Origin of the sequence: Micromonospora sp. DT62 (genome assembly GCF_049847285.1) — a bacterium.
Taxonomy (GTDB): Bacteria; Actinomycetota; Actinomycetes; order Mycobacteriales; family Micromonosporaceae; genus Micromonospora; species Micromonospora reichwaldensis.
In genome coordinates this window covers 448425-504972 of sequence record NZ_JBNCOB010000001.1, presented here as the reverse complement: position 1 = coordinate 504972, position 56548 = coordinate 448425, and the positions used below count along the sequence as shown (strand labels likewise).

Below are 56548 nucleotides of genomic sequence, written 5' to 3'. Positions count from 1 at the left end.
GCTGCGGGTCGGCTTCGCCAAGGCGGGGCGGCTGATGGACCTCATGGAGACCCGGGGCGTGGTCGGCCCGTCGGAGGGGTCCAAGGCCCGGGACGTGCTGGTCAAGCCGGACGAGCTGGAGGAGGTCCTGGTCGGCCTGCGCGGCGGCGAGGACTAGGCCCCCGTCCACACACACGCGACGGGCCCGCCGGCACTCCGGCGGGCCCGGTCTCCGCTGGGGGAGCGGTGGGTCAGTTGTTGACGAGCGCGTTGATGATCAGCAGGCTGACCACGATGGCGGCCACGTTGGCGGCGGCGGCGTACCAGCCGAGCGGCTTGTCACCGAGCACGGCGCCGACGATGCCCAGGACCAGCCCGATCACGCCGAAGATGAGCGGGTTGAGCAGGAGCGCGAGGACCGCGAAGACGAAGCCCACGATGGTGCAGATGCGGGCGGCGTTGGTGCGCGGGCGGGCGGTCGAGTGCATGTTGGCCATGTCTGCCTCCGTGGGTGAGAGCCTTTCCGGTGCCAGGCACAGCTCTACCCACTGTGGTCGTCCGTCACGCCTCGCCCCTGTGGACGCCGGTCAGTGGAAGACCTTCAGGCCGACGACGCCGGCGACCACCAGCAGCAGGCAGGCTATCCGGGGCAGGCTGGCCGGCTCGTTCAGCGCGAGCATCCCGACCAGGGCGGTGCCGACCGCGCCGATGCCGACCCAGACGACGTAGCCGGTGCCGACCGGGATCTCGCGCAGCGCGTACGCCAGGCCGGCCATGCTGAGCACCAGGGTCACCACGAAGACCAGCGACGGGACGAGCCGGGTGAAGCCGGCGCTGCGGTCGAGGGCGATCGCCCACGCGGTCTCGAGAAGTCCGGAGACCACCAGCACGATCCAGGCCATGGAAGATCACCTCTGCGTAGGCGCCCGGACCGTCGGGCCGGGAGGAGTGGGTTCGGTACACACACGCGGGGCGTCTTGGCCTGACCGGGTACGCCCACCACTCGTCCGGGGCGACCTGGGGCCGCCACGACCGACGGTAGCACCGGCCGGGCGGCGCCCGGGGTGAGCCGGGCCACCGCGGGTTGACCTGAACCTCGCTTCAACTTGCAGTATCGGGGTATGCCGTTGCTCTTCTCCGATCCCGAGGTCGCCGCCGCGCTGGACGCCCCCACCACGGTCGCCGCGATGCGGGACGCCCTGCTCGCCGCGTACGCCGGCCGCCTGGTGGCCCCGCCCCGGGCCGCCGCGCCGCTGGGCGGGGGACGGATGGTGCTCACCGCCGGCCACCTCACCGGCGAGTGGTACGGCTACCGCTCGTACGACACGTTCGGGCACCCGGAGAGCGAGCAGGTGGTGGTGCTGCACGACGGGCGTACCGGGGCGGTCCGGGCGGTGGCGGTCGGGGAGGAGTTGGGCTCCCGGCGTACCGGCGGGCTCGGCGGGGTCGCGGTGGACGCCCTGGCCCGGCCGGACGCCGCCACCCTGGGCGTGATCGGCTCCGGCGGGCAGGCGTGGACCCAGGTCTGGGCCGCCGCCGCCGTCCGTCCGCTGCGCGAGGTCACCGTGCACAGCCGCTCCGCCGCCCGGCGGGAGGCGTTCGCCGCCCGGGTCCGCGCCGAGCTGGGCGTGCCGGCGCGGGCGGTGGACTCGGCGCGGGCCGCCGTCCGGGACCGCCACGTCGTGGTGCTCGCCACCACCGCCGTCGGCCCCGTGCTCGATGCCGCCGACCTGGCCCCCGGCACCCACGTGAACACGGTCGGCTTCAAACAGGTCGACCGGCACGAGTTCGGCACCGACCTGCTGGACGCCGCCGACCTGCTGGTCACCGACTCGCCGGCGCAGGCGGCCGCGTACGACCCGCCGATGCTGGCGACGCTGCCCGCGTACGCCGGGCGGTTGCGCGACCTGGGCGCGGTGCTGACCGGCGCCGTTCCCGGCCGGACCGGCGCGGACCAGGTCTCGGTCTTCTGCTCGACCGGCCTGGCCGGCACGGAGGTCTTCCTGCTCGACCGGCTGGTCGGGGTGGGCGCGGCGGCGGTCTGAGCCGGCCGCGGCCGCCGGGAGCGTGCGGGCGGCCCGCCGTTGGCGGCAGCCGGCCGCCCGCCCGGTACCCTCGGATGGTGTCTGCCACCTCCCCTTCCCCCGCCGACGGCCGCCGTGTCGCCCTGCTGACCCTGGGCTGTGCCCGCAACGAGGTCGACTCGGAGGAGCTGGCCGCCCGGCTGCACGCCGACGGCTGGCAGGTCACCACCGACGGCGAGGGCGCCGACGTGGTGGTCGTGAACACGTGCGGCTTCGTGGAGAAGGCGAAGCAGGACTCCATCCAGACCCTGCTGGCCGCCGCCGACACCGGGGCCAAGGTGGTCGCCGCCGGCTGCATGGCCGAGCGGTACGGCCGCGAGCTGGCCGACAGCCTCCCCGAGGCGCAGGCGGTGCTGAGCTTCGACGACTACCCGGACATCGCCGCCCGGCTGGACGCGGTGGTCGCCGGCGAGCGGATCGACGCGCACACCCCGCGCGACCGGCGCGAGCTGCTGCCCCTCACCCCCGTCTCCCGGCGGGACAGCGGGGTGTCGCTGCCCGGCCACGGCACCCCGGTCCGGGGCGTCACCGAGACCGACGAGCACACCCCGGCCCACCTGCGCCAGGTGCTGCGCCACCGGCTCGACACCGGCCCGGTCGCCTCGCTCAAGCTGGCCAGCGGCTGCGACCGGCGCTGCGCGTTCTGCGCCATCCCCGCCTTCCGCGGCGCCTTCGTCTCCCGTACGCCGGACGAGCTGCTCGCCGAGGCGGAGTGGCTGGCCAAGACCGGCGTTCGCGAGCTGGTGCTGGTCAGCGAGAACTCCACCTCCTACGGCAAGGACCTGGGCGACCCCCGGGCGCTGGAGAAGCTGCTGCCCCAGCTCGCCGCGATCGACGGCATCGTCCGGGTGCGGGCGAGCTACCTCCAGCCGGCCGAGACCCGGCCCGGCCTGGTCGAGGCGATCGCCACCACGCCCGGCGTGGCGCCCTACTTCGACCTGTCGTTCCAGCACTCGAGCGAGCCGGTGCTGCGCCGGATGCGCCGTTTCGGCTCCACCGAGCGGTTCCTGGAGCTGCTGGCGAGCGCCCGCGCGCTGGCGCCGGCCGCGGGCGCGCGGAGCAACTTCATCGTCGGCTTCCCGGGCGAGACCCGCGGCGACTACCAGGAGCTGGTGCGGTTCCTGACCGAGGCCCGGCTCGACGCGATCGGGGTGTTCGACTACAGCGACGAGGACGGCACCGAGGCCGCCGGGCTGCCCGGCAAGGTCTCCGCCGCCACGCTCAAGCGTCGCTACGACAAGCTCAGCGCGCTCGCCGACGAGCTCTGCTCGCAGCGCGCCGAGGACCGCCTGGGCGCCACGGTCGAGGTGCTGGTCGACTCGGTCGACGACGGCGTGGTCGAGGGGCGGGCGGCCCACCAGGCCCCCGAGGTCGACGGCTCGACCACCCTCGTCGCCCCGTCCGGCGGCGGGGTGGACCTGGCCGCGCTGCGCCCGGGTGACCTGGTGCGGGCGACGGTGACCAGCACCGAGGGAGTGGACCTGGTGGCGGTCCCGGATGAGATGATCTCGGCGGCGCCCGGCGCAACACGGTGACGGCGGGCCCGGACGGAGCGGGGGAGCCAGGTGGTGGGGTGCCAGGTACGCCACGGCCGCCGGAGCGGGGTGCGGCGGTGACCGGGGCGACGGAATCGACGCCCGCGCCGGTGGTGGCCGGCGTACCGGTGATGAACGCGGCCAACGCGCTCACCGCGCTGCGGCTGGTCCTGGTGCCGGTCTTCGCGGCGTCCGTGGTCGCCTCGGCGATGACCCACGCCGGCTGGCGGATGGTCGCCTGCCTGATCTTCGCCGTCGCCTCCGCGACCGACCTGGTCGACGGCTGGATCGCCCGCCGGTTCGCCCTGGTCACCTCGGTGGGCAAGGTCGCCGACCCGATCGCGGACAAGGCCCTCACCGGGGCCGCGCTGCTGCTGCTCTCCTGGTACGACCAGTTGCCCTGGTGGGTGACCGCCGTGATCCTCGTCCGCGAGCTGGGCATCACCGCGCTGCGGTTCTGGGTGATCCGCCACGGCGTGATCGCGGCCAGCCGGGGCGGCAAGATCAAGACTGCGCTCCAGATCCTGGCCATCACGTGGTACCTGTGGCCGATGCCGGCCGTGCTCGCCGCCGTCGGCCCGTGGATCATGGCCGCCGCGGTCGGCGTCACGGTGATCACCGGCTTCGACTACGTCGCGCAGGCCCTCCGGCTGCGCCGCCCCACCGCCTGACCCGGCGCCCGTACCGGCCGTCCTCGCCCGCCCGGCCCGGCCCCTCTCCCGCCCGGCGCCGCGCCCGTCGGGAAGGATGAGTAGGGCCGGCGGGGCGGGGAAAGGATCCGGGACATGGACAGTGACGCTGAGGAAACGCGGCCGGCCGGAAGCCCGGCGGCCGGCGTGGTGCACAGCCTCTCGGAACGGCACGAGACCCTGGCCACCGTCGAGTCGCTCACGGGTGGCCTGCTGGCCGCCTCGATCGTGGAGATCGCCGGGGTGAGCGGGATCTACCGGGGCGGCCTGGTGGTCTACGCCACCGAGCTCAAGTCGCTGCTCGCCGACGTACCCGAGGACCTGCTGGCCGACCGGGGACCGGTCGACCCGGACGTGGCGGTCGCCCTCGCCGAGGGCGGACGGCACCGCTGCGGGGCCGACTGGGGCCTGGCCACCACCGGGGTGGCCGGTCCCGAACCGCAGGACGGCAAGCCGGTCGGGCTGGTCTACGTCGCCGTGGCCGGGCCGTCCGGCACCGAGGTCCGGCAGCTCGACCTGGCCGGCGGTCGCGACCACATCCGCTCGGCCGCGGTCGTCGAGGCGTTGCGGCTGCTCGCCGCGCGGATCCACCAGACCGACGCCGCCGGGGCGGCAGCGTCCGACAGCCGGGCGGCCGGGGCCGACGGCGGGCGGACCGACGCGGCCGGCGCGGGTCGCCGCTGACGGCCTTCTGAGGATCCGAGGGGCGGGGTGGGATGTCGTGGGGGCCCGCAACGGGTACGGTTGCGGGAAGGCTCCGACGACCGGTCCGGCTCGACGTGCCGGACGGGCCGCCTGGAAGAGTGGTGTCCCTCAGGGGGAGGTGCGAATGGTCCTGCTACGCCGCGTGATCGGTGACGCACTGCGGGCGCGCCGGCAGGGGCAGCACCGCACCCTGCGCGAGGTCTCCTCCGCCGCCAACGTCAGCCTCGGCTACCTCTCCGAGATCGAACGCGGCCAGAAGGAGCCCTCCAGCGAGCTGCTGGCCGCGATCTGCGACGCCCTCGGCGCGCGCCTCTCCGAGCTGCTGCGTGAGGTCAGCGACACCGTCGCCCTCGCCGAGCAGATGCCCGGCGTGCTGGTGCCGGTGCAGGACGAGCCGGCCGCGCCCGTCGCCGTACGCAGGAGCACGGGTCGGGGCGTGCACCAGGTCAGCTCGGACGGCACGGTCGCCGTCCAGGTCCGCCAGGACTCCCCGCTCAAGGCCACCCTGCGCAGCAGCTCCCGGGTCCGGGGCAGCGAGCGCGACGTGGTCTGCGCCGCCTGATCCACTTCCTCTTTCTCGCCACGTGGTCGGCCTCGACGGCGCCGCGTACCCTTGATCGCGGACGGCGTCGGCGCTCGCTTCGCTCGCCGGTACGGATGCCCCGGTGGCGTCCGGCTGGGACGATGGAGCCACTGCCGCGCCGGAGCCGGCCGGGAGCACCCGGCGCGGTCCAGGCGGAGCGACGCTACTGAGGGGACAACGCAAAGATGGCGAACCCGTTCGTCAAGGGGTGGAAGTACCTGATGGCGCTCTTCGGCGCCAGGATCGACGAGCACGCCGATCCGAAGGTGCAGATCCAGCAGGCCATCGAGGAGGCCCAGCGCCAGCACCAGGCGCTGGTCCAGCAGGCCGCAGCCGTGATCGGCAACCAGCGGCAGCTGGAGATGAAGCTGTCCCGTCAGATGTCCGAGGTCGAGCGGTTGCAGGCCAACGCCCGCCAGGCACTGGTCCTCGCCGACCAGGCCCGCGCCCGGGGCGACGAGACCGAGGCCGGTCGCTACGAGCAGTCCGCGCAGACCCTGGCCACCCAGCTGGTCTCGGCCGAGCAGGCCACGGAGGACCTCAAGACCCTGCACGACCAGGCGCTCGGCGCCGCCGCCCAGGCCCGCCGGGCGGTCGAGAACAACTCGATGATCCTCCAGCAGAAGCTCGCCGAGCGCACCAAGCTGCTCAGCCAGCTGGAGCAGGCCAAGATGCAGGAGAGCGTGGCCCGCTCGCTGGAGTCGATGTCGTCGCTGACCGCCCCCGCCAACACGCCCTCGCTCGACGAGGTGCGCGACCGCATCGAGCAGCGGTACGCCACGGCGATGGGCCGCGCCGAACTGGCCGGCAACTCCGTCGAGGGCCGCATGCTGGAGATCCAGAAGTCGACCCTGGACTCGGCCGGCTCCTCCCGGCTGGAGCAGATCCGGTCGAGCATGGCCGGCGAGCAGCTCGGCGGCAAGCAGGAACGACCGGGTGTGGAGCAGCAGGCCCAGCCCGCCGCGCCGGCCGCCGACCCGGCGGCCGCCGCCCGGCTGAACGAGCTCCGGGCCAGCATGGGCCGGGAACGTGGCACCGGAGACACCACCGCCGCCGGCTGAGCGGCCGGGTCGAGGAGGCAGAGGTGGCAGACGAGCGCACGCGGTACTTCCGGCGCCTGAGCCGGTTGCGGCGGTCCGCGCGCCGGTGGAGCGTCACGGCCGGCGGCCTGGGCGGCGCCGCCGCCGTGCTGACCCCGTACGCCGGACTGGGGCTGCCCGACGCGGCCTGGGCGGCCGGGGCGGGCGGCGCGCTGGTGCTCGCCGCTTGGCGCTGGGTCGACCTGCGGGCGCTGGCCGCCCGGCCGGCACCACCGGCGCTCGACCCGGCCGAGGCCGCCGCCCGGTCCCGCGCCAGGCTGGTCGCCGCCGTGGAGCGGCTCCCCGTCGGCCCCGGCGTGCTGGCCGAGGTCCGCCGGGTGCGCTCCCGGGTGGCGCTGCGCGGCACCAGCGCCGCCGAGCCGTGGGCCCGGCTGGACCGGGCCGCCCTGACCCTCGCCGGGATGACCGGCCGGCTCACGGGGCTCGCCTCGCCGGCCGTGCTGGAGGCCGCCGAGGCCGACCGGTCGCTGCGGGACCTCGCCGACCGGGTGGCCAGCGTCGAGCGCACGCTGCGGCTCGCCCCTGCCGAGTCCCGGCCGGCGCTGGCCGAGGCGCACCGGGCCCTGAGCACGCAGCTGGAAGAGGGCGTCACCGCGTACGAGCGGCTCGTCGTGGCCGCCGCCGGCTACGTCGCCGGGGACGCCCACCCCGACGCCGCGCACCCGGCCGCCTCCCGCCTCACGGAGGCGACCGACCTGCTGCACGGCGTCGCCACGGCCCTGACCGAACTCCGCGCCGTCGGCGCCCCCCTCCGCACCCCCTGACCCCGCCCCGCCCGCACCTCCCCGCCGAGCCTCCCGCCCCTCCTGCGCGCCCCACCACAACTGCGTGATCGACGCGGAGACGGACGTGGAGGCGGGCGTGGGGCGCGGGGTGGGGAGGGGTCAGGGGGGTGTGGTTATCGGCACCGGGCCGGTGAACGGGGAGCTGCCGACGACGTTGAACGACCGGATCCGGTAGTGGTAGGTGACGCCGCGCGCCAGCCCGGTGTTGGTGAAGCCCCGGCCGGTGACGGTGAAGGTTGCCACCTCCCGGCCGAACGCCGGGTCCAGCGCCCGCTGCACGATGAACCCCGCGCCCGGTGCGGCCGGCGTGCTCGCCGCCCAGGCGAGGATCACCGTCGCCGTGTCCGGCCCGGGTGCCGTCGCGGTGGCGGTCACCCCCGTGGGCGGGGTCGGTGCCGGCGGGGTGGTCGCCCGGGCCACCGTCGACCAGGCCGACGCGGCGCCGAGATAGGTGGTCCGCACCCGGTAGTAGTACGTGGTGTCGGGGGCGACGGCGATGTCGAGATGGTTGTCGCCGACGCCGATCGCGGTGGTGCCCGGCCCGCTGCTGAACGTCGGGTTGGTGGCCCGCTGCACGTCGATCCCGGTGGCGAAGGAGCGGTTGGCCCAGCGCAGCGCGATCCGCAGCGGCGCGGCCGGCGGGATCGCCGCGGTCAGCCCGGCCGGCGCGGCGAGGTGCACCGAGGCCGGCACGCTGTTGGACCACGTGGAGCAGCTCACCGCGTTCTCCGCCCGGATCCGGTAGTGGTAGGTCACCCCGGGGGTGACGCTGGCGTCGGTGTAGCGGGTCGCCGTGGCCGCCACGGTGATCGCCGTGAGGCCCGCCGTGAAGGCGGCGTCGGTGGCCCGTTGGAGCTGGTGGCTGGTGGCCGGTGGCCGGCTGCCGTTGCCGGTCCAGGTCAGCGCGATCGCGGGCAGCGCGGTGGCCGAGCCGGGGGCGGGGGTCGCGGTCAGCCCGGTCGGTGCCCGGGGCGACACCCGCAGCACCAGCGGCCGGATCATGCCCTGGTCCCGGTGGCCGCCGAGCTGGCTGTGCCAGTGGTACTCCCAGCCGAGGTTGACGAGCTGGTTCACCACGACCGCGGGGCGGCCGTCGACCGGGCTGACCGGGGTCGAGCCGGTCCGGGCGCCCGCCGGCCGTAGCGGGTCGAGCAGCCGTACGCTGTCGCCGATCTTGAACGGCAGGGGCGGCGCGACCGGCCGGAGCGCGACGATCACGTCCTCGCGCGGGTCGACCCGGACGACCTGCTTCCAGCCCCGCTCCGCCGGGTGCGGCCGCCGGGTGGCGCCGTCCCAGCCGACCCGGCCGACCAGCTGCACGTCGCAGCCGGTGAACCGCACCGGCTGGGTCTGCCGGCTGTTGCCGCGGATCCGCCAGAGCTGGGTGCCGTCGCCGGCCCCGCCCACCGCGACGGCCGGGTCGCTGACGTGCAGCACCTCGGTGGCCGGGTCGGTCGGCCCGAGCGGCAGGACGGTGGAAGAGAGCGGCCCGGCGTGCGGGTGCCCGACGCCGAGCCGGCCGACGAGCCGGCCGTGCTCCGGTTCGAAGACCTGCTGCACCGCCTTGACCTCCAGCGGCAGGAGCACCGGGGCGGCGGCGCCGGCCGGGACGAAGCTGACCGTCGTGGCGTGCACCGGGACCACCGTGTCGCGCGCGGTCCGGGTGCCGAACGCCACGTCGTACGCCGGCTGCGGCACGATCGGCGGGCGCTGGCTGGCCGCGTACGCCTCGGGCAGGCGCCCGCGCAGCCGCGCCAGGTCGTACGGCGGCGCCGGGGTGCCGGCGACCCGGAACTGGAGCAGGGTACGGGTGTTCGGCCCGTACCCGGGGCGGGTCGGCGGCGCCCCGCCCTCGGCGCTGCGGTCCGGGGCGCCGGTGAAGTGGTCGGCGCGCGGGTCGAAGCCGGGCAGCGGGGCCGGGCAGTCGTTGTAGAGGATCAGCGTGCCGCCGGGCGCGACGGTGGAGAAGTCCACCAGCACGTCGGCCGCCTCCCCCGGGGCGAGCAGCAGCGCGTGCGCGTCGACGTTGAGCACGGTCGGGTCGCGCCGGTCGTACCGGTAGCCCACCGGCCGGTTCGGCACCACCACCGGCGCGGGCAGCAGGCCGCACTCGTTGCCGATCTGGACGAGCTCCGGGCCGGCGGCGCGCGGGTCCGGCACCCCGCCGTCGCGCCCGTCCGTCGGCCAGCCGGCGGGCCGGTCCGGTGCGCGTACCGCCTCCACCATCGGCACCTCGCCGGCGTCGGCGTCGACCAGCCCGCCGTCCGGGTCCCACATCGGTCCGTCGGAGCGGGCCCGGTAGAGCTGGAGGTTCAGGCCGCGGTCCAGGCAGGCGTTGAGGATCCGGAACCGGTACGTCCTCGGCTCGACCTCCAGGTACGGGTACGCGGTCCCGTTGACCAGCACGGTGTCGCCGAACGCGTCCGGCACCGCCGAGGGGTGCGGGACGCCGGGCGCGAGCGATGGCTCGTCGGGTGCGGCGACGGGATCGTGGTGCGGGTTCGGCACGGGGTCCGCCCGGTGCCGCGTACCGCCGTGCTCCCGCTGCCCGGCGTCGTCGCCCGTACGCGACCACGGGCCGTAGTCCCACCGGCCGGTCGGGTTCGTCCCGTCGGCCCGGTGCGGGTTCTGTCGGGGCTGGTAGACGTGCGGGTGCCAGAGGCTGCCCCGGGAGCCCCAGCGGTCCCGGTCCCACGTCGGGTCCTCCCCGGCGAGCTGGGCGTCCTCCGACACGAACGTCTTGTCCTCGATCACCAGGGGCACCTGGTCGGCGGGGAGCACCTGGTCGGCGACGAGCCGCTCCTCGGCGGGGTCGGTGAGCAGGTAGAGGGCGACCTGCCCGGAGTAGACGGTGAGCCGGGCCAGGCCGACGGTGTTGTCGTGGAACCAGCACAGCCGCCCGCTCTGCTCGTTCGGGTAGTAGAGCGTGGTGGCGCCCGCGCCGGGCGGCGGCATGTCGGGCACGTGGGTCAGGCCGGGCCCCGTCGGGTAGGGGGTGATCTCACCGGCCGGGGTCACCCACTGCCAGGGGTTGCCGGCGCTGGTCCAGCCGGTGTGGGCGCCCGCCAGCCGCAGCACCGCCCGGTTCTGCGGGTAGGGCGCCGGGCCGTCGAGTGGGCCGGCCCCGGCGCCGTCGACGGTCGGGTCGACCGGCAGGAAGAGTTCGCCGGAGCGGCCGGTGGGGAGCTGGTTGATGAACTTGACCCGGACCGGCCGGCCGCGCCGGGCCAGGATGAGCGGGCCGAGGTGCCAGGGGCGCCCCGCCGGCGCGACCGTGTTGTGCCCGTGGGCGTCCGTGCCGAGGTTGAGCTGCCGGTAGCCGCGCAGCCGGGTCGCCGGCAGGTCCCGGTGCAGCCGCTGCGCGTACTGCTCCAGGCCGATCTCGTAGTAGTCGCTGCCCGGATAGCTGACGGTGTCCGGCACCGCCACCGGCAGGTGGGCGCCCAGCTCGGTGCGGCCGAGTGCGCCGGGGCGGGGCAGCGCGTCGACGAACTTGCGGATGCCGGTGCCGGGCACCACGCAGCCGTCGGCGTCGACGACCGGCAGCGGGCTGCGGGCCTGGTTCGGCAGCGGGCCGAAGTAGCGCGGGACGGCGGCCGGGTCGAGGCTGGCCGGCGCGGCGACCGGCTCCGCCGCGCGCCGGGCCGCCGGCACGGGACCCGCCCCGGTCCCGTCGGCGTCGTGCTCGGCGCGGGCGCTCGCCCGCTCCGCCCACGGGATCCGGAGTCTGCGGAACAGCTCCATGGCTCTCCCCGGTGTCCGGGCGCGGCGGCCACCACGTCGGCGTGGCGGACCGGTCGCGCGTCGCTGACGATGCGTGAGGAGTCAACCGCAGCATGCAACCTCGACGGCGATGTTAGGAAGTACCCAATCGTCCGTATCTGCGGGAGGGCTGCGACTCACCGCCGTGCCGGCGGAGTGTCCCGCCCGACACGCCGACCGGGTGGCTGCGTGCCGCACCGGCCCGGCCGTGTCAGTCGGCGGGACGCTCCGGCTGGCAGACCGGGCACCAGTAGGTGACCCGCTCGCCCAGTTCCTCCTTGCGGATCGCGGTGCCGCACCGCCGGCAGGGCTGGGCGCGCCGGCCGTAGACGTAGCTGGTCTGCCCCCGGCGCAGCAATCCGGTGGTGCTCTGGGTCCAGCGGCCCCGGTTCGCCGCGAGCAGCTTCTGCGCCAGGGCGACGGTGCCGGCGAGGTCCGGCACCGCGCGCACCGGGGTCCACGGCGAGACGCCGCGCAGGAAGAGCACCTCGCACTTGTAGAGGTTGCCGACGCCGGCCAGGTTGCGCTGGTCCAGCAGCGCCTCGGCGATGGTGACGTCGGGGTCGGCGGCCAACCGGCGCACCGCCTCCGCCGGGTCCCAGTCCGCGCCGAGCAGGTCGGGGCCGAGGTGCCCGACGAGCGACTCCTCGTCGGCGGTCGGCACCAGCGCCAACTCGTGCAGGTGGTAGCCGACGGCGACCGCCCGCGCGCTGCGCAGCACGACCCGGATCAGGTGCGCCGGCCGGCCCGTCCAGCGTTCCCCGGACGCGTACGCCCGCCAGGCGCCGTCCATCCGCAGGTGCGAGTGCAGCGTCCAGCGCGCCCCGCCGTCGTCTCCCGGGGCCGCGTCCCCGGCCGCACCGCCACCCTGCGCCGAGGCCGTGTCACCCTGCGCCGAGGCCGTGTCACCCTGCGCCAAGGCCGTGCCGGCCTGCGGTGCGATCGGGGCGTCGGGCGGTGGCGTGGCGTGCGGTGGGGCGGTGAGCCGCAGCAGCAGGTGCTTGCCCCGGCTGGCCGACTCCCGCACCGTCCAGCCGGCGAGGTCGGTCGCGGCGAGCTGCGGCACCCGGAAGTCGCTGCCGGTCAGGCGGGCGCCGGCCAGGGCACGGTGCAGTACGCGGGCGGTGTTCCAGACGGTGTCGCCTTCGGGCACCCGTCCATCCTTCCTCGTCCGAGTCGAATTCGCATGTGTCGCTATTTGTATGGAGGTTCCTGTCGATCTACTGACAAGGGCACGATCAGGGAGTTCTGAGGAGAATGCCCATGATTCTGCCCCAACGTCGCGCCCGTACCGCCGCCCTGACCGTCATCCTCGCCCTCGCTCTCGTACCCGCCCCGAGCCCCGCGCTCGCCGCCGACGGCGGCGAACGGTGGAGCACCGACCTCTCCCGCGTCGACGCCGACGACGTCAACGTCCGGCACACCCGCGCCGGCCTCCGCCTGGCCGACCCCCGCCCCGCGCCGGCCCGCGCGCCCCGCAGCGCGGTCGCCGAGGGGATCTTCCTCGCGTCGCCGCGCACCCTGGCCCGGCCGGCCACCCGGATCCGCGCGGCCGTCGACGCCCGCACCGCCGCCGGCGGCACCGCCGAGGCCCAGGTGCGGGGCTGGCGGGCGGCGGGCTGGACCGAGTGGCGCGAGGCCGCTAGCGGGGCGGTCTTCGACCGGCCGGTCACCCGCGTGCAGACCCGGGTGGTGCTCACCGCGAGCCGGCCGGGCGCGACCGCGGAGGTGCGCGCCGTGCGACTCACCGCCGACACCGTCGCCGCCGTCGCCGCCTCGCCCGGCCGCACCTACCGGGTGTACGCGACGCGGATCGGGCTGGTCGGCGAGGTGACCGCCAACGGGCACACGATCGTGGTCGGGGACCACTTCGTCGCGCTGCCGTCCCGGCGCGCCCTGGCCCCGGGGAACACCGGCGACTACACCGTGCGGGTCTGCACCACCACGGGCAGCCGCTGCGAGTACGCCCCGGTCTGGGACGTCGGCCCCTGGAACACCCGGGACGACTACTGGAACCTCAGCGCCGTCCGGGAGGACTGGAAGGACCTCCCGCAGGGCCGGCCGCAGGCACAGGCGGCCTACCAGGACGGCTACAACGGCGGGCGGGACCAGTTCGGGCGGGTCGTGTTGAACCCGGCCGGCGTCGACCTCGCCGACGGCACCTTCTGGGACGGGTTGCAGCTCACCACCAACGCCTGGGTGGACGTGGCGTACCTGTGGACCGGCGACGGCCCGCGCGGCGTGGTCGGCGACGGTCCGCTCAACATCCGCGCCGGCGCCGGCACGGGGTACGCGGTGCGCGGCCTGGCCGCCCGGTACGCCAACGTGCCGATCGAGTGCTACGTGACCGGGCAGACCGTCGCCGGCCCGTACCGGACCACCAACCGGTGGAACCGCCTCACCGGCGGCCAGTACGTCAGCCACGCGTACGTCTCGGCGGTCTACGGCGGCACCGTGCCGCTCTGCTGACCACCACCGCGTACGCCCGCCGGGCCGGCCGGCCCCGGTCCGGCCCGGCGCCCGGGTCGTCCGCCCCCGCCGGCCCGGCGCCCGCCCGACCCCTTGCCCGGTCGGCCCGTTGCCTGCCCGGCCCGCCCGCTGCTCAGCCGGCCGCGACGCGCAGCAGGTCGCCCGGCGCCACCGCCAGCAGGTCCGCCGCCCGGCCGCCGTTGACCGCCACGGCGACCAGGCCGGCGGAGTCGGCGTGCACCAGCAGCCCGCCCGGTCCGGCGTCGCCGAAGGTACGCCCGTGCACGGCCTCCCGCCCGGGCCCGGCACCCGCGTCCGGTCGCACCCGGACCCGGACCGGCAGCGGCGCCAGCAGGTCGGCCGGCGCGGCCAGTTGGACGTTGCCGAAGTGGTCGACGGTCAGCACCTCGGCCGTGAACCCGTCCGCCTCCCGCCGGAGCACCGGCGCCGGCAGCCGGACCAGGGACTCCGGGTCGACCGCCGAGCCGACCCCGGACAGCGGTGCGCCGAGCGCCAGCCGCGCGGCGACCGGCGCGAAGACGTCCCGGCCGTGGAACGTGCGGGAGACCTCGGGCGCGAGCCACTCCGGGTCGGTCAGCTCGACGGCCCCGGTCACCCCGCCCAGCACCTCGGCGGCCTCCACCAGCAGACCGTTGTCCGGCCCCACCAGCAGCCCGCGGGGCGTGGCCAGCGCGACGCCCCGCCGGGTGGTGCCCACGCCCGGGTCGACGACGGCCACGTGCACCCCCTGCGGCAGGTGCGGCACGGCCTGCGCGAGCACCGCCGCGCCCCGGCGTACGTCGGCCGGCGGGACGAGGTGGGTCACGTCGACGACCCGCGCCTCCGGCGCCAGCCGCGCGATCACCCCGTGGCAGGCGGCGACGAATCCGTCGGCGAGGCCGTAGTCGGTGGTCAGCGAGATCCACGGGGCGCGGGCCGCGCCGGCGGGCGGGCCGGCGACGACCTGCCGACCGTGGACCGGGCGGCCGGCGGCGACCCGTCCCTCGGCGGTGAGGGGCAGTTCCGGGACCGGTCCGTCGGCGGTGAGGGGCAGTTCCAGGACCAGCTCGTCGTGCAGCGGGATGCCGTCCTCGCCGACCACCGGGACGCTCGGCTTGAGCCGGCGGGCCCGGTCCACCGCGCCCCGGTCCACGCGCACCAGCCGCAGCCCGCGCCGCTGGTAGAACCGCAGCGCCCGCAGGTTGTCGTTCGTGGTGACGAGCCAGAGCCGGGCCCGGCCGTCGGCCCGGGCCACCTCGCCGGCCGCCGCCAGCAGCGCCGTGCCGACGCCGCCGCCGGGCGTCGCGGCCACCACGCTGACCACCTCCAGCCCGTCGGCGTCATCGTGGTGGGCGAGCGCCCCGACGACCGCCCCGGCCCCGTCGGTCGCCACCAGCGTGGGCAGCGTACGCAGGTCGTACCGGGTGTCGTGGGCGACGACGTACGGCCCGCCCCACTCGCGTTCGTGCAGTGCGTCCACGGCCGCCCGGTCCCCGGCCCGCGCCGGCCGGACGATCACCCCGTCCGCCCCGTCCACCACGGTCATCGTCGGCTCCCCTCGTCGACCGGTCGGGATCGTACCGACGCCGGCAGCCCGCCCCGGTCGACCGGGGCGGGCTGGCAGAAATGGGACAGCCGCACTGACCGACCGGCCACTGCCGGGACGGGATCCGGTTGGGCAGACTGCCAGGGGTGACCAACCGGAGCCTGCCCGCCGTCGCGGTGCTCGTGATCGCCGCCGCCCTCACCGCCGCCTGCGGCGACGACGCGGAGGACCGGCGCGCCGCGCCGCCGGCCGCCACGGCGTCGACCCCGGCCGACGTACCGTCCCCGGGCCCGAGCGGCGCGGCGGAGGCCACGGCGACGGCCGCCGCCCCGCCGACGGGGGCGAGCCCGGCGGGTCCGAGCGCCAGCGGGTCCACTCAGCGCCGCCCCGCCAGCCCGCCGCCGGTCAAGCTGCCGGCCCGCCCGACCGGGATGCCCGGCGCGCGGCAGGTCGTCGACGCGTTCAAGGCCGCCGGGCTGAAGGTGCCGAACCCCCGGGACCGGTCGGTCGAGTGCGGCCCGGACGGGCTCGGCCTGGGCTGCTCCGAGCTGGTCGCGACCGACGCCGTCACCGTGTACGTCTTTCCCGACGAGACCAGCGCCAGCGACATCGCCGAGACGTGGGGCGGCCAGTCGTTCCGGCGGGGCACGGTGGTGCTCAACTACCTGGAGGCGAAGACCCCCGCCGCCGATCGCGCCAGGTACGAGAAGGTCCTCACGGGCCTGCGCTGACGGTGCGGGTCAGCCGCGCAGGCGCAGGCCGCGCGGGGTGGCCCGGAAGCCGGCGGCGGTGAGGGCGTCGCGCAGCGGCGTGGAGCGCACCGCCTCGCCGTCGGCCCGCTCCACCGACATCGCGCCCAGCGCGCCGGAGTGGACCGCGTCGGCGAGCGCCTTCCCGGCCGCCGTCAGCAGGTCGGTGTCGTCGGTGAAGGAGAGGATCGTCCGCCCGCCGCGTTCGACGTAGAGCACCAGGTCGCCGGCGACCAGCACCACCACGGCGCCGGCCTTGCGCCCCGCCCGGTGCCCGGTCGCCGGGGCCGTCCCGTCGCCCGAGTCGACCACCCGCTCCGGCCAGGACAGCGCCGCACCGTACGGGTTGGCCGGATCCGTCGCGGCGAGCACCAGGGTGGGCCCGCCGCGCCCCCGCCCGCCGTCGGCCGGCTCGGCCAGCGCCCGGATCCGGTCCACCGCCCCCGGCACCGCGAACTGCGCCGCGCCCAGTCCCTCGACGAAGTAGCCCCGCCGGGCGGCGCCGCGTTCCTCCAGCGCGGAGAGCACCGGATAGACCGCGGCGAAGCCGCCAACCACCTGCTCGGCCATCACCGCGCCCCGGGTCACCACGCCGTGCCGTTCGAGCAGCACGTCGGCCAGGGCGGCGGCGCGCCGGGTCGGGTCGGTGTCGCGCTCCGGCAGGCGGGACCAGCGGCCGGCCACGGTCGGCGGGCCCCCACGCGTCGGCAGGGCCACCCGCCCGGGGCGCCGGTAACGGGTGCGCGGCGCGGTGGCACGGGACTTGTGAGCCCCGCCGCCGCCGAGCGCCGCGCGCAGCGGCGCCAGGGTGTCGTTGGTGAGGTGACCGGCCCACACCAGGTCCCAGACGGCGGCGGTCAGCGCGGCGTCGTCGGTGGAGCCGACCCGGTCGGACAGCGACCGGAAGAACAGCGCCTGCCCGTCGCCGAGCGCGTCCAGCACCGCGTCGTGCAGCGGGGTGCGGGTGAGCGCCTCGTCGGGCGGGGCGAGCAGCAGCGGCGCGATGTCCGCGTAGGCCAGGGTGACCCAGCCGTCCCCGCCGGAGATGGCCCCGGAACCGGCCCAGAGCACCTCGCCGCTGGCACAGAGCTCGTCGAGCTGGGCGGGGGAGTAGTCGGCGACGCGGCCGGGCAGCACCAGCCGCTCCAGCGCCGACGCCGGCACCGCCGCGCCCTGCAACTGCTCCACGGCGGTGGCCAGCGCCTCCACTCCCCGCGCGGACGAGCCGACCTGCTGCCAGCGGGGCAGGAACGCGGCCAGCGCGCGGGGCGGCACCGGCTCGATCTCCCGGCGCAGCGCGGCCAGGGACCGGCGGCGCAGCAGCCGCAGCACCTCCGCGTCGCACCACTGGCTGCCGGCCGTGTCGGGGGTGAACTCGCCGGCGACCACCCGGCCGGTGGCGGCGAGCCGGCGCAGCGTCTGCTCGACCACGAAGACGCCGAGCCCGAAGCGGGCCGCGCAGGTGGCGGCGGCGAACGGCCCGTGCGTACGCGCGTAGCGGGCGACCAGGTCGCCGAGCGGATCGGCCACCGGGGCGAGGTACGCCTCGGCCACCCCGACCGGCAGGGCCACGCCGAGGGCGTCGCGCAGCCGCGCCGCGTCCTCGATGCCGACCCAGCGCTCCTCGCCGGCGATGCGCACCCGCAGCACCCGGCGGGCCGCCGCCAGCTCGGTCAGCCAGCCGGGGGAGGCGCCCCGCTCGGCCAGCTCCGCCTCCGACAGGTCGCCGACCACGCGGAGCAGCTCGACCACGTCCTCCGCGTCGCGCGCGCGGCGCTGCTCGGTCAGCCAGCGCAGCTGCCGCTCGGTCTCGGCCAGCACCGCCGGATCCAGCAGCTCCCGCAGGTCGACCCGGCCGAGCAGCTCGCCGAGCAGGGTCGAGTCCAGCGCCAGCGCGGCGGCCCGGCGCTCGGCCAGCGGCGCGTCGCCCTCGTAGAGGAAGGCGCCGACGTAACCGAAGAGCAGCGACCGGGCGAACGGCGACGGCTGGGCGGTCTCCACCTCGACGAGGCGCACCTTGCGGGCGGCCAGGTCGCGCATCAACCCGGCCAGCGCGGGCTGGTCGAAGACGTCCTGGAGGCACTCCCGGGCGGCCTCCAGGGTGACCGGGAAGTCGGCGTACTCGCGGGCGACGTCGAGCAGCTGGGCGGCGCGTTGCCGCTGCTGCCACAGCGGCTGGCGGCGGCGCGGGTCGCGGCGGGGCAGCAGCAGCGACCGGGCGGCGCACTCGCGGAACCGGGACGCGAAGAGCGCGGACGTGCCGACCGACTCCTCGACGAGCTGGGCGATCTCCTCGGCCTCGAAGACCACCACGTCGGCGCCGGGTGGCTCGTCCGCCGTGTCCGGCAGGCGGACCACGATGCCGTCGTCAGACGGCATCACCTGGGCGTCCACGCCGTAGCGCTCGGCGAGCCGGCGGCCGATGGCCAGCGCCCACGGCCCGTTGACCCGGGCGCCGAGCACGCTGTGCACGGCCAGCCGCCAGTCGCCCAGCTCGTCGCGGAACCGCTCCACCACGACGGTGCGGTCGTCGGGCAGGGAGCGGGTGGCGGTGCGCTGCTCGCGCAGGTACGCCATCAGGTTGCCCGCGGCCCAGTCGTCCAGGCCGCCGGCCCGCAGCGCGGCGACCGCCGTCTCGTCGTCCTGCCGCAGCAGCGAACGCACCCGGGCGCCGATGGCCCGGCCCAGCTCGACGGGGCGGCCGAGCTGGTCGCCCTTCCAGAACGGCATCTTCGCCGCCTGCCCGGGGGCCGGGGAGACCAGCACCCGGTCGGGGGTGATCTCCTCGATCCGCCAGGACGACGAGCCGAGCAGGAAGACGTCGCCGACCCGGGACTCGTAGACCATCTCCTCGTCCAGCTCGCCGACCCGGGCGGCCCGCTCGGCCCCCGCCAGGAAGACGCCGAAGAGGCCCCGGTCGGGGATCGTGCCGCCACTGGTCACCGCGAGCCGCTGCGCGCCGGGCCGGCCGGTGAGCGTGTCGGTGGCGCGGTCCCAGACCAGCCGGGGCCGCAGCTCGGCGAACGCGGTGGACGGGTAGCGGCCGGAGAGCATGTCGAGCACGGCGTGCAGCGCCGAGTCGGGCAGCTCGGCGAAGGGGGCCGCCCGGCGTACGAGCACGGCCAGGTCACCGACGCGCCACGGCTCCAGCGCCACCATGGCGACGATCTGCTGGGCCAGCACGTCGAGCGGGTTGCGCGGGTGGTGCAGCTCCTCGATGGCGCCGTCGGCCATCCGCTCGGCCACCACGGTGCACGACAGCAGGTCCCCCCGGTGCTTGGGGAAGACCACCCCGCGGGAGACCGCGCCGACCTGGTGCCCGGCCCGGCCCACCCGTTGCAGGCCGGCGGCCACGCTGGGCGGCGCCTCGATCTGCACCACCAGGTCGACGGCGCCCATGTCGATCCCCAGCTCCAGGCTGGAGGTCGCCACCACGGCGGGCAGCTGGCCGGACTTGAGCGCCTCCTCGATGTGCTTGCGCTCCTCCCGGGAGACGCTGCCGTGGTGGGCGCGGGCGATCACCGCCGGTGCGCCGGCCGCCGCGCCGGCCTGCGCCATCAGCTCCGCCGGCGTGTGGCCGACGCGCACCGGCCCTTCGGGGCCGCCCCACTCCTGTGCGCCGCGCGGCGACGGGGTGGACCCGCCGGCCTGTTCCTCGCCGGCCAGCTCGTTGAGCCGGGCGCAGAGGCGCTCGGCGGAGCGCCGGGAATTGGTGAAGACGATGGTCGAGCGATGTGCCCTGACCAGGGAGAAGACGCGTTCCTCCACCGCCGGCCAGATGGACGCCCGGCGCGCGCCGAGGCCGCCGAGGTCGTCCTCCGGCGGCTCCTGCTCGTCGAGGCGGGTCATGTCCTCCACCGGCACCTGGACGCTGACCTCGATCGTCTTGGCGGTGGGCGGCGCGACCACGTCGACGGGGCGGGCGCCGCCGAGGAAACGGGCGCACGCGTCGAGGGGCCGGACGGTGGCGGAGAGGCCGATCCGCTGTGCCGGGGCCGGCAGCAGCTCGTCGAGGCGTTCCAGGGAGAGCGCGAGGTGGGCGCCGCGTTTGGTGCCGGCGACCGCGTGCACCTCGTCGAGGATCACCGTCTCGACGCCGCGCAGGGAGTCGCGGGCGGCGGAGGTGAGCAGCAGGAACAGCGACTCGGGTGTGGTGATGAGAATGTCCGGCGGGGTGCGGGCGAAGGCCCGCCGCTCGTCGGCGGGGGTGTCGCCGGTGCGCATCCCCACGGTGATCTCCGGCGGGGCGACGCCGAGCCGGGTGGCGGCCTGCCGGATGCCCGTGAGGGGGGTGCGCAGGTTGCGCTCGACGTCGACCGCGAGCGCCTTGAGCGGGCTGACGTAGAGCACCCGGCACCGCTGCCGGGGGTCGGCCGGGGCGGGCTCGCGGGCGAGCCGGTCGAGCGACCAGAGGAACGCGGCCAGTGTCTTGCCCGAGCCGGTGGGGGCCACCACCAGCGCGCTGCGCCCGGCGGAGACGGAGCCCCAGGCGCCGGTCTGGGCGGCGGTGGGCGCGGCGAAGGCGGCACCGAACCACTCCCGGGTGGCCGCGCCGAAACCCGCCATCGCATCCGTCACGCCATCCATCCTGCCCCGGCGGTGTGACATCCAGGCCGTGGGCGGAGGGTCATTGCCCCACCCTGGCTCATACGCGATGTTTGCGCGTTCAATCCGTTAAGTCTTACTTAACTGCTTGCTTGTATCCCACAACATAAAGTAACTTCACCCGAAGCGTCGGCCCGGGGTGGAGGAGATCGGATTGACCGTCGAGCAGCGGAGCTTCGAGCCCGGCACCGACGTGCTCATCCGCAAGGTCGACGGTCACCTCGCTGCCGTCCGCACCGGGCTGTCCGGCCCGGAGCTGGAGCTGGCCGAGCGGCTCGCCGCCGCCCTGCGGGAGCTGGTCGCTTCCACCGCGCAGGCCAGCGCGGCCGACCGGGGGCAGGTCCGCGCCGCGGTGCACTACTTCGTGCTGCGCCGGGAGAGCCGGGGCCGGCTGCTGCCGGTGCGCTCCCTCGCCGCCGCCCAGCGGGTGGTCAACAAGGTCGTGGTCCAGCTCGGCCGCCCCGACCTGCTGGTGGAGCCCCGTCGCGAGCGCCCCGTCCGGGAGCCCGTCGCCCCCACCGCCGACGTCGCCGTCGGCTGACGCCCGCCCCTCCGCCTGCGCCCGACCTCGGTGGCGAGGACCACGGCGGCGTCCAGCGCGGCGGTGCGGGTCCGCCCTTCCGCCTCCGCCCCGGCCAGCTCCCAGCTCCCCGCCCGCGCCCGGCCGCCCCTGCGCGTCGCCCCCCGGCTGACGGCTGGCCGGCCGTCTCGGCCGGTTACCCGGACACGGGCGACAACGGGACGAATTCGCGCAAAACCGCCCGCCGGGCGACGATCTGGCGTGTGATCGCACCTAGGTGCCGTCCCACCTCCGGCGCGCGCCGCAGCCACCTCGACCGGGAGCGCGGGTGCTCGTACTGCTGATCCTCCACTTCGCGGCGGCCCTCGTCGCGCCGCTGCTCGTCCGGTGGTGGGGTCCCCGCGCCTGCTACCCGCTGGCGCTGGCGCCGGCGGCGGCGTTCGGCTGGGCGCTGGCCCGCACGCCCGCCGTCCACGACGGCGGCGCGGTGGTCGAGACGTACCCGTGGATCGGTCAGCTCGGCGTCGACCTGGCGCTGCGGCTGACCACCCTGTCCTGGCTGATGACCCTGCTCGTCGGTGGTGTCGGCGCGCTGGTCCTGGTCTACAGCGCCCACTACTTCGGTCGGGAGTCCGCCGGCGTGGCCCGGTTCGCGGCCGTGCTGGTGGCCTTCGCGGGGGCGATGCTCGGCCTGGTCCTCGCCGACGACCTGCTGCTGCTCTACGTCTGCTGGGAACTCACCACGATCTTCTCGTACCTGCTGATCGGGCACAGCACCGAGCGGCGCTCCAGCCGGTGGGCGGCGGCGCAGGCGCTGACCGTGACCACGTTCGGCGGGCTGGCGATGCTGGTGGGGTTCATCATGCTCGGCGGGCACGCCGGCACCTACCGCTGGTCGGAGATCACGGCAGCCCCGCTGCCGGGCGGGGCGTACCTCGTCGCGGCGGTCGTGCTGATCCTCACCGGGGCGCTGTCCAAGTCGGCGGTGCTGCCGTTCAGCTCGTGGCTGCCGGTGGCGATGGCGGCGCCGACGCCGGTGAGCGCGTACCTGCACGCCGCCGCGATGGTGAAGGCCGGCGTCTACCTGATCGCGCTGCTCGCCCCGGTACTGGCGGCCGCCGGCCCGTGGCGGCCCGTGGTCGTGGTCGCCGGCCTGGCGACCATGCTGACCGGGGGCTGGGCGGCGCTGCGGCAGACCGACCTGAAGCTGCTGCTGGCGTACGGCACGATCAGCCAGCTCGGCCTGATCGCGGTGGCCGTCGGGGCCGGCACCCCGGACACCGCGCTGGCCGGGGTGGCGATGCTGCTGGCGCACGCCCTGTTCAAGGCGCCGCTCTTCCTCGTCGTCGGCATCATCGACCACGGTGCCGGCACCCGCGACCTGCGGGAGCTGTCCGGGCTGGGGCGCAGGGCACCGCTGCTCGTCACCGTGACGGTGCTCGCCGCCGCCTCGATGGCCGGGCTGCCGCCGCTGGTCGGCTTCGTCGCCAAGGAGGCCGTGCTGGCCGCCTTCACCGACCGGCCCGCCGTCGTCGCCGTGCTGGTGGTGGGCACCGCGCTCACCGTCGCCTACAGCGCCCGCTTCGTCTGGGGCGCGTTCGCCACCCGCCCGGGCGTGGAGCCGGCCGTGCTCGGGCGGATCCCCGCGTCGATGCTCGCCCCGCCGGCCCTGCTGGCCGCCGTCGGGCTGGCCGCCGGACCGGCCGCCGGGATCCTCGACGGCCTGCTCCGCCCGTACGCCGAGTCGTTCGGCGTCGTCGGCGAGGACCTGGCGCTCTGGCACGGCCTCAGCCCCGCGCTCGGCCTCTCCGCGCTGGCGGTGGCCGGCGGCGCGGCGCTGTTCGCGCTGCGCGGCCCGCTCGCCCCGGTGCTGGCCCGGCTGCACGTCCCGGTCACCGGCAACCAGGGGTACGAGTGGCTCATCCGCCGCTTCGACCGGCTGGCCATGAGGGTCACCGGCGCGACCCAGCGGGGCTCGCTGCCGCAGTACCTCGGCGTCATCCTGGTCGTGCTCGTCCTGGTGCCCGGCGGGGCGATGCTGGCCACCCGTCCGTGGCAGGAACGGATCGCCCTCTGGGACAGCCCGGTGCAGGTCGTGGTGGTGGCGGTGGTGACCGTCGCGGCGGTGCTGGCGGTGGGCGCCCGCCGGCGGCTGACGGCGATGCTGCTGGTGGGCATGACCGGTTACGGCACGGCGATGCTCTTCGTGGTCCACGGCGCGCCGGACCTGGCACTGACCCAGTTCCTCGTCGAGACCGCCACCATCGCGGTGTTCGTGCTGGTGCTGCGCCGGCTGCCGGAGCGGTTCTCGGCCCGACCCAGACGCCTGAAGTGGGCGCGTCGGACGATCGGGCTGGTGGTCGGCGTGGTGGTCGGCGGGCTGGCCCTGACCGCCGCCTCGGCCCGGCGGGCGCCCACCATCTCCGCCGAGTTCCCGGACCTGGCCGTCACCCACGGCTACGGCCGCAACGTGGTCAACGTGACCCTGGTCGACATCCGGGCCTGGGACACGATGGGCGAGCTGTCGGTGCTGGTGGTGGCCGCGACCGGCGTGGCCAGCCTGATCTTCCAGCGCTCCCGCTCCGGGCCCCGCCCGCGCCGCCCGGAGCGGCCGAACCGGGTGCAGCGGCCGGGGCACCGGGTCTGGCTGCGCGGCGGGTCGACCCTGCACGAGCGGCAGCGTTCGATCGTGCTCGAGGTGGTGACCCGCCTGGTCTTCCACACGGTGGTGGTCTTCTCCCTGTTCCTGCTCTTCGCCGGCCACAACGCGCCGGGCGGCGGTTTCGCCGGCGGCCTGGTGGCGAGCCTGGCGCTGGCCGTGCGCTACCTGGCCGGCGGCCGCTACGAGCTGGCCGAGGCCGCCCCGGTCGGCGCCGGCACGGTGCTCGGCGCCGGCCTCTTCGTCTCGATCGGCACCGGCGCCGTCGCCCTGTTCGCGGGCGGCTCGGTGCTCGAGAGCGCCCGGGTCAACCTGTGGCTGCCGCTGATCGGGGACTTCTACCTGATCACGTCCCTCTTCTTCGACGTGGGCGTCTACCTGGTCGTGGTGGGGCTGGTGCTGGACATCCTGCGCAGCCTCGGCGCCGAGGTGGACCGGCACATCGAGGCGGCCGGCGAGTCCGGGGGCGGCCTGCGGGTCGACGGGCACGGGGAGCGGACGTGAGGACGGGCGGCGCGGGACCGACCCTGGTGCTGGTCGTCGCCGCCGGGGTGCTGGTCGGCTGCGGGGTCACCCTGCTGCTGGAACGCAGCCTGACCCGGATCCTGCTCGGCGTCATCCTGCTCGGCAACGGGGTGAACGCGCTCATCCTGGTCGGCGGGCGCGCGGGTGCCGCCCCGGTGGTCGGCACGGCGCCCGCCGGCACGTTGAGCGACGCGCTGCCGCAGGCCATGATCCTCACCGCCATCGTGATCACCTTCGGGCTGACCGCGTTCCTGCTGGCGGTGAGCTACCGCAGCTGGTACCTCACGGGCGACGACGAGGTCCCCGACGACATCGAGGACCGGCAGATCAGGCAGGCGGCCGAGCGCAGCGAACTGGCCGCCGCCGACCTCGGCGGCGAGGGCCCGGACGCCGACCCCGAGCAGGTCGACCCGGAGCCGCCGCGCCGGCTCCGCCGCGGGGACGGCCCCGCATGACCGGGTACGCGGGACGGGGCGCCCGATGAGCTGGCTCGTGCCGCTGCCCGTGGTGGTGCCGCTGCTGGGCGCGGCGCTGACCCTGCTGCTGGCCCGGTGGCCCGGGCCGCAACGGGTCGTCAGCGTGGCCTGCCTGACCGCCACGCTGGCGGTGGCGGCGGTGCTGCTGGTGCAGGCGTACCGGCATGGACCGGTGGTGGTCCAGGTCGGCGGGTGGCCGGCGCCGGTGGGCATCGTGCTGGTCGCGGACCAGCTCGCCGCGTTGATGCTGGTGGTCTCCTCGGCGGTGACCCTGTGCGTGCTGCTCTACTCCGTCGGCCAGGGGCAGGGGGACTTCGGCGAGACCGTCCCGGTGACCATCTACCACCCCACCTACCTGGTGCTGACCGCCGGCGTGACCAACGCGTTCCTCGCCGGCGACCTGTTCAACCTCTTCGTCGGCTTCGAGATCCTGCTGGCCGCGAGCTTCGTGCTGATCACCCTCGGCGGCACCGAGACCCGGATCCGCACCGGCTCGACGTACGTGGTGGTCAGCATCCTGTCCTCGATGATCTTCCTCGCCTCGGTGGGGCTGGTGTACGCGGCCACCGGCACCCTGAACATGGCCCAGTTGGCGCACCGGCTGGACGCGCTCCCCGACGGCGTACGGCTGACCCTCCAGCTGATGCTGCTGCTCGCCTTCGGGATCAAGGCGGCGGTCTTCCCGCTCTCGGCCTGGTTGCCGGACAGCTACCCGACGGCGCCGGCCCCCGTCACGGCGGTCTTCGCCGGCCTGCTCACCAAGGTCGGCGTGTACGCGATCATCCGCACCGAGACGCTGCTCTTTCCCGGCGGCCACCTCTCCGGGCTGCTGATGGTGGTGGCCGGGCTGACCATGGTGGTCGGCATCCTCGGCGCGGTCGCCCAGTCCGACATGAAGCGGATCTTCTCGTTCACCCTGGTCAGCCACATCGGCTACATGATCTTCGGAGTGGGGCTGAGCACCGTGGCCGGGCTCTCCGGCGCGATCTTCTACGTGGTGCACCACATCACCGTCCAGACCACGCTGTTCCTGGTCGCCGGACTGGTCGAGGAGCGGGCCGGCAGCACCGACCTGCGACGCATCAGCGGGCTGGCCCGGACGGCACCGCTGCTCGGCGTCCTCTTCTTCGTCCCCGCCATGAACCTCGCCGGGATTCCGCCCTTCTCCGGGTTCCTCGGCAAGCTCGGCCTGCTCCAGGCCGGCGTCGCGGCCGGCGAGCCGCTGCCCGGCGTGCTGGTCGCGACGGGGACGGTGACGAGCCTGCTCACCCTCTACGTGGCCTCCCGGGTGTGGAACATCGCCTTCTGGCGCGCGCCCCGGCTGGCCACCACCGAGCCGGTCGTCCACCTGCCGGCGCTGATGGTGGGCGCGACGATCGCGCTGGTCGGGCTGGGGCTGGCGCTGACCGTCGTCGCCGGGCCGCTGTTCGACGTCACCGCCGACGCGGCGGTCGACCTGCGTGAGCGCACCCCGTACATCCGTTCCGTGCTGCCGGTCGGTGTCCCGTGACCCCGGCCTCCGGGGCGCCGCCGCGCGGGCGGGGGCGGCGGCGCGACCGGTTGATCGCCTTCGGCTGGCTGGTGCTGGTCTGGAGCCTGCTCTGGGGGGACTTCTCGTGGGGCAACCTCGCGGGCGGGGCGCTGGTGGCCGGTGCCGTGCTGCTGTTCTTCCCGCTGCCGCCGGTGAGCTTCGGCGGTCGGCTGCGCCCCGGGCCGCTGTTCGTCTTCGCGGTGCGCTTCGTCAGCGAACTGGTCAGCGCCAGCGCGCACGTCGCCCGGGTCGCGGTGCAGCCCGGCTACCGGCCCCGGGGGGCGATCATCGCGGTCCGCCTGCGGGTGCGTACCGACCTGAACCTGGCGCTCACCGCCGAGGCGATCTCGCTGGTGCCGGGCACGCTGATCGTCGAGGTGGACCGGGACGTCGGAGTCCTCTACGTGCACGTGTTCGACACCCACGGCCCGCAGGACCTGCGCGGCAGCCGGCGGCGGATCCTCGCCGTCGAGCGGCGGATCGTCCACGCGGTCGGCTCCGACGCCGAGGTCCGCCAGGTGAGCGCCGATCCCGTCGAGAGGGAACCCTGACCCGTGACCACGTTCCTCGCCGTCACCCTCACCACCCTGTTCTCGGTGACCGCCCTGCTGGCCCTGATCCGGCTCTACCGGGGGCCGTCGCTGATCGACCGGGTGGTCGCGGCCGACATGCTGCTCGCCACGATGGTCGGCGCGGTCGGCGCGGAGGCCGCGGTGAACCGCCACGCCACCACCCTGCCGGTGCTGGTGGCGCTGTCCATGCTCGGCTTCGTGGGATCGGTGTCGCTGGTCCGCTTCGCCGTCCGCGAGGACGGTGAGGCCTGATGTGGGGTGACCTGGCCGACTGGCTGGGCGGCGGCTGCCTGGTGGCCGGCGCCCTGCTGAGCCTCGCCGCCGGGATCGGGGTGCTGCGCTTCCCGGGCACCCTGGACCGGATGCACGCCGCGACCAAGCCGCAGGTGCTCGGGGTGCTGCTCCTGCTGCTGGGCCTGGGGCTGCGCCTGCGCACCCCGGCCGACCTGGGCATGGTGGCGCTGGTCGGGATCTTCCAACTGGCCACCGCCCCCGTGGCGGCCCAGATGATCGGGCGGGCCGCGTACCGGGCCGGCCGGGTCGAGCCGGGACTGCTCGACGCCGACGAACTCGCCCCCGCCGACCGCCGTGCGGGAGGCGGGGGCGATCCGTCCTGACCCGCGCGGACGTCGGGGGGCCTTCGGCACACCCTCAGCGGTTATCCAGCCGATTCCGATAAAATGGGCCGCATGATCGACTCTTCTGCCCAGGAGGGCAGCAGTAGCCAGCCGGGTCGTGCCCGGCGTATCCCGACCCCGACGACCCCGGGAGCCCTGAGCGACCCGTGTTGATCGTCGTTGGTCTTCTTCTCATCATCGTTCTCACCGTCGCCACGGGTTACTTCGTGGCCCAGGAGTTCGGCTACGTCGCCGTGGACCGGGGCCGGCTCAAGCAGCTGGCCGACGACGGCGACAAGGCCGCCGCCCGGGCGCTGGAGGTGACCGGGCGGCTGTCGTTCATGCTCTCCGGCGCGCAGCTCGGCATCACCGTCACCGCCCTGCTGGTCGGTTACGTCGCCGAGCCCTTCCTCGGTGCCGGGCTGGCCGAGCTGCTCGGGGTGGCCGGCGTCTCCACGGCCGTCAGTTTCCCGCTCTCGGTCGCCCTGGCCCTGACCCTCGCCACCGTGGTGCAGATGGTCCTCGGTGAGCTGGCCCCGAAGAACCTCGCCATCGCCCGGCCCGAATCCCTCGCGAAGGCCCTGAGCAGCTCCACCCTGATCTACCTGAAGGTCGCCGGTCCGTTGATCAAGCTCTTCGACCGGGCCGCGGTCCGGCTGCTTCGCCGCGTCGGCATCGAGCCGATCGAGGAGCTGCCCAGCGGCGCCACCCCGCAGGACCTGGAGCAGATCATCGCCGAGTCCCGCCAGGAGGGGCACCTCACCGACGAGATGTCCACGCTGCTCGACCGGGGGCTCGACTTCCGGGGGCTGACCGCGGGCGAGGTCATGGTGCCCCGCGTCGACGTGCACACCGTACGCGCGCACGAGCCGCTCAGCCGGGTGGTCGAGCTGCTGGACACCGGCAAGTCCCGCTTCCCCGTACGCGGCACCGAGGGCGTCGACGACCTGGTCGGCGTCGTCGGCATCGCCGACGTGCTCGGCGTACCCCCGGAGAGGCGTGCGAGCACCCCGGTCAGCGCGGTCGCCGGCCCTCCGCTCCTGGTGCCGGAGACCCTGCCGCTGCCGACGGTGCTGGACCGGCTGCGCTCCGGCCACCGGCAGCTCGCCTGCGTGGTCGACGAGTACGGCGGCTTCGCCGGCGTGATCACGCTGGAGGACATCGCCGAGGAACTCGTCGGCCCGATCCGGGACGAGGACGACCCGCCGGAGCGCGCCCCGGCCCGCCAGGAGGACGGATCCTGGGTGGTGCCGGCCCGCTGGCGCATCGACGAGGTGGCCGACAGCACCGGCATCTCGCTGCCCGAGGCACCGGAGTACGACACGCTCTCCGGCCTGGTCATGCGGGAGCTGGGGCGGGTCCCCGAGGTCGGTGACCGGCTGGAGATCAGCCTGCCGGCCGACGGCGAGGACGGCGCGGAGGAGCCGCGCGCCCTGGTCGAGGTGCTGGCCGTCGACCGGCACGTGGCCGACTCGGTCCGACTGCGGATCGCCGAGCCCGGGGAGGTGTCCGCATGAGCCCCGGCATCGCCCTCTTCACGTCGGTGATTCTGCTGGCGTTGAACGGCTTCTTCGTGGCCGCCGAGTTCGCCCTGGTGGCCAGCAAGCGTTACCGGCTGGAGCACGCGGCCGCCGGAGGCGGCCGGGCCGCCCGGGCCGCGCTCGACGGCGTACGCGAGCTGTCCCTGATGCTCGCCGGCGCGCAGCTCGGCATCACGCTCTGCACCCTGGGGCTCGGTGCGCTCGCCGAGCCGGCGATCGAGCACCTGCTGAGCCCGCTGCTGCACGCGGTCGGGCTGCCGACCGCCGCGAGCCACGTGATCGCGCTGATCTTCGCGCTCAGCGTCGTCACCTTCCTGCACCTGGTGGTCGGGGAGATGGCGCCGAAGTCCTGGGCGATCACCGACCCGGAGCGCTCGGCGGTGCTGCTGGCGCTGCCGTTCCGCGCCTTCGCGCGGGTCGCCCGCCCGGTGCTGTCGGTGATGAACGCCCTGGCCAACGCGATGCTGCGGCTGGTGAAGGTCAACCCGCAGGACCAGCTCGCCCAGGTGCACGGCCCGGACGAGCTGCGCATGCTGCTGGAGCAGTCGCGCGAGCACGGGCTGCTGGGCGCGGAGCAGCACCAGATGCTGACCAGCATGCTGGAGTTGCAGGGCACCACGGTGGCCCAGGTGATGGAGCCGTTCGACCAGATGGTGACGGTGCGCCGGGACGAGGGCGCCGACCGGATCGAGCAGGTCAGCCGGGACAGCGGCCGGTCGCGGCTGGCCGTGCTGGACGCCAACGGCGACGTCTGCGGCCTGGTCCACGTCCGGGAGGCGGTGCGGGCCACGACCACGGGGCGCGCGGTCAGCGCCGGCGACCTGATGACCAACGCCCTCACCCTGCCGGCCTCGGCGTCGGTGACTGAAGCCGTGGCGGAGATGCGCGCCCGGCAGTCCCAGCTCGCGCTGGTGCGCAACGGTGGCGGGCCGACCCGGCCGGTCGGGTTCGTCGCGCTGGAGGACCTGCTGGAGGAGGTCATCGGCGAGTTCGACGACGAGACCGACCAGGTGCCACGCGGTCGACGCATGAGGTGAGACCGGATGGGTGGCCGCTCTTCGTCGAAGTCGGGGCGGCCACCCGCCGGGTCAGCGACGATGGGGGTGCCCCCACCCGCCGGGTCGGCGACGATGGGGGTGGCCCCACCCGCCGGGTCCGCGACGACAGGGGTGACCCCACCCGCCGGGTCCGCGATGACAGGGGTGACCCCACGCGCGGGGTCGGCGGCCGTGGGCGGCCGGACCGGCCCAGTCGTGGACGGGGGAGTGCCGTGCGGTTGACGGGGGTGTCGCCCGAGTCCGGCTGGACCGGCCTGTCGGTGCGGACCGCCCTGGCCAACGCGAGCACCCGTCCCGGGCTGCGGCTGCCGGGGCGGGTCACCGTCGTCGCCGGCTCCACCGACGTACCCGTACTGCACGTCCGGCTCGGCCTGGTCACCACGGCCGAGCCGGACGACCCGGAGGCGCCCCGTCGCCTGGTGCAGTTCCATCAGGCGACGGTGGCCGACGCCTTCGTGCTGCGGGCCGGGCGGGGCCGGTCGATCCCGTTCGAGTTCCCGCTGCCGTGGGAGACCCCGGTGACCGTGTTCGGCGGGGTGCCCCTGCTCAGCCTGCGGATGGGGCTGCGTACGGAGGTGGCGGTCGAGCCCGGCCTCGACCAGGGCGCGATGGTGCCGGTCTTCGTGCATCCGCTGCCCACCCAGGCGCACGTCCTGGCGGCGCTCGACACGCTCGGCTTCAGCATGCGGCAGGCCGGCCTGGTCGACGGGCGGCTGCCGGGGGTGGCGCAGACCCTGCCGCTGCACCAGCGGCTGGGCTACTGGGTGGCGCCGCTCTACGCCGGGCCGATCACCGAGCTGGAGCTGATCTTCATCGCCGAGCCGGCCGGCCTGGAGGTGATCCTCTGGCTGGACCGGCGGCTGGCCCTGGCCGGGATCACCCACCAGAGCATCAGCCGGTTCCGGGTCTGGCACGTCGGCGCCGACCAGCGGGACTGGATCGCGACCGTGGACGCCTGGCTGCGTACGGCGATCAACCGGCACGCCGCGGCCGCCGCGCACGCCGACTGGTCCGCGACCCTCTCCGGGTCGGCGCACGTCAGCCGCCCGCCGGACGAGCCGATCCATCCCGGCTTCGGGTTGGGCGGCACCGCCGGCGGAAGCGGCATCGGCGGCTCCGGCGGCGGCGACGGCACCTGACCGACCGGGTCAGGCGGTGGCGGTGGCCAGCTTGAGGCTGAAGCCGAGGAAGAGCGCGGCGACGCCCGTGGTGGCGCCGGCGGCCAGGCGGTGGCGCCGACGGAACTGGGCCGCCAGGAACGTGCCCGTGAAGATCAGCGCGGTCAGGTAGAGCGCGCTGGTGACCTGGGCGATCAGCCCGAGCAGCAGGAACGACAGCGCCGGCCAGGCGTAGCCCGGGTCCACGAACTGGATGAAGAACGAGACGAAGAAGAGGATCGCCTTCGGGTTGAGCAGGCTGATCACCAGCGCCTTGCGGAAGGGGCTGCGCAGCGCCGCCGGCCCCGCGGCGTCGATGAGCCGCGGGGTGGTCGGGTCGTTGCGGGTCCGCCAGCGTCGCCACGCGCCGCGCAGCATCGTCAACCCCACATAGCCGAGGTACGCGGCGCCGGCGTACTTGATCACCAGGAAGAGCGGCGGGTACGCCTGGACCAGCGACGCCACGCCGGCGGCGGAGAGGAACATGAGTATCCCGTCGCCGACGAAGACCCCGCCGGCAGCCCGGTAGCCGGTCGCCACGCCCCGCTGCGCGGCGGTGGAGAGCACGAAGAGGGAGTTGGGCCCGGGCAGCAGAACGATCGCCACGGTGCCCAGCACGTACGTCCAGATGTCGGTGATGCCCAGCACGCCCGCCATCATGGGGCCACGGGTGCCGTCCGGCGAAGCCTTTCCCGGAGCGTGACCTGTGCGTTCGGCCACTCGTCGACGATCATCGAATACTGCACGGTGTCCCGCCAGGAGCCGTCCGGGCGGAGCCGGTGCCGGCGCAGCACCCCCTCGCGGGACGCGCCGAGGCGCTCGATGGCCCGCTGCGAGCGCTCGTTGCGGATGTCGGTGTGCCAGACCACCCGCTCCGCGCCCAGCTCCTCGAAGGCGCGGGTGAGCAGCAGCAGCTTCGCCTCGGTGTTGATCGCGGTGCGCCACCAGGGCCGGCCCAGGTAGGTGTAGCCGATCGCCACCGCCCGGCGTTCCGGGTCCACCTCGTAGAAGGAGGTGGTGCCGACCACCGCGCCGGTCACCGCACAGCGCTGCACCCAGGGCACCCGCTCGCCCCGCCGGTGGGCGGCCAGCGCGGTGGCGATCCCGTCGGCGGTGCCGGCGGGGTCGGCCGGCTGCGGGCTGCCCAGGTGCCGCCAGACCTCCGGGTCGGCGGTCGCGGCGTGCAGCCCGTCGGCGTGCGCGAGGTCGAGCGGTTCCAGCAGCACGTGCTCCCCGCGCAGCACCGCCGGGTCGAGCCACGGCGAGGTCCGCTCCCGCAGGTACGCCGGCACCGGCACGGTCACCCCGGCGTCGGGTTCGGGCAGCCCGGCGGTCAGCCGCAGCGGCACCACCCCGGCCCAGTGCGGCAGGGCGAGGTCGGTCTCCTCCTCGCGTACGCCGCCGGTGCGGGCGCGCACCGACACCTCCCGCAACGGCAGGGCCAGCACCGCCGTCTCGGCCAGCTCCCGGCGCGACGGCGGACGGCTGTCGGCGCTGCGTCCCGCGCCGGCCTTCTCCACCAGGGCGGTCAGCATCCGCAGCTTCTCCCGCTGGTCGGTGACCAGGCGGGCGGTGCCGTGGGCGACCACCGAGCGGTAGTTGGCGCTGTGGTGGAACTGCGAGCGGCCGTAGACGAGGCCGTCGAGCAGGGTGACCGCGACGCAGACCGGCAGCCCGTCGCCCCGGGCGGCGAGCAGTGGCCGGCTGCCGGTGGAGCCGTGCAGGTAGAGGGTGTCGCCGACACGGACGTGCAGGGTGGGCAGCACCCGGGGTTCGCCGTCGACGGTGAACCCGAGCGCGCAGTCGTACGCCTCGTCGAGGATCGCGTGCGCGGCCGCCTCGTCGTAGCTCATCCGGTCCCGGGAGCGGCTGGCGGTGGTCCGGTCGGTGGGTGCGTACATGGCTCGACCTTTGTTCTAGTACAATCCCTGATTTGTGTCAGCACGCTATCAGGTCGTCGGTACGACGGCCGCCGAGATTTCGGCCAGCATCGAATCGGGCATCCGCTCCGCCGCCCTCGCCCCGGGCGACGCGCTGCCCCCGGTGCGGGAGCTCGCCGCCCGGCTCGCGGTGAGCCCGGCCACCGCGGCCCGGGCCTACCAGGAGCTGCGCCAGCGCGGCCTGGTGGTCACCGCCGGCCGGCACGGCACCCGGGTCCGGCCCCGACCGCCGGTCGCGTCCCGCCGCTCCGCGCTGCGCCCGCCGACCGCCCCCGGCCTGCGCGACCTCTCCCAGGGCGAGCCGGACGTGCGGCTGCTGCCGCCCCTCGGGGCGCACCTCGCCGGCCTCGCCGCCGCCGCGGGCGAGCCGGTCGGCTACCCCGCAACCGGGGTGCTGCCCGAACTGGCCGAGGCGGCCCGCGAGCGGCTGGCCGCCGACGGCGTACCGGCGACGGAGCTGACCGTCACCGGCGGCGCGCTGGACGGCATCGAGCGGCTGCTCGGCGCGCACCTGCGCCCCGGCGACGCGGTCGCGGTCGAGGACCCGGGCTGGGCCAACCTGCTCGACCTGGTCGCCGCGCTGGGGCTGCGGCCGATCGGCGTGCCGGTCGACGACGACGGTCCGCTGGTCGCCGGGGTCGCCGCCGCGCTCGCCGCCGGCGCACGGGCGCTGATCGTGACGAGCCGGGCACAGAACCCCACCGGCGCGGCGGTCTCCGCCGAGCGGGCCGGGGAGCTGCGCGCCCTGCTCGCCGGCCGGTCCGACCTGCTGCTGATCGAGGACGACCACGCCGCCGAGCTGGCCCGCGTACCGCTGCACCCGCTCGCCGGGGCGACCCCGGCGTGGGCCTTCCTCCGCTCGGTGAGCAAGCCCTTCGGCCCCGACCTGCGGCTGGCCGTGCTGGTGGGCGACGAGACCACGGTGGCCCGGGTGGCCGGCCGGGCCCGGGTCGGCGCCGGCTGGGTCTCCACCGTGCTGCAACGGCTCGTCCTGGCGCTCTGGCGGGACCCCGCCGTGGCCGGGCTGGTGGACCGGGCCGCCGGCAGCTACGAGCGGCGGCGCACGGCGCTGATCGACGCGCTCGCCGGCCACGGCCTGGTCGCCCACGGCCGCAGCGGCATCAACGTCTGGCTGCCGGTCGACGACGAGACCAGCGTGCTGACCGCGCTGCGCGACGCCGGCTGGGCGGTCGCGCCCGGCGCGCTGCACCGCATCGCCGGCCCGCCGGCGCTGCGGATCACCGTCAGCTCGCTGGACGAGGCGGAGATCCCGGCGCTGGCCGAGGCGGTCGCCCGGGCCGTCCGGCCCACCCCCGCCGCCGGCTTCACGGCGTGAGCCGGGAGCCTGCCGCGACCCCGGACGGCCGGGGTGGGCGACGCCGCGTCGCCACTCCGCCCACACCGTCCACTTTGTGCACACCGGCGTGTCCCTCCCGGCGGGTCCCCGCGCGTGTCCCCTCCCGCACCGGGTAGAACAGTCGCCATGGCCGAGCAGACCGAGACCGCGCCGGGCGCACAGAAGTTCATCCCGCCGCGCGCCGACACCCTCGACGACCTGCGCGCCGCCGCCGCCGGCTGCCGGGGCTGCGAGCTCCACCGGGACGCGTCGCAGACCGTCTTCGGTCGCGGTGACGCCGGCGCCCGGGTGGTCTTCGTCGGCGAGCAGCCCGGCGACCTGGAGGACCAGAAGGGCCTGCCGTTCGTCGGCCCCGCCGGCCGGTTGCTGCGCAGGGCGGTCGACGACGCCCGGCTCGACCCCGGCCACATCTACCTCACCAACGCGGTGAAGCACTTCCGCTTCGAGCTGCGCGGCAAGCGACGCATCCACCAGACCCCGGACCGGGTGCACGTCACCGCCTGCCGGCCCTGGCTGGTGGCCGAGTTCGCCCAGCTCCGCCCGGAGATCGTGGTGGTGCTCGGCGCCACCGCCGCCAAGGCCCTGCTCGGCCCGACGTTCCGGGTCACCCGCCAGCGCGGTGAGCTGCTGCCCTGGCCGGAGTCGGCCCAGCACCCGGAGGACTTCCGGCGGGTGCCGGTGGACTCCGCCGGCGCCGTCGCGGACGCGCCGCCGGCCCGGCTGCTGGCCACCATCCACCCGTCCGCCGTGCTGCGCGCCGACGACCAGGACAAGGCGTACGAGGGGCTGGTCGCCGACCTCACCGTGGCCGCCCGCGCCCTCGCCGGCTGACCGGCCGGCCCTCGCCGGTCAGTCCGGCGTCGTGATCTTGCCGTAGACGTCCTTGGCGACGATCCGACCGTCGCGCGTCCGGTAGACGTCCAGCCCGCGCAGCACCGTACCGTCCTCGGCCGGCGCCCACGCCCACTCGCAGACCGCCCGCTCGCCGTCCGCCCATACCACCCCAAGGGCCGGGCCTGGTCCGGGACCGAGCTGGCTGGCGAGGACCGCGCGCACCGCGTCGCGCCCCCGCACCGTGCCGGCCGGCCCGTCCCAGGCGCTGGGACAGTACGCGACGTCCTCGCTCAGGAAACCGACGACCGCGTCGAGGTCCCCCCGCTCCCAGGCCGCGTTGAACGCCTCAACCAAGCCCCGTGCGTCGGTCACGCCCGCACAGTAGCCCTCCGCCGCCCGGCCTCGCGGGAGCCTCCACGTCGATCTTGGACAGTTGCCGTTCGCCGCGAACGGCAACTGTCCAAGATTCGCCTTGAGCCGACCGGCGGACGGCCGATCGGCGGACGGCCGATCGGGCCGCGGCGGCGTCGGTGGGGGTGGGGGTGGGGTGGGGGTGGGGGTGGGGTGGGTGGTTGGGCCCCTGGGCAGGGTGGGTGAGCGGTGCCACACTTGCCGCCATGGAGCAGCATCTCTACGAGCGTGACCACGAGGAGTTCCGCGAGCTGTGCCGCGAGTTCCTGACCCGCGAGGCGGTGCCCCACCACGAGCGCTGGGAGGCCGACGGCATCGTCGACCGCGAGGTGTGGCGCCGGGCCGGGGCGGCCGGCCTGCTGGGCATGGACGTCGACGCGGAGTACGGCGGCGGCGGGCAGCGGGACTTCCGGTTCAACGCCGTGCTGGACGAGGAGATCGTCGCCAGCGGCTGCACGGGGCTCGGCTTCGGCCTGCACAACGACGTGGTGGCGCCGTACCTGAGCGAGCTGACCACCGACGAGCAGCGCAAGCGCTGGCTGCCCGGGTTCTGCTCCGGCGACCTGGTCACCGCGATCGCGATGAGCGAGCCCGGCGCCGGCTCCGACCTGGCCGGGATCCGCACGAGCGCGGTCCGCGACGGCGACGGCTGGGTGCTCAACGGCCAGAAGACCTTCATCACCAACGGGGAGATGGCCGACCTGGTGGTCGTGGTCGTGCGTACCGCGCCGGAGCAGGGCGCGCACGGGGTGAGCCTGGTCGCGGTGGAGAGCGGCACCCCCGGCTTCTCCCGGGGCCGGCGGCTGGCCAAGGTGGGGCTCAAGGCCAACGACACCGCCGAGTTGTTCTTCGACGACTGCCGGGTGCCGGCGGAGAACCTGATCGGCACCGAGAACCACGGCTTCTACCACCTGATGGCCAACCTGCCCCGGGAGCGGCTCAGCATCGCGGTCGTCGCGGTGGCCGCCGCCGAGCGGCTGCTCGCCGTCACCCTCGACTACGCCCGCTCCCGGCAGGCGTTCGGCCGGCCGATCGGCGCGTTCCAGCACAACCGCTTCCTGCTGGCCGAGCTGGACACCGAGGTCACCATCGCCCGTACCTTCGTCAACCACTGCGTCGCGGAGTACGGCGCCGGCCGGCTCTCGGTCACCGACGCGGCGAAGGCGAAGTGGTGGACCACCGAGCTGCAGAACAGGGTCGCCGACCGCTGCGTGCAGCTGCACGGCGGCTACGGCTACATGCTGGAGTACCCGGTGGCGAAGGCGTGGCTGGACGGGCGGGTGCAGACGATCTACGGCGGCACCACCGAGATCATGAAGGAGATCATCGGCCGGGGCCTCGGGTTGTAGCGTCGACGGGCTGCCGGGTGGCGGGGCGGGTGCGCAAGGATGAGATGGCACCTCGCCCCTTACCTCGAAGGAGCCGCCATGGCCACCGACCTCGCCGCGCCGCTCGTCGCCGCCGACGTCGCGCCCATCCAGCGGCGTACCCTGCGGCTGCTCTTCGTCACCCAGATCGTCGGCGGGATCGGGGTGACCATCGGCGTCGCCGTCGGGGCGCTGCTCGCCTCCGACGTCGCCGGTACCGCCGTCGCGGGCCTGGTCAGCAGTTCCGCCGTGGTGGGCGGGGCGTTGCTCGCCGTGCCGGTCACCCGGATCATGACCGTGCGTGGCCGACGGCCCGGCCTGGTCGTCGCGTACCTCACCGGCGCGGCCGGCGGCGCTCTGGTGGTCCTCGCCGCGGTGACCCGCTGGGTCCCGCTGCTCTTCCTCGGCATGCTCCTGTTCGGCGGCGGCAGCGCGGCCAACCTCCAGGCCCGCTACACGGCGGTGGACCTGGCTGAGCCGGCGCGCCGGGGCCGCCAGCTCTCGTTGATCGTCTGGGCCACCACCATCGGCGCGGTCGCCGCGCCGAACTTCGCCTCGCTCGCCGACCGCACGACCAGCGGCTGGGGGCTGCCGACGCTGGCCGGTCCGTTCGCGTTCAGCGCCGTCGCGCTCGTGCTGGCCGCCGGGGCGATCCTGGCGCTGCTGCGGCCGGACCCGCTGCTCACGGCGCGCCGGCTGGCGGCGGCCGGCACCCCGGCGACCTCCGTCGTCGCGCCGGCACCGACCGCCCGGCGCGGTGCGGGCATGCGGGCCGCCTGGGCGGTGGTACGCGCGCGGCCGGCCGCCCGGCTCGGCATCGTCGCGGTGGCGGTCGGCCACCTGGTCATGGTCGCGGTGATGGTGATGACCCCGGTGCGCCTGCACGAGTGGCACGACGACGCCGACGTGCTGCGGGTGGTCGGTCTCGTGCTGAGCCTGCACATCGCCGGCATGTACGCGCTCGCCCCGGTGGCGGGCTGGCTCACCGACCGGGTCGGTCGCCGGGCGGTGATCCTCGGCGGCGTCGGGCTGCTGCTCACGGCGTGCGCGGTCGCCGGCACGGCCGGGCACCACACGGCCTGGCTCTCGGTCGGGTTGTTCCTGCTCGGCCTGGGCTGGTCGGGGACCATGGTCGCGGGCTCGACGCTGCTGTCGGAGTCCGTGCCGGTGGGGATCCGGCCGAGCGTGCAGGGGCTCTCCGACCTGACCATGGGCCTGGCCGGCGCCGCCGCCGGGGCGGTCAGCGGGTTTGTCGTGGAGGCGGCCGGTTACCCGGTGCTCACCGGGCTCGCGGCGGTCGCGGTGGTGCCCCTGGTGACGCTAGCGTTGCGGCCGGTGCCGGTGGGGGCACCGGACGAGGAGGACTGATCACGTGCGGCTGACCGACTTCTGGTCCCGGCTGGAGGAGGCCTTCGGGCCCGGCTACGCGGGCAGCATCGCCCGCGACCAGGTGCTCTCGCAGCTCGGTGGGCGGACCATCGAGCAGGCCCTGGCGTCGGGTGAGCAGACCCACGTGGTGTGGCGGGCGGTCTGCGCCGCCTATCCCGACCGGGTGCCCGCGCGGCTACGCTGATCAGCCGTTTCGTGGCTTCCGCGTGTCGCTTGCCGCCTCGTACACCTGTTCGGCTATTGTCCACAGCGGGGTGCTCGTCCACAGCTCACGGCCGGTCGGCTGGTTTTCTGTCGGACCCAGCGCCTAGCGTGTCCGCGTGACGCGAAGCTCAGGAAAGACGCCGGCGAAGGCAGGGGTGGCAAACATGGCCGCAGGGCCCGACCGGGAGAAGGCACTCGACCTTGCTCTCGCTCAGATCGACAAGCAGTTCGGCAAGGGTTCGGTGATGCGGCTGGGAGAGCGGCCGGTCGTCCAGACCTCGGTGATTCCGACGGGTTCGATCGCGCTCGACGTGGCGCTCGGCGTGGGCGGTCTGCCCCGGGGCCGGGTCGTCGAGATCTACGGCCCGGAGTCCAGCGGTAAGACCACGGTGGCCCTGCACGCGGTGGCCAACGCCCAGCGGGCCGGCGGCATCGCCGCCTTCGTCGACGCCGAGCACGCGCTCGACCCGGAATACGCCAAGGCCCTCGGCGTCGACACCGACTCCCTGCTGGTCTCCCAGCCGGACACCGGCGAGCAGGCGCTGGAGATCGTGGACATGCTGGTCCGCTCCGGCGCGATCGACATCATCGTGATCGACTCGGTGGCGGCCCTGGTGCCGCGCGCCGAGATCGAGGGCGAGATGGGCGACAGCCACGTGGGCCTCCAGGCCCGGCTGATGAGCCAGGCGCTGCGGAAGATCACCGGTGTGCTCAACAACACCGGCACCACGGCGATCTTCATCAACCAGCTCCGCGAGAAGATCGGCGTGATGTTCGGCAGCCCCGAGACCACCACGGGCGGCCGGGCGCTGAAGTTCTACGCCTCGGTCCGGCTCGACGTGCGCCGCATCGAGAGCCTCAAGGACGGCACCGACGTGGTCGGTAACCGCACCCGGTGCAAGGTCGTGAAGAACAAGGTCGCCGCGCCGTTCAAGCAGGCCGAGTTCGACATCATGTACGGCAAGGGCATCTCCCGCGAGGGCTCGCTGATCGACGTGGGCGTGGAGCAGGCGATCATCCGCAAGTCCGGCGCCTGGTACACGTACGACGGCGACCAGCTCGGCCAGGGCAAGGAGAAGGCCCGGGAGTTCCTCAAGGAAAACCCGGATGTCGCCGCCGAGATCGAGAAGAAGATCCTCGAGAAGCTCGGCGTCGGGGTGGGCGCGGGCGACGCCGCCGGTGGCCCGGAGCTGCCGCCGGTCGACTTCTGACCGGTCCCTGACCCGTGGCAGGACGACGCGCCCGCACCGGGCGGGGCTGGGATGCCAGCCCCGCCCGCGCGGGTGACGACAACACGCCTCGACCCCGTCGGGGCCGGCGCGGCCGTACCGACGACACCGATCCCGAGGCGCCCCCGGCCCCTCCGCGCGACGAGGCCGAGCTGGCGCGCGAGATCTGCCTGCGCCAGCTGGCCGTCCGGCCCCGCACCCGGGCCGAGCTGGCCGGGGCGCTGGCCAAGCGGGGTGTCTCCGACGAGATCTCGGCGGAGGTGCTCGACCGCTACGACGAGGTCGGCATCATCGACGACGCCGCCTTCGCCCGGGCCTGGGTGGCCAGCCGGCACTCCGGCCGGGGCCTGGCCCGCCGGGCACTCGCCAACGAGCTGCGCCAGCGCGGAGTGGACGGCGAGGTCGCGAGCGAGGCCCTCGGCGAGCTGGACGAGGAGACCGAGGCCGAGACCGCCCGCGCCCTGGTCGAGCGGAAGCTGCGCACCGCCCGGGGCGAGCCGGACGCGGTCTTCCGGCGGCTGGTGGCCATGCTGGCCCGCAAGGGCTACCCGCCGGGCGTGGCGATCCGGGCGGTGAAGGACGCGCTCGCCGCGCAGAGCGCCGAGGCTGCCGAGTTCGCCGAGCAGATCGATGCCGACGCGCTCGCCGACGCCGAGGGCGAACTGGAGCGGGACAGCCGCTCCCCCGGGTGAGCGGAGCGCCGGGCCGGAGAGGGCCCGCTGCTGAAGGCGCGTCGCGACGGGCCGCGTAGCCCGGCGGTGGGACCCGTGCTGGAGGCGTTTGTCGGCAGGGCCGCGGACCCGGCGGTGGGCGGAGGGAGACTTCGTGTTGAAGGCGTGCCTCAACGGGGCCCGAGGGCGTGACGAGCATCCGGCGGTGCCGGTCACCCCGGCCGAGCTGGCGGCCGACGCGGCCCGCTGCGCCGGGCTCGGCGCAGGGGCGGTGCACGTGCATCCCCGGGACTCCGCCGGCCGCGAGTCCCTGCACCCACTGGTGGTCGCCGCCGCGCTGGACGCGATCCGGGCCGCGCGACCGGGGCTGCCGGTGGGGGTGAGCACCGGGGCCTGGATCGAGGCGCAGCCGGCCGCCCGGGTGGCCGCGGTCCGGGCCTGGACCGTGCTGCCCGACTTCGCCTCGGTCAACGCTCACGAGCCGGGCGCGGAGGCGGTGGCGACGGCGCTGCACGAGCGGGGCGTCATGATCGAGGCGGGGCTGTGGACGGTCGACGCGGTCGGGGCGTACGCGCGGTGGCGGGCGCCGGCCGGGCGGATCCTGATCGAGTGCATGGCCGAGGACCCGGCGGTGGCGCTTGCGGACGCCGCCGCGCTGCTGGCCGCGCTGCCGTCCCCTGCGGCCGGGAGCCCGCCGGTCCTGCTGCATGCCGAGGGGCCGGCGCCCTGGCCGGTGCTGGCCGAGGCGGTGCGCCGGAGCCTGCACAGCCGCGTCGGGCTGGAGGACACGCTGTCACTGCCCGACGGCTCGCCCGCGCCGGACAACGCCGCACTGGTGGCGGCGGCACTGGCGGTGGGCGCCCGCTGACCCACCCGATCGGGGGAGTGGCGCACTCGTGGGCTCCGGCGAGCGTCGTGGCGCAGAGGGTTGCGTCACAGCCGGTCGGCGGTGCGCCGCCGGGTACGCGTACGGGCGCCGGGTGGCGCGTCGGCGGGTGCGTACGGGCCGCCGCGCTGAGCAGGGCCGACGCGTCGCGCGGCCCGATCCGCTGCCGTTTTGTCCGCCGGTGTCCGGGCGTTCATCAGCGTTGCGTGACGCGACAACTTCTCTCCGTTCGGGGGGTTTGATCATGAGTTCTTGACCGGAGCCCCCCGGGAGACCTAGCCTCGCCATACAGGCTCACATTGCCCGACCAAGCGCAGGCTAAGCGCACAACATAGATCGCGTAACGGAACAGCATCACTTTGGCCGATCCGATCGGCCATTGGCGGCAGCTTCGGACTGGCCGGTCCGACGCTGGCGCGACAACTGCACCCGGCCGTCGGCGATGCTCCCGCGTGGAGCACCGCCGACGGAAGCTACCCCACGGCCAGACGCTCCGGTCGGGCGTCCACAGCCGCAGGGTGCGTGCCCATCGGCACGGTCGCTGCGGTCCCGACGTTCAGGGGAGGCGGCCATGGCGAGGCGGCGCAGTTCCACCGGGGTCCCGACATGAGCGGGCCGGTCGGGCCGGGCCCTGTGGCCATCGGGCGGAGCGGGGCGCCGGCATGAGCGGGTTCGACATCGTGATCCTCGCCGTGGTGCTGGTCCTGACCGTGGTCGTGCTCGGGGCGGTGCTGCTCGGCGTACGGGCGCTGCGCCGGTTCAATGCGGCGCCGGCGCCCGAGGACCCCGCCTTCATCGCCGAGAAGGACCGGCAGGAGCAGTCCCTCGCGGCCCTGCGTACCGCCGCCGACGAGGCCAACAGCACGATCGACGTGGCGAAGTCCGCCGCCGCGGCGGCCCGCACCGAGGCGGCCGCCGCGAAGGCCGAGGCGAAGGCGGCCCGGGCGGAGGCCCGCCGGGTGCTCGACGACGCCCGGGCGGAGGCCGACACCGTCCTGGAGCGGGCCCACAAGCAGGCCGAGGCCGACGCGGAGCAGTTGCGGGCCACCGCCCGGCGCAGCGGCGAGCGGGAGGTCGCGGTGCTCGCCGCCACCACCCGGGAGCAGGCCGCCGAGGTGGACCGGCGGGCGGCCCGGATGGACGAGCGCGAGCGGCTGCACACCGAGGAGGTGGAGCGCTTCGCCGAGCGGGAACGGCAGCTCACCGCCGCCAGCGCGGCCCTGTCGGCCCGCGAGGCAGCCCTCGCCCAGCGCGAGGCCGAGCTGGCCGAGGCGGAGGAACAGCGGCGTCGCGAGCTGGAGCGGGTCGCCGGCCTCACCGCCGACGCGGCCCGGGCGGAGCTGATCGAGGCGATCGAGGTCCAGGCCAAGCGGGAGGCCGCCCTGCTGGTCCGCGACATCGAGTCCGACGCCCGCGGTACCGCCGAGCAGCGCGCCCGGCACATCGTCGTCGACGCCATCCAACGGGTCGCCAGCGAGCAGACCGCGGAGAGCGTGGTCAGCGTCCTGCACCTGCCCGGCGACGAGATGAAGGGGCGGATCATCGGCCGGGAGGGTCGCAACATCCGCGCCTTCGAGTCGGTCACCGGCGTGAACCTGATCATCGACGACACCCCCGAGGCGGTGCTGCTCTCCTGCTTCGACCCGGTGCGCCGGGAGGTCGGGCGGCTGACCCTGGAGAAGCTGATCCTGGACGGGCGGATCCACCCGCACCGCATCGAGGAGGTCTACGACCTGGCCCGCAACGAGGTGGAGGAGCTCTGCCAGCGGGCCGCCGAGGACGCCCTGGTCGAGGTCGGCATCACCGAGATCCACCCGGAGCTGGTCACCCTGCTCGGCCGGCTGCGCTACCGGACGTCGTACGGGCAGAACGTGCTCAAGCACCTGGTGGAGACCGCGCACATCGCCGGCATCATGGCCGCCGAGTTGCGGCTGGACGTGCCGATCATCAAGCGCTCGGCGTTCCTGCACGACATCGGCAAGGCGCTCACCCACGAGGTGGAGGGCAGCCACGCCATCATCGGCGCCGACCTCGCCCGCAAGTACGGCGAGAACGAGGACGTCGTGCACGCCATCGAGGCGCACCACAACGAGGTGCCGCCGCAGACCATCGAGGCCGTCCTCACCCAGGCGTCCGACGCCTGCTCGGGTGGCCGGCCGGGGGCCCGGCGGGAGAGCCTGGAGGCGTACGTCAAGCGGCTGGAGCGCATCGAGGAGATCGCGGCCGGCAAGCTGGGCGTGGAGAAGGTCTTCGCCATGCAGGCGGGCCGGGAGGTCCGGGTGATGGTCAAGCCGGACGACGTCGACGACATCGGCGCCGCCGTGCTGGCCCGGGACGTGGCCAAGCAGATCGAGGAGGAGCTGACCTACCCGGGTCAGATCCGGGTGACCGTGGTCCGCGAGTCCCGGGTCACCGAGATCGCCCGCTGACGGCGCGACCGACTTCCGTCACCAGGCTCGCGGATGGTGGCGCGACGCGAAGGGCCGGCCCGATCATCGTGGCCGGCCCTTCGTCGTACGTCAGGGTCAGATGCCCTGACCGGTGCTTTCCGACTGCGCGGCGAGCGCTGCCGGGGGCGGGTTCTGGGCGGGGGTGCCGGCGGTCTTGCGGCCCCGGGAGAGCCGGTGCTGGACGTACTGGGCCAGCTTCGACAGTGCGTAGTTCACCACGATGAAGAGCACCGCGATCACGACGTAGACCTGGATCGGGTTGCCCAGCACGCCGATGATCTGCTTGCCGATGTTCAGGGTCTCCTCGTAGCTGATGATGAAGCCCAGCGAGGTGTCCTTGAGTACCACGACGAGCTGGCTGATCAGCGCCGGCAGCATGATGCGGAACGCCTGCGGCAGCAGGATCATCCGGGTGGTCTGCGCCGGGGAGAGGCCGATCGCGGCTGCTGCCTCGGCCTGCCCGCCGGGCAGGCCCTCCATGCCGGAGCGGAGGATCTCGGCGATCACCACCGAGTTGTAGATGGTCAGGCCGATGACCAGGTACCACAGGTTGTCGAACGAGACGCCGAACTCGGGGAAGCCGCGGGCCACGAAGAAGATCGTGATGACCACGGGCAGGCCCCGGAACACCTCGACGCAGACCCGGGTGACCGCCGACAGCAGCACGCTCAGCCCGCGCAGCAGGTATGCCAGCGGGGTGGCGAACCCGGTGAACCGGCGCTGGGTCAGGCTCTTGAGCTGGATCCGCAGCACCGCGAGCAGGGTGCCGACCACCAGCGAGGAGACGATCGCCAGGGCGGCGGCGGTCAGCGTGTTCTTGAAGCCGAGGCCGATGCGGTCCCAGACCAGCGAGAAGTTCTCGTTGGCCGGGTCGATCAGCGGCCCCCAGAGCTCCATCGACAACTGGCCCTTGGCGTCCAGTGGGCGGTAGATCAGGAAGTACGCGCCGACGAGCAGCAGCACCGTCGCCGCCACGCTGCTGATGAGCGTGAGCCGGCGCTGCCGGGGACCGGGGACGTCGTAGAGGACGCTCTGCTGGCTCATCGGGCCACCGCCTGGCGCTTCTCGATCCGGTCGAGGAGCGCGCCGAGGGGGACGGTCATGATCAGGTATCCGATCGAGATGCCGATGGCGACGGGCACGAAGGCGTAGCCCTCGGCCCCGGTGAGCTGGTCGGCGGTCGCCGAGAGGTCGCCGACGACGCCGAAGAAGCCGACCAGGGCCGAGTTCTTGATCATCGCGATGATCACCGACCCGAGCGGTACCACCGAGGCCTTCCAGGACTGCGGCAGCACCACGTGGCGCAGGTTCTGGCCGAACGTGAGTCCCAGCGACCGGGCGGCCTCGGCCTGGCCGGCGGGCACGGCATTCACGCCGGAGCGCAGCGCCTCGCAGACGAACGCGGCGGTGTAGAGCACCAGCGCGACCAGCGCGAAGCGGAAGTACGGCAGGTCGGTGTCGAGCCGGCTGAACACCGCGTCCAGGCCGGGGATGCGCAGGAAGTCGGCGTTGGAGCCGAGCGCCGGCAGGCCGAACGCGGCGAAGAACATCACCACGGTCAGCGGCATGTTGCGGAAGATGTTGACGTAGCTGGTGCCGAGCGCCCGCAGCGGCGGCACCGGGGAGATCCGCAGCACCGCCAGGACGGCACCCAGGATCAGGGCGCCGACTGCGGCGAGTACGCAGATCTGGAGGGTGAGCCAGAATCCACCCGCGAAGACGTCGAACTTGTCGATGAGCACACTCACGGGCCGGTCTTCCTCCCCACCCTCCAGATCGAAGGAATCAGATCAGTAGCGGTTGACGGTCGGCGCGGAGCCCAGCTGGGCGCCGAACTTGCCGGCGGTGTTGTCCCAGGCCTTCTTCCAGCTGCCGTCCGCGTACGCCTTCTCCAGCGTGTCGTTGACGAAGTTGCGGAAGTCGGTGTCCTCCTTCTTCACCCCGAGGCCGTACGGCTCCTTGGTGAAGTTCTCGCCGGCCAGCTTGAACGACGCCTCGTCCTTGGCGATGTAGCCGAGCAGGATCACGTTGTCCGTGGTGACGGCGTCGACCTGGCCGCCCTTGAGGGCGTCGCGGCACTTGTCGTAGGTGTCGAAGAGCACCAGCTGGGTGGCGACGTCCTTGACGTGCTTCTTGATCTCCTCGGCCGGGGTGGAGCCGGTGACCGAGCAGACCTTCTTGGCGCCGTCCTTGAACGAGTCCGGGCCGGTGATGGTGCTGTCGTCCTTCTTCACCATGATGTTCTGGCCGGCCTCGTAGTACGGCCCGGCGAACGCGATGCGCTCCTTGCGCTTGTCGTTGATCGTGTAGGTGGCGGCGACCAGGTCGACCGTGCCGTTCACGATGACGTCCTCGCGGACCTTCGAGGGGGCCTCGACCCACTCGATCTTGTCCTCGGGGATGCCCAGCTCCTTGACGATGATCTTCGCGACCTCGACGTCGAAGCCCTCCGGCTTACCGGACAGGCCCTTCTGGCCGAAGCCGGGCTGGTCGAACTTCGTGCCGATCTTGATGGCCTGGGCCTTGTTGAGACGCTCCATCGTGCTGCCGGCGGCGAAGGACTTGCTGCCGGCGCCGGTGCCCTCGTCGGCGTCGTCGCCACCGCAGGCGGTCATGCCGAGCGCCAGGGTGGCGGCCGCCGCGAGCGCCGCTACGCGCGTGATACGCATACACTTCTCCTTCTTCGACGGAACCCGCCGGGGGACGGCGCGCTCCAGGTACGGACGCCTAGTGCGTGAGGATCTTGGACAGGAAGTCCTTGGCGCGCTCGCTGCGCGGGTTGGCGAAGAACTCGGCCGGCGGCGCGTCCTCGACCAACTGGCCGTCGGCCATGAAGATGACGCGGTTCGCCGCGTGCCGGGCGAAGCCCATCTCGTGGGTCACCACGACCATGGTCATGCCCTCGCTGGCCAGCGACGTCATCACGTCCAGCACCTCGCCGACCATCTCCGGGTCCAGCGCGCTGGTCGGCTCGTCGAAGAGCATCGCCTTGGGCTGCATGGCCAGCGCCCGGGCGATCGCCACCCGCTGCTGCTGGCCGCCGGAGAGTTGGGCGGGGAACTTGTCGGCCTGGTTGGCGATGCCGACCCGGTCCAGCAGGGCCAGGCCGCGCTCGCGCGCCGCCGCCGGCTTCTCCTTGCGGACCTTGACCGGCCCGAGGGTGACGTTCTCGAGGATCGTCTTGTGCGCGAAGAGGTTGAACGACTGGAACACCATGCCGACCTCGCTGCGCAGCTTCGCCAGCGCCTTGCCCTCGGCCGGCAGCGGCTGCCCGTCGAAGGTGATCGTGCCGGAGCTGATCGGTTCGAGGCGGTTGATGGTGCGGCACAGCGTCGACTTGCCGGAGCCCGACGGGCCGATCACCACGACCACCTCGCCGCGCCCGACCGACAGCGAGACGTCGTCCAGCACGTGCAGCGGCCCGAACCACTTGTTGACCGAGTCCAGCACGATGAGCGGTTCGCCCGTCGTCACGTCGTTCACCGTCCCTGTCGTCGCGCGGGGTCGGGTGACCCCCGGTTGGGCAACTGTAGGCGGGGGGATGTGGCGCGACGCAACTCAGTTGGTCACGGAGCGATAACACCAGTTCGGAACGGGGTCAAGAGACCGATTTTGACCGCGATCGGGGCCCGCCGGTTGCCATCGGATGGAGCTGTTCGGCGATCATGTGGGGATGACCGAACCGGTACGGCTCACCCGGTACGCCCGGGGCGGCGGCTGCGCGTGCAAGATCCCCCCGGGGGAGCTGGAGACCATGGTCGCCGGGCTCGGTCCGGCCACCGGCACCGCCGAGCTGCTCGTCGGGCTCGATCACGGCGACGACGCCGCGGTGGTCCGGCTCGACGAGCGCACCGGCCTGGTCACCACGGCCGACTTCTTCACCCCGGTGGTCGACGACGCGTACGACTGGGGGCGCATCGCCGCGACGAACGCCCTCTCCGACGTGTACGCCATGGGCGGCACCCCCTTGGTCGCGCTCAACCTGCTCTGCTGGCCGCGTGACGTGCTGCCGCTGGAGCTGGCCCGGGAGGTGCTGCGCGGCGGGCAGGACGTGGCCCGCGACGCCGGCTGCCACCTCGCCGGCGGGCACAGCGTCGACGACGAGGGCCCCAAGTACGGGCTGGCCGTCACCGGCGTGGTCCGGCCGGAGGAGCTGATCACCCTGGACGCCGGCCGGGCGGGTCTGCCGCTGTCGCTGACCAAGCCGCTCGGCGTCGGGGTGCTCAACACCCGGCACAAGGCCACCGGCGAGAGTTTCCCCGAGGCGGTCGCCGCGATGACCACCCTCAACCGCGACGCGGCGCGGGCCGCGGTGGCGGCCGGCGTCCGCTGCGGCACCGACGTGACCGGCTTCGGTCTGCTCGGACACGCGTCCAAGCTGGCCCGGGCGAGCCGCCTGACGGTGGCGATCGACGCGGCCCGGGTGCCCTACCTGGCCGGCGCCCGGGAAGCGGTACGCGACGGGCACGTCAGCGGCGGCAGCCGGCGCAACCTGGAGTGGGTCACCGGGTGGACCGACTTCGGCGGTGTCAGCGAGGAGGAGCGGCTGCTGCTGGCCGACGCGCAGACCTCGGGCGGCCTGCTGGTCGCCGGCGAACTGCCGGGCGCCACCGTGATCGGCGAGCTGCTGCCGCCCGGGGAGCACCGCATCGTCGTGCGCTGAGGACGTGCCGGCGTGTGACGTCCGGATCGGGCCACCGTACCCGATAAACTGTCATCTTTCCGCTACTCGGAGCAATGGCGCTCGGGGAAATTTTGCCCGGAATGGTCACAGACCGGTAACTTGCCCCCGGCTGAGGTCATATGCACCCCACCATCGTCAGTAAGGCCCGATCCGGAGGCCGGTGGGACGAGCACAGCGAGGAGGCGGCATGACCGAGCTGTGGAACTGGAGAATCGAGCAGGTGCGGCCGGTGGAGGCCTACCCGGCACTGGCCGAGGCGCTCGGCCGGGTGGTGATGCCCCTGGCGGCGGCGGACCCCGCCCGCCTGCCGACGTACGCGGTGATCTGCGACGTCTGGCAGGCGCCGGGGGAGTTCGCCACGATCGTGGACTGCTACGGGGTGCCCGAAGGGCTCTCCGAACACGGCAGCATCGCCACGCTGGCGCGGCTGCTGGACCGCAACTGCCTGCTGCGCGACGACACGCTGGACGCGGGGCGGCACCTGCTCGTCGCGCCCGACGGCACGATCCGGCCGGTGCACTTCGACGTCCGGGAGACCGACGACGGCGAGGTGCTCGCCGACCAGCGGCTGTGCACCGACGCCGACCCCCGCTGTCGCGGCTGGTCGCAGTGCCACCGCTCGCGCTGGGCACCGGACTCGGTGCTCCCGGCGCTCGCCGCCGCCTGACCCGCGCACCGCTGCCGGCTTCCGTGCCGGCACGGCGGAGACAGCCCGGGAGCCGGCCGGCGGAGACAGCCCCGGAGCCGGCCGGCGGAGACAGCCCGGGAGCCGGCCGGCGCAGGGAGCCCGGGGGCCGGGCCGGCGGGGGCGGGACCCCCGTCCCGGCCCGGCGGCGGGATCAGCTCGCCGGGCTGGCGGAGCGGCCGCCGCGTACCTCCAACTCGGCGAGCAGGGTCGCGGTGGCCGCGGCGACGGCGGCGACCGCCGCGTCGAAGGCCGCGGCGTTGTGGGCGGCGGGCTTGCGGAAACCCGAGATCTTGCGGACGTACTGCAACGCCGCCGCGTCGACGTCGCCCGGGGTCACCTCGGCGACGTACGGCTCACGTAGGGTCTTGATGCTCCGGCACACGGCTCCTCCTCGTTAAGTCCGGTCGGTGGGCCCGGATACGCTGTCCGGGTCATGACTACCGCAGCGGCGAGCAGCCCGCGCACCTATCAGGTGCGCACCTACGGCTGCCAGATGAACGTGCACGACTCCGAGCGCATCTCCGGCCTGCTGGAGCAGGCGGGCTACGTGCGCGCCGCCGAAGCCGACGACAACCCGGACGTGGTGGTGTTCAACACCTGCGCCGTCCGGGAGAACGCCGACAACCGGCTCTACGGCAACCTCGGTCACCTGCGCCCCGTCAAGGCCAGGCACCCGGGGATGCAGATCGCCGTGGGCGGCTGCCTGGCCCAGAAGGACCGGGGCGAGATCGTCCGCAAGGCACCCTGGGTCGACGTGGTGTTCGGCACGCACAACATCGGGTCGCTGCCGGTGCTGCTGGAGCGGGCCCGGCACAACACGGCTGCCGAGGTGGAGATCCTCGAGTCCCTCGACGTCTTCCCCTCGACGCTGCCCACCCGGCGCGAGTCCACGTACGCGGGCTGGGTGTCGATCTCCGTCGGCTGCAACAACACCTGCACGTTCTGCATCGTGCCCTCTCTGCGGGGCAAGGAGAAGGACCGCCGCCCCGGCGACATCCTCTCCGAGGTCCGCGCCCTGGTCGATGAGGGCGTGCTGGAGGTGACCCTGCTCGGGCAGAACGTCAACTCCTACGGCGTGGAGTTCGGTGACCGGCTGGCCTTCGGCAAGCTGCTGCGCGCCTGCGGCGACATCGAGGGGCTGGAGCGGGTGCGGTTCACCAGCCCGCACCCGAAGGACTTCACCGACGACGTGATCGCCGCGATGGCCGAGACGCCCAACGTCTGCCACTCGCTGCACATGCCGCTCCAGTCCGGCTCCGACGACGTGCTGCGCGCGATGCGCCGCTCGTACCGGGCCGACCGCTACCTGGGCATCATCGAAAAGGTCCGGGCGGCGATGCCGGACGCGGCGATCACCACCGACATCATCGTCGGCTTCCCCGGCGAGACCGACGCCGACTTCGAGCGCACCCTCGACGTGGTCCGCGAGGCCCGGTTCTCGTCGGCGTTCACCTTCCAGTACTCCAAGCGCCCCGGCACCCCGGCCGCCACCATGGACAGCCAGCTGCCCAAGCAGGTCGTGCAGGAGCGCTACGAGCGGCTGATCGCCTGCGTGGAGGAGATCACCTGGGCGGAGAACAAGAAGCTGCTGGGGGAGACCGTCGAGGTGCTGGTCGCCGTCGGCGAGGGGCGCAAGGACGAGCGCACGGGTCGGATGTCCGGCCGCGCCCGCGACGGCCGCCTGGTCCACTTCGCCACCGGCGCGAACGGCCAGCAGGGCGACGCCGGTTCCCTCGCCGGGCGGATCCGCCCCGGCGACGTCGTGCACACCACCATCACCTACGCCGCACCGCACCACCTGAACGCCGACGGCGAGCCGCTGGCGCACCGGCGCACCCGGGCCGGCGACGCGGCCGAGGCGGGACGCGCCCCGCGTACGCCGGGGGTGCTGCTCGGGCTGCCCACGATCGGCGCGCCGGCCGCGGCGCCCGCGCCGACGACCGGCTGCGCCGCGCACTGACCCGCGACCGGCCGGGGCCTGCGCGCGCAGGCCCCGGCCGGTGCGATCAGCCGGTCACACCTGGATCCGACCCGCGCCCGCGCCGCCCGTGACGATGGACTTCACGCTGCTCGCGGCGTCCAGGCTGTACGAGTACGGGATGGCCCGGACGCTGCCGCCGGCCTGGCCGCTGCCGGTCGGAGGCGGATCAGCAGGCGACGCCGTTGAGCTTCACGGCACCCGGCGCGGCGGACGGGCCGTTGGCGGTGAAACCGACCGTCACCGAGGCGCCCGGCGCCAGCGCCCCCGCCCAGGTCGGCGCCGCCGCCGTCACCGTGGTGCCCGACTGGGTCACCGTGGCGTTCCAGCCGCTGGCCAGGCTCACCCCGGCCGGCCAGGTCCAGGTGACCTGCCACGGGTTGACCGTGCCCGTGCCGGTGTTCGTCACCGTCAGCTCCCCCTGGAAGCCGCCCTGCCACGCGTTGACCTGCCGGTACGCGCCCGTGCAGCCACCGGTCGGCGGAGGCGGCGACGAGGTCGGCGTCGCCGTCGGCGTGCCGGTGGGGCCGCCCCCGCCGCCCACCGGCGCGATCAGGTACGGCTGGAGGATGGCCTGCTTGGTGGTGTTGATGTTCGTCCAGTCGTCGAGCGCGATGCCCCCGGTGTCACCCGAGTTCGGGTTCCACGACCAGTAGGTGAAGGACATCCCGTCGATCCCGGTGCCGGTGTAGGCCATCAGCTTCTCCAGCCACACCTTGTCGCGGGGGTCGGCCAGGGTGCTGCCGAACTCGCCCATCATGATCGGCGCGATGTTCTGCTTGTAGAGGTAACCCCAGTACTTGTCCCAGATGCCCGGCAGGTTCGTCGGGAAGTCGGGGGACTTGAACCAGTTCTGCTCGAAGACCGAGGTGGCGTACTCGTGTGGCGAGTAGACCAGCCGGTTCGGCACGTCGAGCCGGACGGGGAAGTCCTTCGCCTTCGTCAGGTTGCCGCCCCACCAGCCGCAGTCCTCGTCGTTGCTCGGATCGTTGTCCCAGACGTTGGAGAGGCCGCCGCTGGGGCAGCTCACGCCCTCCACGAAGATCAGCCAGTTCGGCTGCACCGACAGGACCGCGTTGCCGGCCCGCTCGGCGGCCAGCCGCCAGTCCCGGGCCGGGTCGCCGCAGCCCCAGCACGCGCCCGTGGCCGCCGGGTTGGTCCCCTCGGCGTGCGGCTCGTTGTGCAGGTCCGCCCCGATCACCGTGGTGTTGCCGGCGTACCGCTGGGCGAGCATCTTCCAGTCGTTGATCCAGGTCGCCTCGGAGACCGTCGGGGCGTACCAGAGCGCGGACTGGCCGGCGGACGTCGGCCGGTGCCGGTCGAGGATGACCCGCATCCCCTTGCCGCCGGCGTAGGCGATGACCTTGTCGAGGATCTGCAACGGGGAGAGCCCGACCAGGTCCGGGTTGACGAAGTCGTTGATGCCGCTGGCCGTGGCGCCCGGCTTCAGCGCGTCGTTCGAGTACGGCACGCGCAGCGTGTTGTAGCCGAGGCTGGCCATCTTGTCGATCTGTCCCCGCCACGGGTTCGTGGACCACAGCCCGTGGAAGGTCTTGTTGTCGGTCTCCATGCCGAACCAGTTGATGCCGGTGATGCGTACCGTCGCGCCGGTGCTGTCGACGATCTTGTTGCCGTTGGTGTGCAGGTAGCCGGTCCCGGTGCCGGCGGGGGCGGCGACGGCCGGGGCGGTGCTGACGGCGGCGGCGACGAGGACGCCGGCCGCTGCGGTGGCGAGCGCGGTGATCGCGCCGCCGAGGGCGCTGCGTCGGTGCATGCGAGCTCCACTTCGAACTGCCCGCCGCCGCCTGGGCGGCGCGGGCGGGAACCGGGCGACGACCGTCACGCTCCCTCAGGGAGTACGCGGACAGGGCGCGACGGAACGTGCCACGTGGGATGCGGCCGCTCGCGTGGACCACCGGCGTCCCCGACGACGCGGTGTGCGCCGTCGGCGCCCTCGCGCCGGTGCCGGACCTGGCTCCGCCGCTCATTCTGATCAGCCTGCCTCGATGCGTCAACCGTCGCGTGTCCGGCCCGGGCGGCTGCGGGCGGACAGGCGGAAGCCCCCGGTCCGTGGCGGATCGGGGGCTTCCGTGGTGGCTCGGTCCGTGGTGGCTCGGGGCCCGTCGCAGTGGGGCGTTCCGGCTCAGCCGGCCTGCTCGGCGAGCTGGAGGAACTGCCGCTTCGAGGCCAGCGCCTGCTCGGCCTCCTTGACCCGCCGGGCGTCCCCGGCCGCCTGGGCCCGGGCCAGCCGCTCCTCGGCTTCGGCGACCTGCGCGCGCATCTGGGCGAGCAGCGGGTTGTCCTCCTTGGTGGTGCGCCGCCACGCGGAGTCCATCACCTCGCGGACCTTCTCGTCGATCGCCCGCAGCCGGCGCTCCAGCCCGGCCGCCGCCTCACGGGGCACCCGGCCGGCCTCGTGCCACTGGGCCTGGATGTCCCGCAGCTTGGCCTGCGCGCCCTTCGGGTCGCCGTCGACGTCCAGCGCCTCGGCCTCGGCGAGCAGCGCCTGCTTGCGCTCCAGGTTGCCCCGCTGCTCGTTGTCGCGGGCGGAGAAGACCTCGCTGCGCCGGGTGAAGAACTCGTCCTGCGCGCCCCGGAACCGTTCCCAGAGCTTCTGCTCCGCCTCCTTCGAGGCGCGGGGCGCGGCCTTCCACTGGTTCATCAGCTCCTTGAGCTGGTTGGCGGTGGCCGCCCACTCGGTGGAGTCCTTGAGCTTCTCGGCCTCGGCGACCAGCTCCTCCTTGACCGTCTGCGCCTGCTTGCGCTGAGAGTCCAGGGAGGCGAAGTGGGCGCCCCGGCGGCGGGTGAAGCCGTCCCGGGCGGCGGCGAACCGCTTCCACAGCTCACCGTCGGTCTTCTTGTCGACCCCGCGGATGGTCTTCCACTCGTCGAGGATCTCCTTCAGCCGGTCCCCGGCGGTCTTCCAGCCGGTCGACTCGGCGGCGAGCTTCTCCGCCTCCTCCACCAGGGTCTGCTTGCGGGCGAGCGCCTCGACGCGCGCGGCGTCGCGGGCGGCCTTGGCCTCGCCGGCCTTCTCCTCGGCGACCGTGGCGAGGCGGTCCAGCCGGGCGGCCAGCGCGTCGATGTCGCCGACGACGTGCGCCTCGGCCAGCGACGCGCGGATCCGCCGGATGGTGGTCAGTGAATGGCCGGCGTCGGCGGCACCCGACTTGAGCCGGGCCTCCGTCAGGTTGACCTCGGTGACCAGGTCGTCGAAGCGGCGGGCGAAGTGGGCCAGCCCCTCCTCGGGCGCTCCCGCCTGCCAGGATCCGACCACCCGCTCGCCGTCGGCGGTCTTGACGTACACGGTGCCGTCCGCGTCCACCCGTCCGAAGGCAGTCCAGTCGCTCATGTGCCCATCCTCGTTCTCCCGGCGTCGGGGAGCAGTCCCGCGATCGCCGCCACGGCGCAGCAAAGTTTCCCCCGGCATTGTCACAGGTACGACCCCGTTCCCGTCGAGCGCCTATCGCCGACCGTGACCATACGGTGTCCTAGCGCCTGCGGACAGGCTCCCTGGGAGGAGTGTCGGAATCCGGCGTACGACGCGTCCGGACGGGCGGGCGTCGTCGGTGGCGTGGCGACTCCGGCCACGCGGGCGACCCGCCGGCGAGGACAGGCCGGCAGCGGCGGCTCGAAGAGCCCGGGTGCGGGGCGCCGGGCGCCGTCGTGCCGATACCGTTGCCGGGTGCCCCTGGTCGCCGCTGCCGTCTGCCCCCACCCGCCGCTGATCGTCCCCGAGTTGGCCGGTGCCGCCGCGCCCGAGCTGGACGAGCTCCGCGCCGCCTGCGACGCCGCCGTCGCCGGGCTGCTCGCCGCCGGTCCCGAGGTGATCGTCCTGGTCGGCGACGGGCCGGAGACCGCCCGCTTCAACGCGGCCGACCACGGCTCGCTGCGCCAGTACGGCCTCGACCGGGCCGTACGGCTGTGGAAGGTGAACTGCGCCGGCGGCGAGCGGCTGCCGCTGAGCCTGACCATCGGCGCGTGGCTGGTCGGCCGCTCCCGCACCGAGCTGCCCCGGCTGGCCCACTCCGTCGCGTCCGACGCCTCCCCGGCGGAGTGCGCCGAGCTGGGGGCGGCGCTCGGCGCGGCGACGGAGCCGCGTACCGCCCTGCTGGTGACGGGGGACGGGTCGGCCTGCCGCGGCCCGAAGTCGCCCGGCTACGACGACCCGCGCGCCGAGGCGTACGACGACGGGGTCGCCCGTGCCCTGGCCGACGCGGACGCCGAGGCCCTGCTCGACCTGGACCCGGTCCTGTCGGCGGAGCTGAAGGCCGCCGGCCGGGCGCCCTGGCAGGTGCTGGCCGGCGCGGTCCGTGCGACGGGCGGCGACTGGCGTGGCGAGCTGCGCCACCACTCGGCGCCGTACGGCGTCGCCTACCTCGTGTCGTCCTGGACGCCCGCGTGACCACCCGTCCACCGGCCGGGACGGTCGTCGCCGTGGTCGGGCCGACGGCGGCCGGCAAGTCGGCGCTGAGCATCGCCCTCGCGCACGCCCTCGACGGCGAGGTGGTCAACGCCGACTCGATGCAGCTCTACCGGGGCATGGACGTGGGCACCGCCAAGCTCACCCCGGCCGAGCGCGAGGGGGTGCCGCACCACCTGCTGGACATCTGGGACGTCACCGAGCCGGCGAGCGTCGCCGAGTACCAGCGGCTGGCCCGCGCCGCCGTCGACGATGTCCTGGCCCGGGGCCGGGTGCCGCTGCTGGTCGGCGGCTCCGGCCTCTACGTGCGGGCGGTGCTGGAGCGCTTCGAGTTCCCCGGCACCGACCCGGCGGTGCGCGAGCGGCTGGAACGGGAGCTGACCGAGGTCGGCCCCGCGCCCCTCTACGCCCGGCTGCGCGAGGCCGACCCGGCCGCCGCGGCGGGGATCCTGCCCGGCAACGGCCGGCGGATCGTGCGCGCCCTGGAGGTCATCGAGCTGACCGGGGCGCCGTTCACCGCCGCGCTGCCCGAACCGACCCCGTACTACCCCTCGGTGCAGCTCGGCGTGGACCTGGACACCGCGCTGCTGGACGAGCGGATCGCCCTACGGGTGGACCGGATGTGGGCCGACGGGCTGGTCGCCGAGACCCGGGACCTGGTGGGGCGCGGCCTGCCCGAGGGACGTACGGCCAGCCGCGCGCTCGGCTACCAGCAGGTGCTGCGCTTCCTCGCCGGGGAACTGACCGAGGCCGAGGCGCACGACGAGACCGTCCGGGCCACCCGGCGTTT

General features: G+C 74.6%; 50 protein-coding genes, 1 pseudogene and 1 riboswitch (2 of these 52 only partly in view). Of the genes and pseudogenes, 34 read left to right on the top strand and 17 right to left on the bottom strand.

The features are described 5' to 3' along the window. Positions 1 to 157: the end of a DNA translocase FtsK 4TM domain-containing protein gene (locus tag ACPXCB_RS02255; protein WP_425871667.1), read on the top strand. Its footprint begins 2294 nt before the window's first position; the window shows 157 of its 2451 coding nt (coding positions 2295–2451); the start codon falls outside the window, past its left edge; its stop codon occupies positions 155 to 157. 73 nt (positions 158 to 230) lie between these two features. Here ACPXCB_RS02255 and ACPXCB_RS02250 read toward each other — a convergent pair whose 3' ends face one another. Further along, positions 231 to 476: a hypothetical protein gene (locus tag ACPXCB_RS02250; RefSeq protein WP_327030827.1), complete on the bottom strand. Its 246-nt coding sequence runs from the start codon at positions 474 to 476 to the stop codon at positions 231 to 233. Between the two features lie 90 nt (positions 477 to 566). Further along, entirely contained in the window at positions 567 to 881 is a 315-nt protein-coding gene (locus ACPXCB_RS02245; RefSeq protein WP_132232868.1) for a DMT family transporter, read from the bottom strand. Between the two features lie 64 nt (positions 882 to 945). Then, positions 946 to 1011: riboswitch (guanidine-III (ykkC-III) riboswitch) on the bottom strand. An 89-nt stretch (positions 1012 to 1100) separates the two neighbouring features. Here ACPXCB_RS02245 and ACPXCB_RS02240 point away from each other — a divergent pair. The 7 genes from ACPXCB_RS02240 (at position 1101) to pspM (ending at position 7439) form a co-directional block, all read left to right on the top strand. Continuing rightward, on the top strand, positions 1101 to 2024 hold the full coding sequence (locus ACPXCB_RS02240) for an ornithine cyclodeaminase family protein (protein ID WP_425871664.1): 924 nt from the start codon (positions 1101 to 1103) through the stop codon (positions 2022 to 2024). A 74-nt stretch (positions 2025 to 2098) separates the two neighbouring features. Beyond that, the gene (rimO, locus tag ACPXCB_RS02235; protein ID WP_425871662.1) at positions 2099 to 3598 is read left to right on the top strand and encodes a 30S ribosomal protein S12 methylthiotransferase RimO; all 1500 of its coding nucleotides are present in this window, start codon (positions 2099 to 2101) and stop codon (positions 3596 to 3598) included. 77 nt (positions 3599 to 3675) lie between these two features. Next, positions 3676 to 4269: a CDP-diacylglycerol--glycerol-3-phosphate 3-phosphatidyltransferase gene (gene pgsA, locus ACPXCB_RS02230; RefSeq protein ID WP_425871660.1), complete on the top strand. Its 594-nt coding sequence runs from the start codon at positions 3676 to 3678 to the stop codon at positions 4267 to 4269. 114 nt (positions 4270 to 4383) lie between these two features. Next, the gene (locus ACPXCB_RS02225; protein ID WP_425871657.1) at positions 4384 to 4971 is read left to right on the top strand and encodes a CinA family protein; all 588 of its coding nucleotides are present in this window, start codon (positions 4384 to 4386) and stop codon (positions 4969 to 4971) included. Positions 4972 to 5116: 145 nt separating this feature from the next. Continuing rightward, entirely contained in the window at positions 5117 to 5554 is a 438-nt protein-coding gene (locus ACPXCB_RS02220) for a helix-turn-helix domain-containing protein (RefSeq protein ID WP_425871654.1), read from the top strand. Between the two features lie 206 nt (positions 5555 to 5760). Beyond that, positions 5761 to 6636, top strand: coding sequence for a PspA/IM30 family protein (locus ACPXCB_RS02215; protein ID WP_425871652.1), 876 nt, complete (start codon positions 5761 to 5763; stop codon positions 6634 to 6636). 23 nt (positions 6637 to 6659) lie between these two features. Continuing rightward, positions 6660 to 7439: a phage shock envelope stress response protein PspM gene (gene pspM, locus ACPXCB_RS02210; RefSeq protein ID WP_425871649.1), complete on the top strand. Its 780-nt coding sequence runs from the start codon at positions 6660 to 6662 to the stop codon at positions 7437 to 7439. A 120-nt stretch (positions 7440 to 7559) separates the two neighbouring features. Here the strand turns inward: pspM and ACPXCB_RS02205 are convergent, their stop codons facing one another. Then, positions 7560 to 11204 (bottom strand): hypothetical protein, encoded by a 3645-nt coding sequence (locus ACPXCB_RS02205; RefSeq protein ID WP_425871646.1) that lies wholly within the window; start codon positions 11202 to 11204, stop codon positions 7560 to 7562. Between the two features lie 229 nt (positions 11205 to 11433). After that, positions 11434 to 12375, bottom strand: coding sequence for a zinc finger domain-containing protein (locus ACPXCB_RS02200; protein WP_425871643.1), 942 nt, complete (start codon positions 12373 to 12375; stop codon positions 11434 to 11436). A 110-nt stretch (positions 12376 to 12485) separates the two neighbouring features. Between ACPXCB_RS02200 and ACPXCB_RS02195 the strand changes: the two genes are divergently transcribed. Next, on the top strand, positions 12486 to 13691 hold the full coding sequence (locus ACPXCB_RS02195) for a hypothetical protein (protein WP_425871641.1): 1206 nt from the start codon (positions 12486 to 12488) through the stop codon (positions 13689 to 13691). Between the two features lie 133 nt (positions 13692 to 13824). Here ACPXCB_RS02195 and ACPXCB_RS02190 read toward each other — a convergent pair whose 3' ends face one another. Together ACPXCB_RS02190 and ACPXCB_RS02185 are read right to left on the bottom strand one after the other, a co-directional pair. Next, positions 13825 to 14613, bottom strand: a complete 789-nt coding sequence (locus tag ACPXCB_RS02190; protein WP_425872124.1) for an SAM hydrolase/SAM-dependent halogenase family protein — start codon at positions 14611 to 14613, stop codon at positions 13825 to 13827. 258 nt (positions 14614 to 14871) lie between these two features. Continuing rightward, a pseudogene (locus tag ACPXCB_RS02185) lies at positions 14872 to 15237 on the bottom strand (GNAT family N-acetyltransferase); the annotation flags it as partial. Positions 15238 to 15383: 146 nt separating this feature from the next. On the opposite strand from ACPXCB_RS02185, the gene ACPXCB_RS02180 reads away from it, so the two are divergent. Continuing rightward, positions 15384 to 15968, top strand: a complete 585-nt coding sequence (locus tag ACPXCB_RS02180) for a hypothetical protein (protein ID WP_425871639.1) — start codon at positions 15384 to 15386, stop codon at positions 15966 to 15968. A gap of 9 nt (positions 15969 to 15977) precedes the next feature. On the opposite strand, the gene ACPXCB_RS02175 is transcribed toward ACPXCB_RS02180, so the two are convergent. Further along, positions 15978 to 20573, bottom strand: a complete 4596-nt coding sequence (locus ACPXCB_RS02175) for an ATP-dependent helicase (RefSeq protein WP_425871637.1) — start codon at positions 20571 to 20573, stop codon at positions 15978 to 15980. Positions 20574 to 20745: 172 nt separating this feature from the next. On the opposite strand from ACPXCB_RS02175, the gene ACPXCB_RS02170 reads away from it, so the two are divergent. From ACPXCB_RS02170 to ACPXCB_RS02125, 10 genes are all read left to right on the top strand, one after another. Beyond that, positions 20746 to 21132, top strand: coding sequence for a hypothetical protein (locus ACPXCB_RS02170; protein WP_425871635.1), 387 nt, complete (start codon positions 20746 to 20748; stop codon positions 21130 to 21132). 307 nt (positions 21133 to 21439) lie between these two features. After that, positions 21440 to 24274: a Na+/H+ antiporter subunit A gene (locus tag ACPXCB_RS02165; protein WP_425871633.1), complete on the top strand. Its 2835-nt coding sequence runs from the start codon at positions 21440 to 21442 to the stop codon at positions 24272 to 24274. Then, complete coding sequence (locus ACPXCB_RS02160) at positions 24271 to 24750, top strand: Na(+)/H(+) antiporter subunit C (protein ID WP_425871631.1); 480 nt, start codon at positions 24271 to 24273, stop codon at positions 24748 to 24750. Before ACPXCB_RS02165 ends, ACPXCB_RS02160 begins: the two co-directional genes overlap by 4 nt. A 25-nt stretch (positions 24751 to 24775) precedes the next feature. Next, complete coding sequence (locus tag ACPXCB_RS02155) at positions 24776 to 26281, top strand: Na+/H+ antiporter subunit D (RefSeq protein ID WP_425871629.1); 1506 nt, start codon at positions 24776 to 24778, stop codon at positions 26279 to 26281. Beyond that, positions 26278 to 26853, top strand: a complete 576-nt coding sequence (locus ACPXCB_RS02150) for a Na+/H+ antiporter subunit E (RefSeq protein WP_425871627.1) — start codon at positions 26278 to 26280, stop codon at positions 26851 to 26853. The genes ACPXCB_RS02155 and ACPXCB_RS02150 overlap by 4 nt, the downstream gene beginning before the upstream one ends. 3 nt (positions 26854 to 26856) lie before the next feature. Beyond that, complete coding sequence (locus ACPXCB_RS02145) at positions 26857 to 27126, top strand: monovalent cation/H+ antiporter complex subunit F (protein ID WP_091620573.1); 270 nt, start codon at positions 26857 to 26859, stop codon at positions 27124 to 27126. Then, on the top strand, positions 27126 to 27491 hold the full coding sequence (gene mnhG, locus ACPXCB_RS02140; RefSeq protein ID WP_425871625.1) for a monovalent cation/H(+) antiporter subunit G: 366 nt from the start codon (positions 27126 to 27128) through the stop codon (positions 27489 to 27491). The genes ACPXCB_RS02145 and mnhG overlap by 1 nt, the downstream gene beginning before the upstream one ends. Before the next feature lie 167 nt (positions 27492 to 27658). Next, positions 27659 to 29008 carry a hemolysin family protein gene (locus ACPXCB_RS02135; protein ID WP_425871623.1) on the top strand — a complete coding sequence of 450 codons (1350 nt, stop codon included), beginning with the start codon at positions 27659 to 27661 and terminating at the stop codon, positions 29006 to 29008. After that, positions 29005 to 30069, top strand: a complete 1065-nt coding sequence (locus ACPXCB_RS02130) for a hemolysin family protein (RefSeq protein WP_425871621.1) — start codon at positions 29005 to 29007, stop codon at positions 30067 to 30069. The genes ACPXCB_RS02135 and ACPXCB_RS02130 overlap by 4 nt, the downstream gene beginning before the upstream one ends. A gap of 233 nt (positions 30070 to 30302) precedes the next feature. Continuing rightward, on the top strand, positions 30303 to 31229 hold the full coding sequence (locus ACPXCB_RS02125) for a sporulation protein (protein ID WP_425871618.1): 927 nt from the start codon (positions 30303 to 30305) through the stop codon (positions 31227 to 31229). A 9-nt stretch (positions 31230 to 31238) separates the two neighbouring features. On the opposite strand, the gene leuE is transcribed toward ACPXCB_RS02125, so the two are convergent. Then, positions 31239 to 31907 (bottom strand): leucine efflux protein LeuE, encoded by a 669-nt coding sequence (leuE, locus tag ACPXCB_RS02120; protein WP_425871616.1) that lies wholly within the window; start codon positions 31905 to 31907, stop codon positions 31239 to 31241. Continuing rightward, positions 31904 to 33148, bottom strand: coding sequence for a bifunctional pyridoxamine 5'-phosphate oxidase family protein/GNAT family N-acetyltransferase (locus tag ACPXCB_RS02115; protein ID WP_425871614.1), 1245 nt, complete (start codon positions 33146 to 33148; stop codon positions 31904 to 31906). The genes leuE and ACPXCB_RS02115 overlap by 4 nt, the downstream gene beginning before the upstream one ends. A 34-nt stretch (positions 33149 to 33182) precedes the next feature. Between ACPXCB_RS02115 and ACPXCB_RS02110 the strand changes: the two genes are divergently transcribed. Further along, positions 33183 to 34523 (top strand): aminotransferase class I/II-fold pyridoxal phosphate-dependent enzyme, encoded by a 1341-nt coding sequence (locus ACPXCB_RS02110; RefSeq protein ID WP_425871612.1) that lies wholly within the window; start codon positions 33183 to 33185, stop codon positions 34521 to 34523. Between the two features lie 147 nt (positions 34524 to 34670). Then, entirely contained in the window at positions 34671 to 35375 is a 705-nt protein-coding gene (locus ACPXCB_RS02105) for a UdgX family uracil-DNA binding protein (RefSeq protein WP_151453939.1), read from the top strand. Positions 35376 to 35393: 18 nt separating this feature from the next. Here ACPXCB_RS02105 and ACPXCB_RS02100 read toward each other — a convergent pair whose 3' ends face one another. Then, complete coding sequence (locus ACPXCB_RS02100; protein ID WP_425871610.1) at positions 35394 to 35750, bottom strand: nuclear transport factor 2 family protein; 357 nt, start codon at positions 35748 to 35750, stop codon at positions 35394 to 35396. Between the two features lie 245 nt (positions 35751 to 35995). Here ACPXCB_RS02100 and ACPXCB_RS02095 point away from each other — a divergent pair, with 245 nt between their 5' ends. The 7 genes from ACPXCB_RS02095 (at position 35996) to rny (ending at position 43964) form a co-directional block, all read left to right on the top strand. Beyond that, positions 35996 to 37138 (top strand): acyl-CoA dehydrogenase family protein, encoded by a 1143-nt coding sequence (locus ACPXCB_RS02095; protein WP_425871608.1) that lies wholly within the window; start codon positions 35996 to 35998, stop codon positions 37136 to 37138. A gap of 78 nt (positions 37139 to 37216) precedes the next feature. Continuing rightward, a complete protein-coding gene (locus ACPXCB_RS02090) occupies positions 37217 to 38524 on the top strand; it encodes an MFS transporter (protein WP_425871606.1) in 1308 nt (435 codons plus the stop codon). A gap of 4 nt (positions 38525 to 38528) precedes the next feature. After that, complete coding sequence (locus tag ACPXCB_RS02085; RefSeq protein WP_121395993.1) at positions 38529 to 38729, top strand: DUF3046 domain-containing protein; 201 nt, start codon at positions 38529 to 38531, stop codon at positions 38727 to 38729. Positions 38730 to 38913: 184 nt separating this feature from the next. Then, positions 38914 to 39960 carry a recombinase RecA gene (gene recA, locus ACPXCB_RS02080; RefSeq protein ID WP_311414238.1) on the top strand — a complete coding sequence of 349 codons (1047 nt, stop codon included), beginning with the start codon at positions 38914 to 38916 and terminating at the stop codon, positions 39958 to 39960. Positions 39961 to 39974: 14 nt separating this feature from the next. After that, positions 39975 to 40670 carry a regulatory protein RecX gene (locus ACPXCB_RS02075; RefSeq protein ID WP_425871603.1) on the top strand — a complete coding sequence of 232 codons (696 nt, stop codon included), beginning with the start codon at positions 39975 to 39977 and terminating at the stop codon, positions 40668 to 40670. A gap of 133 nt (positions 40671 to 40803) precedes the next feature. Next, complete coding sequence (locus tag ACPXCB_RS02070) at positions 40804 to 41517, top strand: 3-keto-5-aminohexanoate cleavage protein (protein ID WP_425871601.1); 714 nt, start codon at positions 40804 to 40806, stop codon at positions 41515 to 41517. A 680-nt stretch (positions 41518 to 42197) separates the two neighbouring features. Further along, the gene (rny, locus tag ACPXCB_RS02065) at positions 42198 to 43964 is read left to right on the top strand and encodes a ribonuclease Y (RefSeq protein WP_425871599.1); all 1767 of its coding nucleotides are present in this window, start codon (positions 42198 to 42200) and stop codon (positions 43962 to 43964) included. 96 nt (positions 43965 to 44060) lie between these two features. On the opposite strand, the gene ACPXCB_RS02060 is transcribed toward rny, so the two are convergent. The 4 genes from ACPXCB_RS02060 to ACPXCB_RS02045 are packed head-to-tail and all read right to left on the bottom strand — an operon-like array spanning position 44061 to position 47468. Further along, on the bottom strand, positions 44061 to 45029 hold the full coding sequence (locus tag ACPXCB_RS02060; protein ID WP_425871597.1) for an amino acid ABC transporter permease: 969 nt from the start codon (positions 45027 to 45029) through the stop codon (positions 44061 to 44063). Continuing rightward, positions 45026 to 45733, bottom strand: a complete 708-nt coding sequence (locus tag ACPXCB_RS02055; protein WP_425871595.1) for an amino acid ABC transporter permease — start codon at positions 45731 to 45733, stop codon at positions 45026 to 45028. Before ACPXCB_RS02055 ends, ACPXCB_RS02060 begins: the two co-directional genes overlap by 4 nt. Positions 45734 to 45775: 42 nt before the next feature. Further along, positions 45776 to 46654, bottom strand: a complete 879-nt coding sequence (locus ACPXCB_RS02050; RefSeq protein ID WP_425871593.1) for a glutamate ABC transporter substrate-binding protein — start codon at positions 46652 to 46654, stop codon at positions 45776 to 45778. A 58-nt stretch (positions 46655 to 46712) separates the two neighbouring features. Next, positions 46713 to 47468 (bottom strand): amino acid ABC transporter ATP-binding protein, encoded by a 756-nt coding sequence (locus tag ACPXCB_RS02045; RefSeq protein ID WP_357087207.1) that lies wholly within the window; start codon positions 47466 to 47468, stop codon positions 46713 to 46715. 184 nt (positions 47469 to 47652) lie between these two features. Between ACPXCB_RS02045 and selD the strand changes: the two genes are divergently transcribed. Both selD and ACPXCB_RS02035 read left to right on the top strand, forming a co-directional pair. Beyond that, positions 47653 to 48648, top strand: a complete 996-nt coding sequence (gene selD, locus ACPXCB_RS02040; protein WP_425872123.1) for a selenide, water dikinase SelD — start codon at positions 47653 to 47655, stop codon at positions 48646 to 48648. Between the two features lie 208 nt (positions 48649 to 48856). Then, positions 48857 to 49336: a hypothetical protein gene (locus tag ACPXCB_RS02035; protein ID WP_425871591.1), complete on the top strand. Its 480-nt coding sequence runs from the start codon at positions 48857 to 48859 to the stop codon at positions 49334 to 49336. 172 nt (positions 49337 to 49508) lie between these two features. Here the strand turns inward: ACPXCB_RS02035 and ACPXCB_RS02030 are convergent, their stop codons facing one another. After that, positions 49509 to 49739, bottom strand: coding sequence for a DUF2277 family protein (locus tag ACPXCB_RS02030; protein WP_132232942.1), 231 nt, complete (start codon positions 49737 to 49739; stop codon positions 49509 to 49511). A gap of 51 nt (positions 49740 to 49790) precedes the next feature. On the opposite strand from ACPXCB_RS02030, the gene miaB reads away from it, so the two are divergent. Continuing rightward, complete coding sequence (gene miaB / locus ACPXCB_RS02025; protein WP_425871589.1) at positions 49791 to 51317, top strand: tRNA (N6-isopentenyl adenosine(37)-C2)-methylthiotransferase MiaB; 1527 nt, start codon at positions 49791 to 49793, stop codon at positions 51315 to 51317. A gap of 187 nt (positions 51318 to 51504) precedes the next feature. Here the strand turns inward: miaB and ACPXCB_RS02020 are convergent, their stop codons facing one another. Together ACPXCB_RS02020 and ACPXCB_RS02015 are read right to left on the bottom strand one after the other, a co-directional pair. Continuing rightward, positions 51505 to 53109 (bottom strand): cellulase family glycosylhydrolase, encoded by a 1605-nt coding sequence (locus tag ACPXCB_RS02020; protein WP_425871587.1) that lies wholly within the window; start codon positions 53107 to 53109, stop codon positions 51505 to 51507. Positions 53110 to 53478: 369 nt separating this feature from the next. Beyond that, on the bottom strand, positions 53479 to 54687 hold the full coding sequence (locus ACPXCB_RS02015) for a DUF349 domain-containing protein (RefSeq protein WP_425871585.1): 1209 nt from the start codon (positions 54685 to 54687) through the stop codon (positions 53479 to 53481). A 333-nt stretch (positions 54688 to 55020) separates the two neighbouring features. On the opposite strand from ACPXCB_RS02015, the gene ACPXCB_RS02010 reads away from it, so the two are divergent. Beyond that, entirely contained in the window at positions 55021 to 55740 is a 720-nt protein-coding gene (locus ACPXCB_RS02010) for a hypothetical protein (RefSeq protein WP_425871583.1), read from the top strand. After that, positions 55737 to 56548 carry the 5' portion of a tRNA (adenosine(37)-N6)-dimethylallyltransferase MiaA gene (gene miaA, locus ACPXCB_RS02005; RefSeq protein ID WP_425871581.1) on the top strand. The gene runs 115 nt beyond the window's last position, so only the first 812 of its 927 coding nucleotides appear in the window; its start codon is at positions 55737 to 55739; its stop codon lies off the right edge, out of view. Before ACPXCB_RS02010 ends, miaA begins: the two co-directional genes overlap by 4 nt.

Excerpts from the sequence above, each read along its gene's own strand:
- ACPXCB_RS02250 (WP_327030827.1), bottom strand. The coding sequence starts at position 476 with ATGGCCAACATGCACTCGACCGCCCGCCCGCGCACCAACGCCGCCCGC.
- ACPXCB_RS02245 (WP_132232868.1), bottom strand. The coding sequence starts at position 881 with ATGGCCTGGATCGTGCTGGTGGTCTCCGGACTTCTCGAGACCGCGTGG.
- ACPXCB_RS02240 (WP_425871664.1), top strand. The coding sequence starts at position 1,101 with ATGCCGTTGCTCTTCTCCGATCCCGAGGTCGCCGCCGCGCTGGACGCC.
- rimO (WP_425871662.1), top strand. The coding sequence starts at position 2,099 with ATGGTGTCTGCCACCTCCCCTTCCCCCGCCGACGGCCGCCGTGTCGCC.
- ACPXCB_RS02225 (WP_425871657.1), top strand. The coding sequence starts at position 4,384 with ATGGACAGTGACGCTGAGGAAACGCGGCCGGCCGGAAGCCCGGCGGCC.
- ACPXCB_RS02220 (WP_425871654.1), top strand. The coding sequence starts at position 5,117 with ATGGTCCTGCTACGCCGCGTGATCGGTGACGCACTGCGGGCGCGCCGG.
- ACPXCB_RS02215 (WP_425871652.1), top strand. The coding sequence starts at position 5,761 with ATGGCGAACCCGTTCGTCAAGGGGTGGAAGTACCTGATGGCGCTCTTC.
- ACPXCB_RS02205 (WP_425871646.1), bottom strand. The coding sequence starts at position 11,204 with ATGGAGCTGTTCCGCAGACTCCGGATCCCGTGGGCGGAGCGGGCGAGC.
- ACPXCB_RS02195 (WP_425871641.1), top strand. The coding sequence starts at position 12,486 with ATGATTCTGCCCCAACGTCGCGCCCGTACCGCCGCCCTGACCGTCATC.
- ACPXCB_RS02175 (WP_425871637.1), bottom strand. The coding sequence starts at position 20,573 with ATGGATGGCGTGACGGATGCGATGGCGGGTTTCGGCGCGGCCACCCGG.
- ACPXCB_RS02155 (WP_425871629.1), top strand. The coding sequence starts at position 24,776 with ATGAGCTGGCTCGTGCCGCTGCCCGTGGTGGTGCCGCTGCTGGGCGCG.
- mnhG (WP_425871625.1), top strand. The coding sequence starts at position 27,126 with ATGTGGGGTGACCTGGCCGACTGGCTGGGCGGCGGCTGCCTGGTGGCC.
- ACPXCB_RS02130 (WP_425871621.1), top strand. The coding sequence starts at position 29,005 with ATGAGCCCCGGCATCGCCCTCTTCACGTCGGTGATTCTGCTGGCGTTG.
- leuE (WP_425871616.1), bottom strand. The coding sequence starts at position 31,907 with ATGATGGCGGGCGTGCTGGGCATCACCGACATCTGGACGTACGTGCTG.
- ACPXCB_RS02115 (WP_425871614.1), bottom strand. The coding sequence starts at position 33,148 with ATGTACGCACCCACCGACCGGACCACCGCCAGCCGCTCCCGGGACCGG.
- ACPXCB_RS02105 (WP_151453939.1), top strand. The coding sequence starts at position 34,671 with ATGGCCGAGCAGACCGAGACCGCGCCGGGCGCACAGAAGTTCATCCCG.
- ACPXCB_RS02095 (WP_425871608.1), top strand. The coding sequence starts at position 35,996 with ATGGAGCAGCATCTCTACGAGCGTGACCACGAGGAGTTCCGCGAGCTG.
- ACPXCB_RS02090 (WP_425871606.1), top strand. The coding sequence starts at position 37,217 with ATGGCCACCGACCTCGCCGCGCCGCTCGTCGCCGCCGACGTCGCGCCC.
- recA (WP_311414238.1), top strand. The coding sequence starts at position 38,914 with ATGGCCGCAGGGCCCGACCGGGAGAAGGCACTCGACCTTGCTCTCGCT.
- rny (WP_425871599.1), top strand. The coding sequence starts at position 42,198 with ATGAGCGGGTTCGACATCGTGATCCTCGCCGTGGTGCTGGTCCTGACC.
- ACPXCB_RS02060 (WP_425871597.1), bottom strand. The coding sequence starts at position 45,029 with ATGAGCCAGCAGAGCGTCCTCTACGACGTCCCCGGTCCCCGGCAGCGC.
- ACPXCB_RS02050 (WP_425871593.1), bottom strand. The coding sequence starts at position 46,654 with ATGCGTATCACGCGCGTAGCGGCGCTCGCGGCGGCCGCCACCCTGGCG.
- ACPXCB_RS02035 (WP_425871591.1), top strand. The coding sequence starts at position 48,857 with ATGACCGAGCTGTGGAACTGGAGAATCGAGCAGGTGCGGCCGGTGGAG.
- miaB (WP_425871589.1), top strand. The coding sequence starts at position 49,791 with ATGACTACCGCAGCGGCGAGCAGCCCGCGCACCTATCAGGTGCGCACC.
- ACPXCB_RS02020 (WP_425871587.1), bottom strand. The coding sequence starts at position 53,109 with ATGCACCGACGCAGCGCCCTCGGCGGCGCGATCACCGCGCTCGCCACC.
- ACPXCB_RS02015 (WP_425871585.1), bottom strand. The coding sequence starts at position 54,687 with ATGAGCGACTGGACTGCCTTCGGACGGGTGGACGCGGACGGCACCGTG.